This window comes from Grimontia marina (assembly GCF_900060185.1).
In the GTDB taxonomy this organism is placed as follows: Bacteria; Pseudomonadota; Gammaproteobacteria; order Enterobacterales; family Vibrionaceae; genus Enterovibrio; species Enterovibrio marinus.
Map to the genome: position 1 here is coordinate 57,672 of NZ_FIZY01000014.1, position 49,347 is coordinate 107,018.

The following is a 49,347-nucleotide window of genomic DNA, read 5'->3' on the forward strand; positions in this document are numbered from 1 at the left end:
TTGGTTGCGCGTGACCAAATGGTCGGCCCTTGGCAGGTGCCTGTGGCGAACTGTGCGGTAACGGCTGCTAGTTATGACACTTACCACGGTGAAGCGATGTCCATGGGTGAGCGCACGCCAGTTGCACTGCTGGACTTTGCTGCGTCTGCACGTCTGGCTGTTGCGGAATCCCTGACTAACATTGCTTGTTCTGACATCGGCGACCTGAAGCGCATTAAGCTGTCTGCAAACTGGATGGCAGCAGCGGGCCATCCGGGCGAAGATGCTGGTCTGTATGAAGCAGTGAAAGCGGTGGGTGAAGAGCTTTGTCCAGCGCTGGATCTGACTATTCCTGTGGGTAAAGACTCGATGTCGATGAAGACCCGCTGGGACGAGAAGGGCGAGCAGAAAGAAAACACCTCGCCACTGTCTTTGATCATTACCGCATTCGGCCGTGTCGAAGACGTACGTAAGACAGTAACGCCTCAGCTTCGCACTGACAAAGGCGACAGTGCACTGGTATTGGTCGACCTTGGTCAAGGCCAAAACCGTATGGGTGCAACTGCACTGGCGCAGGTTTACAAGCAGCTGGGTGACAAACCTGCTGATGTTGACAGCCCAGAGCTGCTGAAAGGCTTCTTCAACGCGATGCAAACGCTGGTTCGCGACGAAAAACTGCTGGCTTACCATGACCGTGGTGACGGTGGCCTTTATGTGACACTGGCGGAAATGGCGTTTGCTGGTCACGTTGGCTTAGAAGTGGATATCAACACCCTGTCTGCTGAAGGCGAGTGCAGCGACGAGCTGGCAGCGTTGTTCAACGAAGAGTTGGGCGCTGTTGTTCAGGTTCGCACCGAAGATTTGGATTCTGTGCTGTCGACGCTGTCTGCACACGGCCTGGAAGCATGTAGCCATGTGATTGGCACCCTGACAGAAGACGATGCTCTCCGTGTCTGGAATGGTGATGCACTGGTGCTGGATCAGAACCGTACTGAGCTTCGTACCATTTGGGCGGAAACCACTTACCAAATGCAGGCAATGCGTGATAATCCACGCGGTGCTCAGCAAGAGTTTGATGCGAAGAAAGACGTTACCGATCCAGGTCTGTCAGCGAACCTGACCTTCGATGTTCAGGAAGACGTGGCGGCACCGTTTATCACAATGGGTGCGCGTCCTCAAATGGCAATTTTGCGTGAGCAGGGCGTAAACTCCCACGTTGAAATGGCAGCGGCGTTTGACCGCGCTGGCTTTGATGCTAAAGACGTTCACATGAGCGACGTGCTGGCAGGCAACATTTCGCTGGAAGAGTTCAACGGCTTAGTAGCTTGTGGCGGCTTCTCATACGGCGACGTGTTGGGCGCTGGTGAAGGTTGGGCGAAATCTATCCTGTTCAACGAGCAGGCGCGTGACCAGTTTGAGCGTTTCTTCCATCGCGGCGATTCGTTCGCACTGGGAGTGTGTAACGGCTGTCAGATGCTGTCTAACCTGCACGAACTGATTCTAGGCGCTGACTTGTGGCCTCGTTTCGTTCGCAACGAATCTGAGCGCTTTGAAGCACGCTTTAGCCTCGTTCAGGTTCAGGAAAACCCATCTTTGTTCCTGAGCGGTATGGCGGGCTCTCACATGCCTATCGCGGTTTCTCATGGCGAAGGCCGTGTAGAAGTGCGTGATGCTGAGCATCTGGCTGCGATCGAGCAATCAGGTACGGTTGCACTGCGTTACCTGGATAACTTCGGTAAGGTGACTCAGGATTACCCGGCGAACCCGAACGGTTCACCAAATGGTATTACCGGTCTGACAACCCGTGATGGTCGTGTGACCATCATGATGCCGCACCCAGAGCGTGTATTCCGTACTGTGGCGAACTCATGGCACCCAGATAACTGGGGTGAAGACAGCCCTTGGATGCGTATGTTCCGTAACGCGCGCGTCAAGCTGGGCTAATCAGGACGTTTTAAACACCAAACTTGTGACACAAGCCGCTACCTTCTGGTGGCGGCTTTTTTATCCGATTGCATCCTGTATCGGCAAGAGGGTAAAGTGTTCCGGCAATTTTACGGAGAGAAATGCAATGGACAGTGCGATCAGCTTTACGCTCATTCCTTCCGGAACAATGCCGGATTCCCTTCAGCGCCGTTTTCCTTCGCTGGCAAAACTAAACGATCCTGAATCGACGAAAGAGCTCCCTATGTTGGTTGCCGAAAAAAAGGGTGAACCTGTTGCTGTGGCTGTGCTTCAACATGAAAAGCGCCATAACGGCATCATGGTTGAAGATGCAACCTTAACCCTGCTTGAAGTCGATCAGGCAAGCCGTCTGCAGGGGATAGGTAAAAACCTACTGAATGCGCTAGAGGCCTATGCCGCAACCGTCACTTGCGAGCTTAAAGTGGACTGCGGTGCAGTCATTGGACGTAAACCTATGCAGGTGCTGTTGACCAATTCCGGCTACGAGCCTCCTTTTGCTTGTGGTGAAACTAAAACCACGACGTGGAAGAAGTCTCTAGTTTAATAAGGGATTCTATTTAGGAAAACCGCGCCAACGGGGTGGTATAAGGTTACAATTAAAGTAGTGAGCTGTTTGCTTAATCCAGAATTTAAGGGAATGCGATATGAAAAAAATTGAAGCGATTATCAAGCCGTTCAAGCTTGACGACGTGCGCGAAGCGCTGGCAGAAGTCGGAATCACAGGTATGACGGTGTCTGAAGTTAAAGGCTTCGGTCGCCAAAAAGGCCATACCGAACTGTATCGCGGTGCCGAGTACATGGTGGACTTCCTGCCAAAAGTAAAATTGGAAATCGTGGTAGCAGACGATGCGGCGGACCAATGTGTGGAAACCATTGTGCAAACAGCACAAACCGGGAAGATCGGTGATGGTAAGATTTTTGTGACCGACGTCGAGCGCGTAGTGCGTATTCGTACCGGAGAAGAAGATGAAGAGGCGATCTAATCGCCTAACTGACTATTGATAAAAGACCGCCGACTGGCGGTCTTTTCGTTTCAATTGCGTTTAATAACAAACCACATAGCGGTCTGGCCTATGGTTCATGGTTAGCACTAGGTTCAGTACAAATGCCCCAATTACCGAACAGGCAAGCAGCCATGGTGAGACAAAAAAGAATGAAGCCAGCAGGATCGCAATATCAATTGTCATCTGAACGTTGCCTGCGCGAATGCCAAACTTATCCTGGCAGAAGAGAGCCATTACATTAAAACCGCCAAGGCTTGCGTTGTGACGAAAGATCATCAACATGCCCACACCCATTAGAAGACCGCCAATCAAACCGCAGTAAAGTGGTTGAAGCCAGCCGATGGTAAATACATGGGAGATGTGGTCAACGATTAACGAAACCATAGCGCCTACAAAAACACTGCGTAGGGCAAACTGGGTACCGAAACGGTGCCATCCCATGATGTAGAAAGGCACGTTCATTAGAAAGTAAAGGGTACCGAAAGAGAGGTCGGTAAACTGGGCGACTAAAAGTGCCAGACCTGTCGTACCACCAGTCAGCAAGCCTGCTTGCTGAAGGAAATAAACACCCTGTGCCACAATGAACGCACCAGACAGGATCGCAATCATGTCTTCTAACTGTGAATGTTTGGGCTGATAGCTCAACGCAATAACTCCTAAAATGTGTCGTTTTTAAAGGGATTCACGACGCAAGAATGTACTCGCAAAAAGCCGGGATGCTTGATTCTCTCTGGAATCATTCCACGGCACTGCTTTCACTATAAGCGAATGAAAAGCAGGGCATCTTAAAGAGATTGTATAAGGGAGAAAAGAGGCGGGATGAACTTGCGTAAGCGCTTGTGTCACCAACGGCTTACGGAGTGTAAAGTTCTGTGGTTTACAGTATGTGACATTGGTCAATGTGAATTCAATTCATGATTGGAATGAGAAAAGACCATGTTCACTCAGGCAAAAAAAATGTGATTCCTACTACCTGTTGCGCAACAAATTTTGTAGAATCGCAGCCAATAGGAATGCAATGACGAAAACGTTTGCGTCCGCGTGGATACTGGCGTTTTCAATTTGGTGTAAATCAACCCAAGCCAGGTTGAGCAGATAATTTGCCAGCGCGAGTTATCCGGTCAACTTGGTACCCAGGGAACTATCTGAGTCAGGAGATACAGATGCTAAAGCGTGACATGAACATCGCTGATTACGATGCGGAGCTGTTTGCCGCGATCCAGGAAGAAACTGCACGTCAGGAAGAGCACATCGAGCTCATCGCGTCAGAAAACTACACCAGCCCTCGCGTTATGGAAGCGCAAGGTTCCCAGCTGACGAACAAATATGCGGAAGGTTACCCAGGCAAGCGCTACTACGGCGGTTGTGAGTACGTAGACAAAGCGGAAGCGTTGGCTATCGACCGTGCATGTGAACTGTTCGGTGCCGAGTACGCGAACGTTCAGCCACACTCAGGTTCTCAGGCAAACAGCGCTGTTTACATGGCACTGCTGAATCCGGGCGACACTGTTCTGGGCATGAGCCTGGCTCATGGTGGTCACTTGACTCACGGTTCACCGGTTAACTTCTCTGGTAAGCACTACAATGTGATTCCTTACGGTATCGACGAAGCAGGCCAAATCAACTACGACGAGATGGAATCACTGGCGCTTGAGCACAAACCTAAGATGATTATCGGCGGTTTCTCTGCCTACTCACAAATCGTTGATTGGGCGCGAATGCGTGAGATTGCAGACAAAGCAGGCGCTTACCTGCTTGTTGATATGGCGCACGTTGCTGGTCTTGTTGCAGCCGGTGTATACCCAACGCCAATCCCACATGCACACGTTGTGACTACCACCACCCACAAAACCCTGGCGGGCCCACGCGGCGGTCTTATCTTGTCTAATGCAGGCGAAGATATGTACAAGAAGCTGAATTCAGCTGTCTTCCCAGGTGGTCAGGGTGGTCCTTTGATGCACGTGATCGCGGCAAAAGCCGTTGCTTTCAAAGAAGCGATGGAGCCAGAGTTCAAAGCTTACCAGCAGCGTGTTGTTGACAATGCAAAAGCCATGGTAGGTCAGTTCCAAGAGCGCGGTTACAAGATCGTATCTGACAGTACTGAAAACCACCTGTTACTTGTGGATCTGATTGACAAGAACATCACGGGTAAAGATGCAGATGCAGCGCTGGGTGCAGCAAACATCACTGTGAACAAGAACAGCGTGCCAAACGACCCACGTAGCCCATTCGTCACTTCTGGTATCCGTGTTGGAACCCCGGCGATCACCCGCCGTGGTTTTACTCAGGAAGATACGAAAGAGCTGGCGAACTGGATGTGTGATGTTCTGGATGACATTGAAAACGCAGAAGTTATCGAAGCAACCAAAGCGAAGGTGCTGGAAATCTGCAAACGTCTGCCAGTTTACGCATAAGTTGTTATCTGATTGAAAAAAGCACCTTCGGGTGCTTTTTTTGTGCCTATTTTCACCACTTTCGCGCTTTCTCAAGTCTGCAAATCGGTTACACTGTTCACCAATTGTTTAAGGAGGCGAGATGCACTGTCCATTTTGTGGTGCGAATGACACCAAGGTCATTGATTCACGACTGGTCGCAGACGGCCATCAGGTGCGTCGTCGTCGCCAGTGTTTGGCGTGTAACGAACGTTATACTACGTTCGAAACTGCAGAGCTGGTGATGCCGCGTATCATCAAAACTAATGGCAACCGAGAGCCATTTAACGAAGATAAATTGCGTGGCGGTATTCAACGAGCTCTCGAAAAGCGTCCGGTGAGCACAGACGATATCGAAAAGTCTATTAACACCATTAAATCAACCATTCGCGCTACAGGCGAACGTGAGGTGTCTTCGACATTGGTAGGCAATCTGGTGATGGATGCACTGAAAGAACTTGATAAAGTCGCATACATTCGCTTTGCTTCTGTGTATCACAGTTTTGAAGATATCCGAGACTTCGGTGAAGAAATAGCCCGCCTGGAAAAATAAGCGGTTACATGTTTTCAATTTTTGACACTCAAATGATGCTGCGCGCCCTTGAACTGGCGAAACGCGGTATTTACACCACTGCTCCTAATCCGAATGTTGGCTGCGTGATCACTCAAGGCGATGATATCGTCGGAGAGGGATTTCATTTCCGTGCCGGAGAGCCTCATGCGGAAGTGCATGCGTTGCAGGCTGCTGGTGAGAAAGCTAGAGGCGCCACTGCTTACGTTACCCTTGAGCCTTGCTCTCACCATGGGCGAACACCACCTTGTGCTGACGCATTAGTTGCGGCGGGCGTTAGCCGCGTAATATGTTCCATGGTAGACCCGAATCCGAAAGTGGCTGGACGTGGTATAAAGCGCATGCGTGATGCAGGCATTCAGGTCGAGGTCGGTTTAATGCAGGCGCAGGCTGAAGCGCTCAACCCTGGTTTCATCAAGGTGATGAAAACCGGTCTGCCGTTCGTCCAGTTAAAGCTGGCCTCCAGTCTTGATGGTCGTACAGCGCTGGCAAATGGTCAGAGCAAGTGGATAACCGGGGCTGAAGCCCGTGCAGATGTTCAGGCGTTCCGTGCTCAGGCCAGCGCAATTCTCTCAACCAGTCAGACGGTACTGGATGATAATCCATCTCTTAACGTGCGCTGGGAAGAGCTGCCTGACGCTGTTAAAGCAGAGTATGCCCAAGATGATTTGCGTCAACCTGCACGCGTGATACTGGATACCCAAAGGAAGGTGAGTGAACATGCCCATCTTTTCTCTTTGGAAGGTGACGTTATTATAGTGACAGCTTCTCAAGCAGATTCAGACAATGATGCGTATAAAGTGCTGACTGTTGCAAAAGACTCAGGAAAGCTTGACCTGAACATTACCATGCGTGCATTGGCATCAGATGGTATCAGCCATATCTGGGTAGAAGCAGGTGCCACGCTGGCGGGTAGTTTGCTGAATGCAGGCTTAGTGGATGAGATGATCGTCTATCAAGCACCAAAACTCATGGGCATCGACAGCCGTGGTTTGGTTAACCTGAAGGGAATGACCTGCATGAACCAGGTGCCAACCTTCGAGTTGACTGACGTGACCTGCATTGGCAACGATGTGCGTCTTCGCATGCAAAAGCCGCAGTCCGAGTAAAATTTAAAGTGAATTAGTATGTTTACAGGAATTATTGAAGCGGTTGGTCACATTCAGAAAATCACCCCAAAAGGTGGAGATATTTCGCTAACCGTGGAGAGCGGCAAGCTGGACCTAGCTGATGTCAAGCTAGGTGACAGTATTGCCACGAATGGTGTGTGTCTGACCGTGGTTGCCTTGACTGGAAACGGTTATGTGGCAGATCTGTCGGGTGAAACGTTGAATCGCACTGCGTTTGCAACGTATAAAGCAGGCCAGAAAGTGAACCTGGAAAAAGCCATGCTGCCAACGACACGTTTTGGTGGTCATATGGTATCCGGCCATGTTGACAGTGTCGCGACTGTGGTTTCTCGTACCCAAACAGGGCGTGCAATTGAGTTTTGGCTTGAAGCGCCAAAGGAGCTTGCTAAATATCTGGCAGAAAAAGGCTCTGTCACTATTGATGGTATCAGTCTGACGATCAACGAGATTGATGGCAATCGATTCAAACTGACCATTGTGCCGCATACCGCACTGGAAACGACGATTGAAGATTTCGTCGTTGGACATCAGGTCAACATCGAGGTGGATGTGATTGCCCGCTACCTTGAACGATTAATGATGGGCGACCGAGCAGCGCAGCAAAGTGGTGTTGGCGGTTTGACCATGGAAAAGCTCGCCGAATCGGGCTTTTTGAGATAACTGAACCGAACAAACCGGTAAGAACAGGGACAGAGCCATGCCAATCAGCAGTGCAGAAGAGATTATCGAAGATATCCGTCAGGGCAGAATGGTTATACTGATGGACGATGAAGATCGCGAGAATGAAGGCGACCTTATCATTGCAGCAGAAAAAATTACGCCGGAAGCCATCAACTTTATGGCGACATATGGCCGTGGCCTGATTTGTCTCACCATGACTAAAGATCGTTGCCAACGCCTTGGTTTACCGCTGATGGTCAGCGATAACAACGCGCAGTTCTCTACGGCCTTCACTGTTTCGATTGAAGCGGCAGAGGGGGTAACAACGGGTATTTCTGCCGCCGATCGTGCGCGAACAGTGGAAGCAGCCGTTGCACCCAATGCAGTTGCCGCTGACTTGGTTCAGCCAGGACATATTTTCCCGTTGATGGCGCAGGATGGTGGCGTGCTGACCCGAGCGGGTCACACTGAGGCCGGTTGTGATTTGGCGCGTCTTGCTGGCTACTCCCCAGCAGGTGTGATTGTTGAAATACTTAATGAAGATGGCACCATGGCACGCCGTCCGGACCTGGAAAAGTTCGGAGAGAAGCATGGCATCAAGCTAGGTACCATCGCTGATTTGATTGAATATCGTAACAATAACGAAACCACCATTGAGCGCGTGGCAGAATGTAAACTGCCAACCGAGTATGGTGAGTTTGATCTGATCACTTACCGCGACACTATCGACAGCCAGGTGCATTATGCCCTGCGTAAAGGTGAGGTGAGCAACCAGCCAACGCTGGTGCGTGTTCACCTTCAGGATACCTTTACGGACTTACTGCACTCTGACCGATCAGCAGAGCGTAGTTGGTCATTGAGTGATGCGATGAAACGTATCAATGCTGATGGTGGAGTGCTGGTTATTCTGGGTAAAGAAGAGTCATCTTCGTCCATCATCAACAAAGTACGTACCTTCGAAGCGCAGGACAAAGGCGAGAAACCGGCAGCCGCCAAATGGCAGGGCACCAGCCGCCGTGTTGGTGTCGGCTCGCAAATCTTGGCGGATTTGGGAGTGACGGATATGCGTTTGTTATCCTCTACTAACAAGCGCTACCATGCACTATCTGGCTTTGGCCTGAAAGTGGTCGAGTACGTCGTCGACTAAACTAAAACGACGCTGACAGAGAAAACGCAGCCTATGCTGCGTTTTTTAATTTATAGCCTGTAGGATTCGACGCAAATTCCTGCCCGGATAACCGCTGGCGGCTTTGCAGAAAAGTGTGATAGAATCCCGCGGTTTCTCAATCCGGATAAATAAGTCACAGGAAGGCCCATGAAGGTAATCGAAGGTGCGTTCGCAGCACCAAATGCTCAAGTTGCTATCGTTATCTCCCGTTTCAACAGCTTCATTAACGAAAGCCTGCTGGATGGTGCTATTGATGCGCTGAAGCGTCAGGGCCAGGTAAGCGAAGACAATATCACTGTAGTACGTTGCCCAGGCGCCTACGAGCTGCCATTGGTGGCGCAACGTGTTGCTAAAAGCGGCCGTTACGACGCAATTATCGCGCTGGGATCTGTGATCCGAGGCGGTACGCCACACTTTGACTATGTGGCCGGAGAATGTAACAAAGGTCTGGCACAGGTGGCACTGGAGTTTGATACTCCTGTTGCATTCGGTGTGCTGACCGTAGACACCATTGAACAAGCCATCGAACGCGCGGGTACCAAGGCTGGTAATAAAGGGGCAGAGGCTGCACTAAGCGCGCTTGAAATGGTAAACGTACTGTCCCAAATCGAATCCTAATCGGGGGTTACTGTGAAACCAGCCGCACGGCGCAATGCGCGCCATTTTGCACTACAAGCAATTTACTCATGGCAACTGACGCAAGGTAACGTAGCTGATATCGAAGCTCAATTCCTGGCAGCAGACAACTATGAAGAAGAAGAGCATCAAGCAGAAGAACCACGTCTGCGCCAACCAGAAACTGATGTAGATTATTTCCGTGATCTGCTGGCGGGTGTCGTTCTGAACTACCAGGAAATGGACAGCAAAATGCGTCCTTACCTGTCTCGTCCAATTCAGGATCTGGATGAAATGGAACATGCACTTCTTCGTCTGGCTATGTATGAACTGTGCAAACGCGAAGACGTTCCTTACAAAGTAGTTATTAACGAAGCGATTGAGCTGGCGAAGCGTTTCGGCGCAGAAGACAGCCACAAATTCGTGAACGGTGTGCTGGATAAAGCGGTACCGACGCTGCGTAAAAAGTAATATCGAGTTAAGACTTCAAAGGCCAGCCACGCTGGCCTTTTTCTTAGGGATGGAATAATGGCCGGTAACGAATTCGACCTGATAAACCGTTACTTTAAATCGCAGCCAGTCACGCGCCGCGATGTGGACTTGGGTATTGGAGATGATGCTGCCGTCATCACTGTGCCGGAAAACTGCCAACTGGTCGTCACGACCGATACCTTGGTAGCAGGAACCCACTTTCTCCCCGATGCTGATCCTGTAAAAGTCGCGCATAAAGCGCTGGCTTCCAACTTAAGCGATCTTGCTGCCATGGGCGCTATGCCCGCATGGTGCTCTCTTGCTTTGACACTCCCTGAACCAAATGAAACTTGGCTTTCAGCGTTCTGTGAAGGCTTTTATAAGCTTGCTGAGTACTATCACGTCCAACTGGTTGGTGGTGACACGACTAAAGGCCCCCTGAGTATTACGATGACGCTTCAGGGTATTGTCCCTGCTGGTAAAGCCATTCGTCGTGATAGTGCAAAAGCGGGTGATTGGCTTTATGTGACAGGCAACCTTGGCGACAGTGCAGCGGGTCTTTCAGTCATCTTAAACGGCAATAAACCAAAGAATGACACTGAAATTACACTGCTTAACCGCCACTATTATTCTGAGCCGAGAGTTCTTGCAGGGCAGGCGCTACGTGAAATTGCTTCGTCGGCACTGGATATCTCTGATGGTCTGGTGGCGGATCTCAAGCACATCCTGAAAGCCAGCGGCGTGTCCGCGGTTATCAATGCGGAAGCTTTGCCAGTATCCGAGGAACTAATCACTTTTGTCGGTGATGAAGAAGCGGCAGCGAAAATCGCACTGACCAGTGGCGAAGAGTACGAGCTTTGTTTTACCGTACCTGAGAGTCATCGTGGTGCGGTTGATGCGGCCTTTGCGCATACCAATACTGTCGTGACCTGTATCGGTCAGATTCGACATGGTGAAGGCGTAATAGTGCAATGGCAGGATAAACCTGTCGATTGGTCCCTGAGTGGCTGGGATCATTTCTCCGAGTGATGTATGAATAATCCGAATAGTAAAGTTCGTCTTTCCAACCCTGTTCATCTCCTGGCAACAGGCTTTGGCTCTGGCCTCTCTCCCATTGTGCCGGGCACCATGGGTACGCTGGCTGCGGTGCCGTTTTATTATTTGCTTGTGAGCTTTTCTCCCCTCGCATTGGCAGTCGCTATTGTGGTTGGTTCTCTGGTGGGAATTTACCTTTGCGAACGCACCTCAAGTGATATGGGCGTGCATGATCATGGCAGTATTGTCTGGGATGAGTTTGTCGGATTTTGGATCACCATGTTTCTTGTCCCTGTGACTGACTGGCAGGTTGTTCTAGCCGGTTTTATCATTTTCAGGTTTTTCGACATGGTGAAGCCTTGGCCTATCAGTTGGCTGGATAAGAAAGTGCATGGCGGCTTTGGGATCATGCTGGATGATATTGTGGCAGGTTTGATGTCAATGGTGATACTTTGGATAGGCTACACGTACTGGCTCAGTTAGTCTGCGGCATTACGAAATAGAAAACGGCGCTGAATGCGCCGTTTTTAATATATTTTTTAGAAGTTATTCACCCAGATAACGTCGGATTTGTGCTTCAATGCCTTTACCGTCTATCTCGAGTTCTTCGTGCAATTCCTGCTGTGTGCCTTGGTGGATAAACTTATCTGGCAAACCAATTTGGAGCACTGGTTTGATTTGACGTGACTTCATCAGATACTCAAGCACACCTGAACCTGCTCCGCCGGAAATCGCATTCTCTTCGACTGTCACCAGTACATCATGAGACGTGGCAAGCTCGTCAATAAGAGCTTCGTCCAATGGTTTTACAAAGCGCATATCTGCAACGGTAGCATTCAAGTTTTCCGCCGCTTCCAGTGCATAAGGCATCATGGTACCGAAATTCAGGATAGCAATCTTTTCACCTTGACGGCGAATAACACCTTTACCGATCGATAGCGCAGTCATGACCTCTTCTACTTTGGCGCCACAGCCATTACCGCGTGGATAGCGAACGGCGCTTGGCCCCTGATGAGTGTGGCCGGTATAGAGCATCTGGCGACATTCATTTTCGTCACTCGGCGCCATGATCACCATGTTTGGAATGCAACGCATAAAGCTGAGATCGAATGCACCCTGGTGCGTTTGTCCGTCAGCCCCCACAAGGCCGCCACGGTCAATGGCGAACATGACCGGTAAGTTCATGATCGCCACATCATGGATCAATTGGTCATAACCGCGTTGTAGGAAGGTAGAGTAAATAGCAACGACAGGGTTGTAGCCACCAATCGCCATACCTGTACCTAGGGTGACAGCGTGTTGCTCCGCAATCGCGACGTCAAAGTAGCGATCCGGAAATTCTTTGGAGAATCGCACCATACCAGAGCCTTCGCGCATAGCTGGTGTTATCGCCAGAAGCTTCTCGTCTTCCATTGCCATATCACACAGCCAGTCTCCGAAGATCTTGGAGAAAGTAGGGCCTGATGATTTGGCTTTTGGAAGGGTGTTTTCAGCTGGGTTGAATTTAGGCACAGCGTGATATCCAATCGGGTCTTTCTCCGCCGGCTCGTAGCCTTTGCCTTTTTTGGTCATGACATGCAGGAACTGCGGCCCTTTAAGGTTTCGCATGTTCTTTATGGTTTTCACCAGCTCTTCAACGTCATGGCCATCAACAGGGCCAATATAGTTAAAACCCAGCTCTTCAAACAGAGTGCCCGGCACAACCATACCTTTCAGGTGCTCTTCTGCGCGGCGGACCAACTCTTTAATCGGTGGCGCACCGGACAGCACTTTCTTGCCGCCTTCGCGGATAGAGGTGTAGAAATTACCCGAAAGCAGTTGTGCCAAATGGTTGTTCAGTGCGCCGACGTTTTCTGAGATCGACATTTCGTTATCGTTCAGGATCACCAGCATATCTGCGTGTACGTCGCCAGCATGGTTCATGGCTTCGAATGCCATACCGGCAGTGATCGCGCCGTCACCAATCACACTGACGACTTTACGTTCGCGACCTTCTTTAGCTGCCGCAATCGCAAGCCCTAACGCTGCGCTGATTGAGGTTGAGCTATGGCCAACAGACAGTACGTCATATTCGCTTTCTTCCCGCCATGGGAAAGGGTGTAAGCCGTCTTTTTGACGGATAGTTGTGAGTCGCTCGCGGCGGCCGGTCAGAATCTTGTGTGGATATGCCTGATGGCCTACATCCCAGATCAGGTGATCGAAAGGGGTATTGTAGACATAGTGAAGCGCCACGGTCAGCTCAACGGCGCCAAGACCTGATGCGAAGTGGCCGCTTGAATGGCTGACGGAGTTGAGCAGATACGTTCTGAGCTCGTCGCACAACTTCGGCAGAACGTCACGTGGTAGTGTTCTGAGTTCGTCAGGTGTGTCTGCCAGCGCGAGCGTTGGGTATTTAGAAATATCGAGAGTCATATATTCGTTTTATGGCGCTATTTGTTTTAGTTCTTGCGCTCGATGATATACCGGGCGAACAGTTCTAATTGCTCTGTATTGTAGGGGATCGCCTGCAGGGCTTGTAGTGCTTCTTGGTAAAGATGCTCGGCTTTCTGCTTTGCGCCCTCCAGTCCCAGCAACGCCGGGTAGGTGCTTTTTTCCGCTTCGAGATCGGAACCTTGAGGTTTTCCAAGGGTTTCGGTGTCGCTGATGATATCTAAAATGTCATCCTGCACTTGGAAGGCAAGTCCGATAGTATTTGAAAATGTATCCAGTTCTGGGAGGTATGTTACACCTCTTTCACCCGCCGCCAATGCGCCGAGACGAACCGCACAGCGAATAAGGGCTCCGGTCTTGTGGCGGTGAATGGTTTCCAGCGCTGCTAAGTCGACTTTCTGACCTTCCGCTGCCAGATCTAATGCCTGTCCCAGACACATACCAGCAGCACCGGATGCAGATGCCAGTTCTTTCACCATTTGAATACGGTACGCGTTACCTTCCGCAGAAAGATCACCCTCTGCCAGAATGGTGAAAGCCAGTGTCTGCAGGGCATCACCCGCAAGAATGGCAATCGCTTCATCATAAGCAACATGACAAGTTGGCTGACCACGACGCAGAGCGTCATCATCCATGGCGGGTAAATCGTCATGGATAAGCGAGTAAGCGTGAATACACTCAACCGCGACTGCTGGGGTGTCCAGAGCCTCCTCTGGAGCGCCAAACAACTTACCAGTTACATACGTCAGGTAAGGGCGAACACGTTTGCCGCCGAGTAACGCACCATGCTTCATAGCCTGGATCAAAGGCTGTTTATCGTTGCCGAGGTTGTCCAGCCAACGTGAAAGCTGCACATTGCTGCGGTTTTGGTAATGAATGAGGGTGGAAGTTAAAGCAGTATCACTCATCGCGCGTGTCTTCAAATTTTTCCAAAGGGGTGTTGTCGTCTTGCGCGAGCAAGATCTCCACGCGTTGCTCGGCGTCAGAGAGTGTCTTTTGTCCCTGGCGAGCCAGAGAAATCCCGCGTTCAAATTGCTTTAGCGCCGCGTCGAGCGGTAAATCACCACTTTCAAGGCCATTAACAATCGTGTCTAACTCTTTGAGTGTTTCTTCAAAGGTCATGTTCTCAGGTTTCTTAGCAGCCATGATAAATCCAGAACGATCAGAATGGCGGAGAAGTTAACCCAGCGCCTGTTAAGGGTCAAACGCTTGAGTGAAAATCTGCGCTGCTGGGGGAGATTTTCTGGGGTTATGGACGATTGCGGCCTGAATTTTGCGTGTGTTTTCGACAGCGGCAAAAAATTGTCGTCCAATTCAATCTCGACTTCCTCTATTCAGAAGTGGACATTGAGCTTAATCTTGAGAGGAAAATCTGCATCTTGAGATGAGATGGGTATAAAATTTAAAGTACGCGCTAAATCTATCGCTACATCTGCCGTTAACGGAAGGGCAGACAGCGAATTCAGTCATACTCAAGCGGTTTAATAACCTGCAATCTCAGGTCGCTTGGGAATACGTCACTATTCTTTCTGGCTAGTAAAAATTAAGGGGATCGTTCCGTGGATCTGGCGACACTCATAGGTATTTTGGGCGCCTTTGCCTTCATCGTCATGGCGATGTTGCTTGGTGGCACCATAAGCATGTTCGTAGATGTTCCTTCAACGTTAATCGTATTTGGTGGCAGCCTGTTTGTTGTATTGATGAACTACACCATGGGCCAGTTCTTTGGTGCATTTAAAATTGCGGGAAAGGCTTTTATGTTCAAAGCAGACGACCCGGAAGACCTTATTGCCAAAATCGTAGAGATGGCAGATGCAGCACGTAAAGGTGGCTTCCTCGCCTTGGAAGAAATGGAAGTACCGAACTCCTTTATGAAGAAAGGGGTCGACATGCTGGTGGATGGTCACGATGCCGAAGTGGTGAAAATGACACTTCAGAAAGACATTGTGATGACAGACGAGAGGCACGATGCTGGCGCACAATTTTACAGTGCATTAGCAGATGTAGCCCCTGCTATGGGGATGATAGGTACACTGATCGGATTGGTAGCCATGCTTTCAAACATGGACGACCCGAAAGCGATCGGCCCTGCGATGGCGGTAGCACTTTTGACAACACTTTACGGCGCAATGCTGGCAAACATGATTGCGATTCCAATCGCCAGTAAGCTTCGCATGCGTAAAGATCAAGAGAAAATGAACCGACGTCTTATCATGGACGGTCTTTTAGCAATACAGGATGGTCAGAACCCACGTGTTATTGACGGCTACCTGAAGAACTACCTCAACGAGAAGAAACGTGCAGTTGACGTAGAGGGATAAGGAGTCGGAGATGGATGAAGAATGCAAATGTGGCCCCCCCGGACTACCAGCCTGGATGGGGACTTTCGCAGATTTGATGTCACTGCTGATGTGTTTCTTCGTACTTCTGCTTTCGTTCTCGGAAATGGATGTATTGAAGTTCAAGCAGATCGCGGGCTCGATGAAATTCGCTTTCGGTGTACAAAACCTGCTTGAGGTAAAAGACATCCCGAAAGGTACCAGTGTGATTGCACAGGAGTTCCGCCCGGGCCGTCCAGAGCCCACGCCTATTGAAGTTATCATGCAGCAAACCATCGATATGACGCAGCGTACGCTCGACTTTCAAGATGGTGAATCAGATCGTGCGGGTGGTTCACAACGCGATTCAGCAAAATTGGATGGGGGCTCTACCGCAACTGAAGCGTCCATGCAGGAGCAGGAACAGGATACAGAACAGATGTCGAGTACTGCCCAAATGGTCGTTCAAGCGCTTGAGCGTGAAGTGGAAGAAGGAGCCGTTGAGGTAGAAAACCTGGGGCAGCAACTGATTATTCGCATCCGCGAAAACGGCGCTTTTCCGGCAGGCTCAGCTTTTCTACAGCCAAAATTTCGTCCTTTAGTCCGTCAGATCGCTGATTTAGTGAAAGACGTACCGGGCGAGATCCGCGTTTCCGGCCATACCGACAACTCACCGTTGGACTCCGAGCTTTATCGCTCTAACTGGGATCTATCTGCGCAACGCGCTGTTTCTGTTGCCCAGGAAATGGAAACAGTGACAGGTTTTGACCCAATGAGAATGCGGGTTGAGGGACTCGCTGGCTCTTCACCCCGCGTGCCGAATGATACACCTGAAGGCCGGGCTCAAAACCGTCGTGTGGAGATTGCCATTATGCAAGGTAAGCCGAAAGAATCTGATGAGATTTCTACCAGTGCTCCGGTTGAGTCTATTCAAGAAAACTGAATCTTTTAAATCCCTTACAAAAGGCAGCACATTGATGCTGCCTTTTTTGTTTTTGTACTCACTTCAGTGTGGTTATTTCGAATACGTTATGCTTGAGGTATAATCCGCGCCTTTGTTAAAGCCGTAGCGAAACCTGTTATGAAATTTATCGTCAAAATTCACCCTGAGGTGATGGTCAAAAGTGAATCTGTACGGAAGCGCTTCACGAAAATTCTGGAAACTAACATCCGAAATATTCTTAAGCGAAAGTCAGACGCTATGTCGGTGTTCAACCGTCGTGATCATATCGAGGTTTCGCTAAAAGACGCGGCTGAGCGTGATATTGCATTGAGTCTATTGACCAACACACCGGGTATTCACCATGTGTTGGAAGTTGAGCAAACGCCGTTTACTGATCTGCACAACATCTATGAAATCGTATCGGCAACGGTGGCACATCAGTTGGAAGGCAAGTCTTTCTGTGTTCGTGCCAAGCGTCGTGGCAATCATGACTTCACGTCTATCGACGTAGAGCGCTACGTGGGTGGTGGTTTGAACCAAGATGTTGAATCAGCCCGTGTTCAGCTGAAAAAGCCTGACATGGTTGTACACCTGGAAGTAGACAAAGAAAACGTCAATGTGGTTCGTGAGCGCTTTAAAGGACAGGGCGGCTTCCCACTGGGTACACAGGAAGACGTGTTGAGCCTGATATCTGGCGGTTTCGACTCCGGTGTTTCCAGCTATCTGCACATCAAGCGTGGTAGCAAAGTACATTATTGTTTCTTCAATCTTGGCGGCGCAGCACACGAGATTGGCGTTCAACAAACCGCCCACTACTTGTGGGAGAAGTTTGGTTCTTCTGCCAAAGTGAAGTTCATTTCCATTGATTTTGAACCTGTCGTCGCGGAGATCCTTGAGAAAGTCGATGACGGCCAGATGGGTGTCGTTCTTAAGCGCATGTTTGTGCGAGCAGCTTCCATGGTGGCGGAAAAATTTGGCATCCAGGCATTGGTGACTGGTGAAGCTTTAGGGCAGGTATCGAGCCAGACGCTGACCAACTTGCGTATGATCGACAATGTGTCTGACACTCTGATCCTGCGTCCTTTGATCAACTGGGACAAAGAAGACATCATCAATCTGGCTCGTGATATTGGTACTGAAGATTTCGCGAAGACCATGCCGGAATACTGTGGTGTGATTTCACGTAAGCCAACCATCAAGGCTGAGAAAGCGAAGTTAGAAGCGGAAGAAGCGAACTTTGATTTCAGCATTCTGGATAAAGTGGTTTACGACGCCCGAATCATGGATATCCGTGATATCGGCAAGCAGAGTAAAGAAAAAGCGCCAGACGTTGAACTGGTGGACGAAATTGCTAAAGGTGCCGTGGTGCTGGATATCCGTAGCCCTGAAGAAGAAGACGAAAAACCATTGGAAATTGATGGTGCGGAAGTGGTGCACATTCCATTCTTCAGACTGGCAACCAAATTCGGCGATCTAGACCAGAGCAAAACTTATTTGCTCTACTGTGATCGGGGCGTGATGAGCAGGCTGCAGGCTCTCTACCTGCAAGAAAATGGCTACGCGAATGTGAAGGTATACCGTCCGTAAGGCTGATCCGAGAAAGCGTAGCGAGAAGACTTAGAAATCAAAAAACCGACCTATCGAGGTCGGTTTTTTGGTTTGAGGTATACCCAGTGCAGGGTTAAGCGAATTTCTTTTCGTAATGGAGGTTGGGAATAATCACCATTGGTTCTACGACTTCTCGGGCTTTGTCTTTGCCTGCCAGCAAGTAAACAATCTCAATAGCAAACTCCAACGCAGTGCCCGGACCTTGGCTGGTGATCAGTTTGTGGTCGTGATCAGTGAAGACCCGACGGCTGTTCTGCTTATCTGCCGGAATATGGTCTATAAATGCTGGGTGGCAGGTTTTATAAGCGTCTGGGAACAGCTGGTTCTTCTCAATCACCAAAGCAGGCGCTGCACAGATTGCCGCTACCCATTTCTGGTCACACTGCTGCTGTTTAATCATTTCAACAACCAATGCACTTTCTCCCAAGGCTTTAGCGCCTTCGACGCCTCCCGGTACAACAATGCAGTCAAACTCTTCATCGGCAACTTTGACCAGTGGAATGTCTGCTGTCAGTTTTACACCACGTGAACACGTCAAAGTGAGCTCACCATTTTCTGCAGCACTTGCAGTGGTGACGTTAAATCCAGCACGTACCATAACGTCAATAACCGTTACGGCTTCCATTTCTTCTGTGCCTTGGGCTAGGCACACCAATACGCTAGGCGTGGTCATAGGATTGCTCCAAATTCTTGATGGCTTGATACAGCGCCCGGTTTTCAGGTACCGCTATATCGTGTGATTCTGCTCGGCTGATCAGGTAGCCGGTAATAAAGTCTATTTCCGAGTGACGTTTGAAGTGCACGTCCCGATTCATCGAAGAGTGGTTTTCTGCGGTGGCTTTCGCGACCTGTAATGCGTGTTGTAAGACGTCACCCGATGCGATGTTTAATCCTTCAGCTTGCATGACCAAAGCGATCTCTTCACTTAATGTGTTTAGCTGCTCTCGCAAGCTATCAGAAAGCAACTCGCCATTCTGACACTGACGCAGTGCAGTCATAGGATTGATCATACAATTGACGGACAGTTTCCGCCAAAGCGCGGTCTGAATATTCTTTTCCCATTGAGCACTGGGTAGAGCATGGCTGAAAACGTCAGCAAGAAAGTCACACTGTTTTCCACTGACATTCGCACCACCCAGGCGTGTTTCCCCAAGGCCAGTACGTCGTAATACCGATGGAGAGAGCTTTAAAGCGCCGTGGGAGGTCGTGGCAAGTACCAGAGGGTTTGTGTCCAGTGTTTGAAGAACAGCATCAGCTGTACCCATGCCGTTGTGCATTAAGACTACTGGGGTATCTGGATGAAGATAAGGCTGTATAAGATGGATGGCATCCAGCACCTGGAAGGCTTTGACGCAAACCAGAACACAGTCGCTTTCCTCAATGCGAGCGGATTGGTTGCAGGGAAAAATCAGTGGACTCTGATGTTCGAATCCCAGCGTGATGTCAGACTCTTCTTTGCGGGTGACAAAATGAACCTGATGCCCAGCTTCAAGTAGTTTTAAACCCCATAACGCACCGACCGCACCGGCACCGACAAGCGTAAAACGCATGCTTCATCCTTATTGTTTAACTGGCTGAAAGCATACCATTGTTGATACAAGAGCCGAACGCAGAAAAGCAAAAAGGCAGCCATTTGGCTGCCTTTCCACAACTAGCATCTATATTACAGGTGCATACCAATGCGGAAGATAACTGCGTCACCGTATCCGTCAACACTCAGTTTGTTGTAGAAGTAGCGGTAGGTTAGGCCAGTGTAAACTGATTCAGTGATGTCGTACCACAGGCTTACTCCACCATTGTGACCGATTTTACCGTACTGAAGTGCCGCGTAATCGTCGTTACGATCGAACTCGATTTCATGCCAATTTGTAACCATCATTGGCTGACCAGCGATCTCGAAGTTGTATATTGCAGTCCAACCTGCCATGTAGCCGTTGAAACCAGAAGCGTTTGTGTAGCTTTCTAGATTGCCTTCTGCATTGTACTTTTCACCAGTGTTGTCGATAGACAGGTCGTGAACACCAATAAATGGATTGAATGACCAGCCCTCACCATTCAGGCCAAGGTAACCAAAGCCCAGAACACGGTTTTGTTCGTTAGTGAATTTGTTGTCTTTAAGATCGTAAACCTGACCGTAAAGGGTCACTTCATCAACAATTTTGTAGTGAGCTGTGAACTTTGCTGCTTGGCTGCGGCTGTCTGAAGCTTGATCTAGTTTCTCATACTCATAGAAGCCGTAAACTTGACCCCAATCGAAACCTGCACCAGCTTCAGCACCGATAGTTACATGCTCATCACGAGTATTTTCAACACCACCGAACTTGTCGTCACCGTTAGTCCATTTCAGGTAGTCTGCATATACGTTTGCAAAACCGTAATGATATTCCGCTTGAGCTGGAACAGCCGCAGCTGCTGCCAGAACGCTAAGTGCTACTACTGATTTACGCATCTTGAGTTCTCTTTACACTGTCAGAAAAGAAATGGCAAAGACACCTATTGGTTGGACCTCCGCCGTAACGGGCGCCATTCTATGGGAAAGTTCAAAAAATAAAATGCAATGAAATCGCAATCATTTTCTAATTGTGATTTAGATCCCGTTGAAAAGGAATGTATTAGAGATATGTGTTTCAAAAGATGATCAGAAAGGCGGTTTAAACAGGATTTGAGATATGAATCCGCGACAATTGTCGCGGATTAAACACAGATTAGGCCGTTTTCTGCATGTCTTGCAGCTTTTTAAAGTGCTTTCTGAGCCCAACAATCATGGCAAGGCTTGGAATGACCATGATTGTGGTGAGGATGAAGAAGAAGGACCACGGATCAAGCCAGCTGATGTTGTGAGTCCATTCAAACTGTTCAATCCAGTCGACCAATGAGCCACTGAAGGACGAGAGGGTTGTCCTGCCAAGGTTGCCCAGAGACGCCAGCAAAGCATATTGGGTTGCGGAGAACGCCCTGCCTGTAAGGAAAGTCAGGAAGGATACAAAAGCAATGGTTGCAAATGCACTGGTAAAGTTATCCACGATAATGGTTGCCAGGAACAGGTTCTCATTCGGTCCAACCTGCGCCATCAGCGCAAACATCAGGTTACTGGCAGCCATAGCAATACCACCAATCAGAAGCCCTTTAACGACGCCGAAGCGAACGTTAATCGCGCTGCCAATCAAAGTGAAAACAACAGTGGCTCCCCAACCGATCAGCTTAGAGTAATAGCCAATCTGTTCATTGCTGAACCCCACTTCTTTGTAAAAGACGATCGACATACGGCCGAGGAAGGCTTCACCAATCTTGAACAAAAATACAAAGAGGAGAAGAGTGAGTGCGACTTTTACACCATTGCGTCTGAAGAATTCAGCAAAAGGTTCAACGATGGTCACTGAGAACCATACCGGAATGCTGTTCTCGCCTTGATTTAATCGCTTAGCGTAACGTGATTCAGCTTCAGCTTGCAGTTTGTCTCGTTGTGAGTCCGGCTCGCCAACAAATAGCGTAAACAGAATAAGAAGCACAATAAAACCTGCCATGCCGTAGTAAACGCCATTCCAGCCTATTGAATCAGCATTGATAAAAGCGAAATAGCCAGGAAGGCTGTAACCTGTCCACCAACCAATCACAGCCATGGCGGCAGCCTGCGGCATTTTGGACTTTTCCTGCTCACCAAAACTGTCTATACGGAATGCATCTACAGCGATATCTTGGGTGGCCGAAGCCAGCGCAATGGTGAATGCAAGAACAGAGGTTAGCCAAAGGTTAAATGAAGGGTTGGTATTGGCAATGAAAAGTGTACAGACCAACATAATGACCTGCATCAGTAAGATCCAACTGCGTCGTTGACCCAAGGTGCGGTGCAGCACGGGTAATTTTACCCGGTCAATCAGTGGCGCCCACATCCAGTTGATCGCATATACCGCGAAAATAGAACCGAATAAACCGATTGCTGTTCTGGTAAGGCCTGCGTCTTTCAGCCAGCCTGACATGTTTGAACCAATTAAAAGCAATGGAAAGCCGCTTGCGCAGCCCAACATGAAGACCCATAGGAGTCTGCGGTCAAGATAGCTATTCAGCGTCTCGCGCCAAGTTGGATGGGAAGAGGGGGACATCAGTGTACGTCCTTGTTATCTGTATAGGGTAGAACCATGCTACCGTGCTTCAAGGACGAATGCCACGTGCAAACCGGGGCAATTTTTCTTTATTGATCAGATAGCAAGCACACTCTTTGAGACGTTGGTTCACAAAACGGTTACCCCGCAATTCGTCTTCTCTGCGGGATTCGATGAGGTAGAGAAGATACCAGTAAACTGACTCGTAGTCGTCTTCTGAAGGACCGCCGGATATTGACAGTTGCCACCAATCCATAAACTGGTTTTGGCTGGAGTTTACTAAATTGTCGTAGGAGGCTTGGTGGAGAATGTAACGAATGACATCAGCAGCAAATGCCGGTGCATGTTGTCGAACATGTTCTCCGGCAAGCTCATCATTATTGGTTTCGGGATTGTCTGCAACGAGTTTTAGCATTCCCTCTTGACCTGTTACTTAATTGATAATAAGAATCTTCTCGATCAGTATAGGTTGTTGAGGAACATCACGCATGCGAGCCTCGGGGATTGTGATGGTCTTAACCTTTGCCATTTTCTCGACGGTGTTAAAACCTTCAATGACTTTGCCGAACACTGTGTAGCCGTATTTATGACTGTTACCATCCAGGTTACTGTTATTCCGTAGATTAACGTAGAATTGTCGCGTCGCAGAGTCTGGAGCCTTACGCCTCGCCATCGCAATCGTTCCACGCTCGTTACCTAGCCCATTCTTTGATTCGTTAACCACTTCACCATAGGTATTTGGACGTGGTTTGAATGACGCATCGTAACCACCTCCTTGTGCAACGAATCCAGGGATAACACGGTGAAACTGGGTGCCCACATAGCTTCCATCTTCCACATATTTGAGGAAGTTCTCTACGCTTTTAGGTGCTTTTTCTGGGTAGAGCTCTAGTTTGAAGTTACCCACGCTGGTTTCAACGCTAACCACAGGGTTTGCTGCCATAGCCTGGGCAGCAAACAAAGAGATGACAACAAGTACAGTTTTTAACACATTTTTCATTAGAAGTTCTCGTTCATAAATGTCATGAGTTGTTGGTCACGCGCAATGTCTTGCAATACGGCTTCGAGTAGGCTGTTCAGGGCCATTTCCATGTCTTCTACAGATGCGCTGGTAGAGCCTTCAGTGGTCGATTTACCAGTATAGCGCTTCACGAACTTGTTCTGACCATTATCGGCAACCAATTGGATCTGAACGTTGGTGTTCATAGTATGGGAGAAAACACTGTGCTCTACCTTCACTAAGGCATCAAGCAGATCCATGCGTAGCTTACCTTTGCTGTCAGCAACCACTTTATAGCCTTGTGAATTTAACTGACGGATAAGCGCATCTTCCAATACCACACGCACGTTTGAGGTAGCCTGAATTGGTTGTACATTTTTACGGCCATTATCCACTACGGCAACAAATTGTGCGGTACGCAGGTCGCGGCTCTCTACCGTAACCGGTTTACTTTGCGCGACTGGTACGGATGAGACTGAAGGCTGAGGCGCAATCGTCATCTGAGGTTCGCGGGGGGACGAGCAAGCAGTCAGGCCCAGTAACAGTCCGGAAACAAGCAGTAGTTTTTTCATGAGTTAACGCATCCCTTTAGAGTCAGGCTGTTTATAAGCCTCGACAATAACAAACTTACGGTCAGAAGCAATGACTTGTGCATTGCCAAAAAGACGTTTCAATTTAGCATGATAGCCGAGGTGGCGGTTCCCAATCACTACAATGCGCCCATTGGGTCCAAGAACCCGTCTGGCGTCACAAAACATTTGCCAAGCGATGTGATCCGTCACTGTGTTCAGTTGATGGAATGGTGGGTTACATAACACCAAGTCAGCACTGTTTGGCTCAAAACCATTCAAGCAGTCGTTGACTCTGCAATCGAAACGTCCCGCTGTAATACCATGTTTAAGCAGGTTAGCAGATGCTGATGCCACAGCCATGTGACTTTCGTCCACGGCAGTCACTTTGGCCTGAGGGTTACGGCGTGCAGCTTCCACTGAAAGCACCCCGTTTCCGCATCCTAGATCAATGATATGTTTGAAGTCTTCGTTACTTGGAATATGTTTGAGCATCAAGTAGGCCGCAATATCTAGACTTTCCGAAGAAAACACATTGGCATGGTTTTGCAGCGTCATTTGGTAATCAGTAACATCAAAAGACGTGGTTTCAACAGGTGCTGATCCAAGTTGCTTTTCTTTCAGACAGAAAATCAACCGTGCTTTTTTCTTGGCCAGTGAGGTGTGTGTAGTACCAATATGTTTTTCGAACAGTTTGAGCGTTGATGTGTGAATATCTTTCGTTTTTGCGCCTGCGATAACTTGCACACCTATTCGCGAGTATTGCGATATTTGCTGGAGTTGCCAAACCAAAAAACGTGTGTATTTCGGAAGCTTCATCACAATGATATCAGCATCGTTCGGCAATGGTTCTAGCGATGAAATAAAATTCACACTGTTCAGGTTATTTTTACTGAGGTTCGCATCAGCACTGATTTGGGCGAGATGTGAATCGCTGGCAGCGGTAACGTGGTACCCTTTTTCTGCAGCCCAACAGCTTATTGCGCCAAAACCATCGTTTAGCACGAGAAGATGGCTACCTGCTGGCAGTTCGGCCTGTTCCAGTTGTTCAATCAAGTATTCATCAGCCGCATCCCATGCTTGCAGAGTGTCGTTTTTCTGGATGGGGTAACGGCGTAAAGAAAATGCCTTACCGGAAATGTCTAATGTTGTCTTCATGAGAGGTATCGGCGAAGTGCTTGTGAGAATAGAGTATATTGTCGCAAATAATATACCGAAAACGGCGCAATATGCAGGTTGTGTTGGGATTTATTTGTATTGACTGACTCATGGAAAAAGTGCCAACGCTAAACCATGAATTTCTGCAGTTGATTGAGATTCAGAACCAACCCAGTGCATTCAGCCCGTTACGTTTAAAGCCAGAGGGAACAATGAAAGTTCAGCATAGAATTGAGGAAAAACTCAATACCGCTTTTTCACCGGTGCATTTGGATGTGAAAAACGAAAGTTACATGCATAACGTACCGGAAGGGGCAGAAAGCCACTTTAAAGTCACCGTTGTCAGTGAACAGTTTGAAGGAAAACGCCTTATCGCAAGGCACCGTGCGGTAAACCAGGCTCTGAGTGAAGAATTGCAAAATGATATCCATGCACTTGCAATTCATACTTATACTGAAGGGGAGTGGCGTGAAATAAATGAGCAGGCTCCGGTCTCTCCGCCATGTCACGGTGGCTCTGTTTTAGATACCGAGTAGTGATTGACAATGGGCTGTTTTAAACAGCCTTTTTAGCGCAGTAAGGAAAATCACTACTGGATATCAGTCGTAAAGCTTGGGACCAAAACCGTCCTGAAATGTGAGCAGATGTTAAAAAATCTGAGTGTATTAGCGTGTCCGAGATGACGACAGGTCTACGTGATAGATGTTATTTCTCTAACAACTAATCTACATCACGTTTGCACCATAAGTTGTGCACCTGCTCATACTTATCGCTTACAATTGAGCATAGTTTGTTCAGTTGCTGAAAATTCAGGGTGTATCACGGTGATTGCCGTGGAATAGCGACTTTGGTTGATGATAGAATCCACCGCTTGAAAACTGACCCCATGCCTCGAATTGTTGCGGGTTGGTGATGAGGAAGTTGCGAAGGTGAGCGGATGAATCGCTCAGCCAGACAGTGGAAAGTCGTGTATTAAACTGCGCAATAACAGAATTTTTTCCCGTTAATGTAGTGCAAGTGCGTATGATTACAATAAAAAAGGGTTTGGATATCCCAATTGCCGGGACTCCAGCTCAGGTGATAAATGATGGCCCTGCCATCAAAAAAGTCGCCTTGCTTGGCGAAGAGTACGTTGGCATGCGTCCAACGATGCATGTTCGTGTTGGGGATGTAGTGAAAAAAGGTCAGGTTCTTTTTGAAGACAAGAAGAACCAAGGCGTTAAATTTACTGCTCCTGCAGCGGGTACTGTGGTTGAAGTTAACCGCGGTGCAAAACGTGTTCTTCAGTCTGTTGTCATCGAAGTAGAAGGCAACGAGCAAGTCACTTTCAACAAATACGAAGCCTCCGACATCGCAGGCCTGGATCGTCAAGTGGTTGTAGACCAACTTGTTGAGTCAGGTGTGTGGACGGCGCTCCGTACCCGCCCATTCAGCAAAACACCAGCGGTTGACGCAAGTCCTGCAGCTGTTTTTGTTACAGCGATGGACTCAAACCCTCTGGCTGCAAACGCAGAGCTGATCATTAATGAACAGCAAGAAGCGTTTGTAGCAGGTCTGGACGTGCTTTCACGCCTGACCGACGGTAAGGTGTTTGTGTGTAAAGGCGAATCCAGCCTGCCGCGTAGCAACCAAGCCAATGTGGAAGAGCAAGTGTTTAATGGTCCTCACCCAGCAGGTCTGGTTGGTACCCACATTCACTTCTTGCGTCCTGTTGGTATGGACGTGCAGGTTTGGCACCTGAACTATCAAGACGTTATCGCTTTCGGTAAGCTTTTCCTCACTGGTGAAGTTTATACAGATCGCGTCGTTTCTCTGGCAGGTCCGGTTGTTAACAATCCTCGTCTCATCCGCACGCAAATCGGTGCTTCTATCTCAGACATCACTGACAATGAGTTGATGCCTGGTGAAATCCGTCTCATTTCTGGCTCCGTACTAAGTGGTACGAACGCTGGTGGTGTTCACGGTTACCTCGGTCGCTATCACCTTCAGGTGAGCGCGCTTCGTGAAGGTCGTGAAAAAGAACTGTTTGGCTGGATTACTCCAGGTAAGAACAAGTTCTCCGTTACCCGCGCATATTTAAGCCAGTTCTTTAAAGGCCAGCTGTTCAACATGACCACTACCACAAACGGTAGTGAGCGCTCTATGGTGCCAATCGGTAACTACGAGCGTGTGATGCCTCTGGACATCGAGCCGACTCTGCTGCTGCGTGATATCTGTGCAGGTGACCTGGACAGCATGTCTCAGCTGGGCGCACTGGAACTGGATCCTGAAGATCTTGCTCTGTGTACTTTTGTTTGCCCTGGCAAGTACGATTTTGGCCCTATGCTCCGCGAGTGCCTGGATCAAATTGAGAAGGAAGGGTAAGCGATGAGCCTGAAGAATTTTCTTGAAGATATCGAGCATCACTTCGAGCCGGGTGGTAAACACGAGAAGTGGTTTGCGCTGTACGAAGCAGTAGCGACTGTTCTTTACACCCCAGGCCTAGTGACCAAACGCGGTGCGCACGTTCGTGACAGCATCGACTTGAAGCGCATCATGATCATGGTGTGGCTTGCTGTGTTCCCTGCCATGTTCTTTGGCATGTACAACGCTGGTAACCAAGCCATCATGGCACTGAACTCTATGTACGGTGCAGAACAACTGGCAGCAGTTGTTGGCGGTAACTGGCACTACTGGCTGACAGAAATGTTGGGCGGTACGCTGACACCAGATGCAGGCTGGGGCAGTAAAATGGTACTGGGTGCCACTTACTTCCTGCCTATCTACGCAACGGTATTTATCGTGGGCGGCTTCTGGGAAGTCCTGTTCTGTATGGTGCGCAAGCACGAAGTCAACGAAGGTTTCTTCGTAACTTCTATTCTGTTTGCACTGATCGTTCCGCCAACACTTCCTCTGTGGCAAGCAGCACTGGGCATTACCTTTGGTGTTGTTGTAGCAAAAGAAATTTTCGGTGGTACCGGTCGTAACTTCCTGAACCCTGCACTGGCTGGCCGTGCGTTCCTGTTCTTTGCATACCCTGCACAGATTTCAGGTGACCTGGTTTGGACTGCGGCTGATGGTTACTCAGGTGCGACTGCGCTGAGCCAATGGGCTCAAGGTGGTCAAGGCGCGCTGGTTAACAACATCACTGGTCAAGCGACCTCTTGGATGGATGCATTCATTGGTAACATCCCAGGCTCAATCGGTGAAGTGTCAACGCTGGCAATCTTCATTGGTGGTGCAATGATCGTTGCGATGCGAATCGCATCTTGGCGCATCATTCTGGGTACCATGATTGGTCTTGTTGCTACAGCGACTCTGTTCAACATCATCGGCTCTGATACTAATCCAATGTTCAGCATGCCATGGCATTGGCACCTGGTTCTGGGTGGCTTCGCGTTCGGTATGATGTTCATGGCAACTGACCCAGTTTCCGCGTCGTTTACCAACAAAGCGAAATGGTGGTACGGCATCCTGATCGGTGCGATGGCAGTGATGATTCGTGTGGTTAACCCAGCGTACCCAGAAGGTATGATGCTGGCTATCCTGTTCGCGAACCTGTTTGCGCCGCTGTTCGACAACCTGGTGATCCAGGGCAACATCAAACGGAGACTGGCTCGTGTCAAGCAATAACGATAGCATTAAAAAAACGCTGACCGTAGTTATCGCACTGAGCCTCGTGTGTTCAGTTGTGGTATCGTTTGCGGCCGTTTCTCTGCGTCCTCTGCAAGAGAAAAATGCCGTGCTGGACGTACAGCGCAACATCCTTTCTGTTGCTGGTATCGATGCGAACGGCAACATCACTGGAACCTTCGACAAGTTCATCGAACCACGTCTGGTTGACCTGAAAACAGGTGACCTTGTAGGTACCGTTGAAGAAGCGAAGGCTTTTGACCAACGCATTGCAGCGTCTGACCCTTCTCAGTCAGTCAAACTGACTGCAGACAAAGATATCGCCAAGATTGGCCGCCTGTCTGACATCGCCAAGGTTTACTTGGTAAAAGATGGCGCGGGTCAAACTGAACGTCTGATCCTGCCAGTACACGGCAGTGGTCTATGGGGCATGATGTATGCTTTTGTTGCACTGGACACAGATGGCAAGACCGTTTCTGACATCGCTTACTACCAGCACGGTGAAACTCCGGGTCTGGGGGGCGAAGTTGAAAACCCTCGCTGGCGTGCACAGTTCGAAGGCAAACTGCTGTTTGATGACAAAGGCATGCCTGCGCTGAAAGTTGTTAAAGGCGGTGCTCAACCTGGAGATGTCTACGGTGTAGACGGTCTGTCAGGTGCGACTCTGACTTCAAACGGTGTACAGCACACCTTTGACTTCTGGTTTGGTGACAACGGCTTTGGCCCATTTCTGAAGAAAGTTCAACAGGGAGAGCTGATCAATGGCTGATTCTAAAGAACTGAAAAAGAATCTTTGGTCTCCGGTACTAGACAACAACCCAATTGCCCTTCAGGTACTGGGTGTGTGTTCTGCACTGGCAGTTACCACCAAGCTGGAAACGGCGTTTGTAATGACCATTGCGGTAGTATTCGTAACGGCATTCTCGAACCTGTTCGTCTCGCTTATTCGCAACCACATTCCAAACTCTGTACGTATCATCGTTCAGATGGCGATCATCGCATCGCTGGTAATCGTGGTAGACCAGATCCTGAAAGCATATGTTTACGACATCTCTAAGCAGCTGTCTGTATTTGTTGGCCTGATCATCACCAACTGTATCGTTATGGGTCGTGCAGAAGCGTACGCGATGAAGTCGCCGCCACTGCCATCATTCATCGATGGTATCGGTAACGGTCTGGGTTATGGTTTCGTACTGATCTCTGTTGGTTTCTTCCGCGAACTGCTGGGCTCAGGCAAGCTGTTCGGCGTATCAATCCTGCCTCTGACCTCAGAAGGCGGTTGGTACCAGCCAAACGGTCTGATGCTTCTGGCCCCATCAGCGTTCTTCCTGATCGGCTTCCTGATCTGGGTTGTGCGTTACTTCAAACCTGAACAAGTAGAAGCGAAGGAGTAAGGACGTAATGGAACATTACATTAGCCTGCTGGTTCGTTCGATTTTCATCGAAAACCTGGCACTGTCTTTCTTCCTGGGTATGTGTACTTTCCTGGCAGTATCCAAGAAAGTAAAAACCTCTTTCGGTCTAGGTGTTGCGGTAATCGTAGTACTGTCTGTGGCCGTTCCGGTTAACAACCTGATTTACAACCTGGTACTGAAAAACGGTGCGATTGTTGAAGGCGTGGATCTTAGCTTCCTGAACTTCATCACTTTCATCGGCGTTATCGCGGCACTGGTACAGATCCTGGAAATGGTTCTGGACCGCTTCTTCCCGCCGCTATACAACGCACTGGGTATCTTCCTGCCGCTGATCACAGTGAACTGTGCAATCTTCGGTGGTGTATCTTTCATGGTTCAACGTGACTACAACTTCATGGAGTCTGTGGTTTACGGTTTCGGCTCTGGTGTGGGCTGGATGCTGGCGATTGTTGCGCTGGCAGGTATCCGTGAAAAGATGAAGTACTCTGACGTACCACCTGCACTTCGTGGTCTGGGTATTACCTTTATCACTGTAGGTCTGATGGCGTTAGGCTTTATGTCTTTCTCCGGTGTTCAACTGTAAGTCGGGTAAACCGCGAATTAAGGAATAGTCAATGGACATTATTCTTGGTGTAGTGATGTTTACTCTAATCGTACTGGCTCTGGTACTGGTGATTCTGTTCGCCAAGTCCAAGCTGGTACCATCAGGTGACATCACGATCGCTGTAAACGGCGATCCAAGCCTTGCAATCACCACGCAACCAGGCGGTAAGCTTCTGAGCGCGCTGGCGGGTGCAGGTGTATTCGTATCTTCAGCTTGTGGTGGTGGTGGTTCATGTGGCCAGTGCCGCGTGAAAGTGAAATCAGGTGGTGGTGATATTCTGCCAACTGAACTTGACCACATCAGCAAGGGTGAAGCACGTGAAGGTGAGCGTCTGGCCTGTCAGGTAGCAATGAAAACTGACATGGACATCGAGCTCCCTGAAGAAATCTTCGGCGTGAAGAAGTGGGAATGTTCTGTTATCTCTAACGATAACAAAGCAACCTTCATCAAAGAGCTGAAGCTACAAATTCCAGACGGCGAGTCAGTACCGTTCCGTGCGGGTGGTTACATCCAGATCGAAGCGCCTGCTCACCACGTTAAGTACGCAGATTACGATATTCCAGAAGAATACCGTGGAGACTGGGAGAAGTTTAACCTGTTCCGTTACGAGTCCAAGGTTAATGAAGAAACCATTCGTGCGTACTCAATGGCGAACTACCCAGAAGAGTTTGGCATCATCATGCTGAACGTGCGTATTGCGACGCCACCACCTAACAACCCAGACGTACCACCAGGCATCATGTCTTCGTACATCTGGTCATTGAAGGAAGGTGACAAGTGTACGATCTCTGGTCCGTTTGGTGAGTTCTTCGCGAAAGACACTGATGCAGAAATGGTATTTGTGGGCGGTGGTGCAGGTATGGCACCAATGCGTTCACACATCTTCGACCAGCTTAAGCGTTTGAAGTCTAGCCGTAAGATGTCTTTCTGGTATGGTGCGCGCTCTAAGCGTGAAATGTTCTACGTAGAAGATTTCGACGGATTGGCAGCAGAAAACGAAAACTTCGTTTGGCACTGTGCACTGTCTGATCCTATGCCAGAAGATAACTGGGATGGCTACACTGGCTTCATCCACAACGTGCTGTTCGAGAACTATCTTAAAGATCACGAAGCGCCAGAAGATTGTGAGTACTACATGTGTGGTCCTCCAATGATGAACGCCGCCGTGATCGGCATGCTGAAAGACTTGGGTGTTGAAGACGAGAACATCCTACTGGATGACTTCGGTGGCTAATCGCCCCGCTGTCTGAAGGAGATAATGGCTGGCCTTAGGGTCAGCCATTTTGCATCTAATCAGACAGAATCATTGTTTTCTGAATGGCTTTTCAAGCTCACCAAAGTCGAAAGTGATTCTTTCTGATCCCCTTATAATCAACTGGATGATGTAATGAAAAAATTCCTGTTGTCTGCCGGTCTAATGATTAGCGCACTGCTGGTTTTGACTGGATGCGAACAAGCACCTCAGCAAACACACCTGACAGGTTCCACCATGGGAACCTATTACTCGGTGAAATACGTTTCTGACTCAGATCTGCCGGCTTCTAGCGATATTCAGGCGGAAATTGATGCGCGTCTGGAGTTGGTGAATGACCAAATGTCCACTTACCGCAAAGACTCAGAGTTGAGTCTGTTTAACCAGCAAAAAGGTAGTGAACCATTTACTGTGTCGAAAGATACGGCAAAAGTGGTGACGGAAGCGATTCGTCTGAACATACTGTCCGACGGAGCATTGGATGTCACCGTTGGACCGCTGGTTAACCTTTGGGGGTTTGGTCCTGAAGGACGTCCTGATCGTGTTCCAACAGAAGCGCTGATCGAAGAGCGCCGTGCGATGACAGGGATAGATTTCCTGACTGTGGATGGCAATAACTTGATCAAAACAAATCCAGATTTGTATGTCGATCTGTCATCGATTGCCAAAGGTTTTGGCGTGGATGTGATTGCTGACTACTTAGCTTCACTGGGAATCGAAAACTACCTGGTGGAGATCGGTGGTGAGCTTCAACTGAATGGTAAGAATGCTGAAGGGCAACCATGGCGAATTGCCATTGAAAAGCCAACTTCTGATCAACAAACCGTTCAGGAAATCATTGCACCGGGCGATATGGCTATCGCTACATCAGGTGACTATAGAAACTATTTTGAAGAAAATGGTGTTCGCTACTCGCACACTATCAACCCGGCAACAGCCAAGCCAATCAACCACCGTTTGGTGTCTGTAACGGTACTTGATAAGTCTTGTATGACAGCGGATGGTCTATCTACGGCCTTTATGGTGATGGGCCCAGATGCGGCGCTTGCATTAGCGAACCAGGAAAATATTCCTGCATTTTTCATCTTAAAGACGGATAGTGGATTTAACGAAGTCGCATCGGATGCGTTCAAACCATATCTAACACGTTAAAGGTAATAAGATGTCTGTGTATCTGATAACCTTCGCGGTATTCATTCTGGTGATTACTGGTATGTCTATTGGCTTCATTATTCAGCGCAAAACGATCAGCGGAAGCTGTGGTGGTTTGGGCGCAGTGGGTATCGAGAAAGAATGTGATTGCCCAGAACCATGTGACGCGCGTAAGAAGCGAGAAGCTCGGGCAGCGAAGACTGAAGAGTGGAAAAAGAACCAAATCATCTAAATTTAAAAAACCGCCGAGAGGCGGTTTTTTTATGACATATGCAAACTCAGGCTCCTCTTTTCTTTGATAGGTATTGTGAATTGTCAGATTGACACATGGTCACATTACTGTGTATATAAACAGTGTTTGGTTTGGGCGAATGAGTTTATGAGAAAGATAATCCACGTCGACATGGATTGTTTTTACGCGGCAGTAGAGATGCGGGATAACCCGGCACTGCGTGACATCCCTCTTGCTATTGGCGGTTCTGAAAAGCGCCGAGGGGTGATCTCGACCTGTAATTATATTGCCCGTAAATATGGCGTTCGCTCTGCCATGGCGACGGGCCATGCCTTGAAACTTTGTCCGAATCTCACTGTGATTCGAGGGGACATGAACAAATACAAAAGTGTTTCCCATCAAATCCGTTCAATCTTCGAGCGCTACACCAACAAGATTGAGCCCCTTTCTCTTGATGAGGCATATCTGGATGTTAGTCAATGCTCACTTTTTCGTGGTTCTGCGACCATGATTGCTGAGGATATCCGGCGTGCTATTCGTGATGAACTTGGCTTGACTGCATCGGCGGGGATTGCACCGGTAAAATTCGTGGCTAAGGTCGCCTCTGATCTCAATAAACCCGATGGCATGTATGTCGTCACACCTGATGAGGTCGATGACTTCGTAAAAACGTTAGCACTGGAGAAAATTCCCGGTGTTGGAAAGGTTACCTTGGGAAAACTTCATGAGATGGGACTGTATAAAGGCGAAGACGTGCAGCAATTTGATAAGAATGCTTTGCTCAAACGGTTTGGAAAGTTTGGTCTGTCTTTATGGAAGCGTTGCCATGGCATTGATGAACGTAGTGTGGAAACAGAGCGTGTCAGAAAGTCAGTAGGTGTTGAGCGAACCTTGCCAGAGGACATCCAAACCGAAGCAGAATGCCTCGATGTTATGGCCTCACTGTTTGAAGAGATGGAAACAAGGCTTAAGCGTGTCTCGCCCAATATGGAAATTGTTCGTCAGGGTGTGAAACTCAAATTTTCAGACTTCCAGCAAACCACCGTGGAGCATCGCCAGTGGCGTTATGACAATGCGATGTTCCCTGAGTTATTACGCGAAGCATTAGCGCGTCAGCAAGGAAGGGGGGTGCGGCTGATTGGCTTATCTGTTGGTTTGAAATCTGAAGAGAAGAACCAGCCTTCGCAACTCAGCTTCGAGTGGTAATGGTTTGGAAGGAGCCATGAATTGAAAAGAGCGCCAATTGGCGCTCTTTCTCTTTGGATTAAGCTTTTTCAGGGATGGCTTTCAACATTCCCACCATTTGCTCCCAGAAAAGCCCCACGGTAGCAATTTCCACTTTTTCATCCGGTGAGTGCGGGAACTTGATAGTCGGGCCGAAGGAGATCATATCCATGTTTGGATACGGCTCCTTGAATAGGCCACATTCAAGACCGGCGTGAATCACCATGATGTCAGGAGCACGACCATAGATGTCTTCATAGGTTTTTCTGAAAACATGCATGATTTCTGATTCTGGGTCCGGCTTCCAACCCGGGTACGCGCCAGAGAAGGTCACTTTGGCTCCAGCCAGCTCACCGGTGGATTTCAACATGCTTTCTACATAGCTGCGGCCACTGTCTGCCAATGAGCGGATCAGGCAGAGTAGGGTCATCTTGTCGTCTTCAGTCGTAATCACGCCAAGGTTAAGCGAGGTTTCAACTACACCGGGAATGTCGTCGCTCATGCGAATCACGCCGTTTGGACAGGCATTGATGGTGGCGATAATACGGCTTTGTACCGAAGGCTTCAGAGCTTGCTCGGAGAGCTCGGCATCCAGAACCGATAGTGCGATGGAGGTCTCTACAGCGCCCAGTTCTTCCTTCAGCAGAGATTCAAAATGATTGAAGAGGTTCGCCAGCTTCTCTTCGTTGGCTGCTGGGACAGCAACATCTGCAAAAGCTTCGCGTGGGATGGCATTGCGAAGTGTACCGCCGCGGACTGAAAGTAGGCGAAGACCCAATTCGTTCGCGTGACCAGCTAGAAAACGGCCCAACAACTTGTTGGCATTTGCACGGCCGGTGTGAATATCAACACCGGAGTGGCCGCCTTTCAGGCCTTTAATCTGAAGCGTTTTACCGACGTAGCCGCCGCCTAGAGTCTCGCGCTCCAAAGAGAATGCTATGGAGGCATCTACACCGCCTGCGCAACCCATGTAGATTTCGCCTTCTTGCTCAGAGTCGGTATTCAGGAGGATCTCACCTTCCAACCAACCTGCCTTCAGACCAAACGCGCCAGTCATACCCGCTTCTTCATCAATGGTCAGCAGAACTTCCAGTGGGCCATGTTCAATGTCTTTAGACGCCAGAACCGCAAGACATGTCGCCATGCCCATACCGTTGTCTGCACCCAGAGTGGTGCCATCGGCGGTAACCCATTCCCCGTCAATGTAAGGACGGATAGGATCGGTCGTGAAATCATGGTCCGTGTTTTCGTTTTTCTGCGGCACCATATCGATATGTGCCTGAAGCACTACACCTTTGCGGTTTTCCATACCCGCTGTGGCTGGCTTTCTTATGATCACGTTGCCGATATCATCTCGGGTAACAGAAAGGCCTTCACTGGTAGCCCAGTCAACAATGTACTGTGCCAGTTGCTCTTCATGCTTGGATGGGTGAGGGATGGAACAGATCTTATCGAAAAACTGCCACACAGGTTGTGGCGATAGTTGGCTGATTTCTGACACAGGCTTTCTCCAGAAAACTAGGAATAAAAAGGCATTTCGCAAAGCCAAGATGGCTTCTATACCCAAATAACATACCATTTCCATATGCAAAAACGGCACGCCACTGGGGCATGCCGTCAAACTAACAGAATTTGTAACGTAAAAGTATGCTTTGTTAAAAGCATATCTCTGAATGGCGAGTGAAAGCTTACATCTTGAACTGACCGATTGCACTCTTGAGCTGAACGCCGACGGCTGACAGAGCAAGACTCTGTTCCGTCAGGTCTCGGCTTTGTTCAACGGTTTCGCGCCCTTTACTGACAAGGTTGTTCAGGTTGATGTTGATCTCTTCTGTTGCTGCGGCCGTCTGGTTGCATGCAGATGCAATAGATTGTGTAACGTCTGTGATGTCCCTAACTTTAGCGTCTATGGCTGTTAAGGCTTGTAGGGTTAGTTGGTTGTGTTCGGCTGTAGCCTCAGAAAGGGTCTGCGTTTTGCCTAGCTCAGCATTGAGGGATGAAGCACGGGTTTGCAGCGAGGTAATGATGGTTTCAATTTCATCTGTGCTTTGTTGGGTACGAATAGCCAAGGTGCGGACTTCATCAGCCACTACCGCAAAGCCCCGTCCTTGATCGCCAGCGCGTGCAGCTTCAATAGCAGCATTCAGCGCAAGTAGATTGGTTTGTTCAGCGATGGCACGAATAACATCTAGCACCTGACCCACATTCTTTGAGTCATCTGAAAGCATATTCGCTTCGTTAGAAGCGCTCTGAATACTATTAACCATCCCTTGCATCTGGTGGTGCATATCGTTGACAACTTTTTGACCTTGATGGCATTCATTTGTAGCAAGTTGCGCTTCCTGCGCAGCATGTGCGGCTGAAGAAGCCATTTCTTGATTACTGGCCAGCAGTTCATTGACGGCGGCGGAAATGCTGTCGATTTCTGCACTTTGCTGATTTGCCAGTCTTTCGGAACTTTCAGATAAACGAGCCATTTCATCCGCTGATTTGGCGAGCGTGTCAGACACTGGATTTATATCTCCGACTATGCCACGAATTTGTTCGATGAAACGGTTGAAGAAGCGGGCTATCTGACTGAGTTCGTCTCGACCGGAAGAAGGTAGTCTGTTTGATAGATCTCCCTGACCACTCGATATATCTTCCAGTGCTTTGGCCGTATTGACGCTTGGTGCAACGATAGATTGTCCGATAATTGCGCTGATAAAAAGAACTATTCCAAAAATCACTGTCATACACGCAATCAGAAATGTAATCCCGCTGGCAAAATTAGATTTTACGTCATCCACATATATGCCTGTGCCCAGAATCCAGCCCCAGGGCTGAAAAAGCTTCACATAAGAACTCTTTTGAACAGGGACGTCAGAATCCGGCTTACTCCAAAAATAGTCAACAAAACCACCTCCTGAACGTTTGGCTGTTGATGCCATTTCAACGAACAGACGATTCCCCGCCTTGTCTTCAAATTGACTAAGATCTTTACCATTTAACTCAGGCTTAATAGGGTGTAAGACCATTGCAGGCTGACTGTCATTAATCCAAAAGTAGTTGCCCTGGTCATATCGGAGAGCCGCAATCGCATCAAGAGCGGCCTGCTTGGCTTCTTGTTCCGTTATATCGCCATTTTTATAGCGGTTGTAATGGTATTCAATTAGTGAATGGCCGCTTTCCACAAGTACTTTGGTTTCATCCTTTTTATACTCCATTAAGGCTTGGTAGTTTTGACTGGCGAATAGATAAATTGGGATTACCATGGCGCTTAGAATAATCGCGACAAGTATGAAAACCCTCTGGCGGATTTTGATATTACGAATAGCGTTGACAAGCATCAGAGTACATTCCTATGTTGTGACTGAAGGAGCTACAGCATCAACTGCAGTTTGTCCGTGGTTCGCTTTTCAGCTGGGTTTAGAGCAGCCTATATGAGCGAGTCCTATCTTGTGGTGTCTTAATTATAGTTACACTGTCTACTTTTTCAGCATGACGTTTGGTATTCAAGCAATTATGGTGAAATAGCTAGATGTCTTAACATTTTTCTCTATAACATTTGAAACTGTGTGTAATTAAATTACATCAACTAAAGGGTTTTCAGGTAAAGAGTGATCTATGTCGCTTTATTGGTTGTAATAAAGTAACGAAAAAGCTATTATCCCGCTGTCCCTTGGATTGGGCTCTTTGCCCGGGACATGGCCATGCGCTTTCATTTGTTTATGGATAAGCCCGAAATGTATTCGTCTCCACGGAACCGAGCTTTTAACGAAGCTGCATTCTTTTCGAATTTTTTTGAGGTAATAAGCTGATGAAAGGTAGTTCAGCGTGTCAATACTGGAATCGCGGTTCTGTATACACCACTAATTTTCGCTATCCGGCGATGTTCGGGTACAGCCGTAAGTAAGTTTACTTGTTCCCCCTGAGGACCGAGGTCCTCAACTGTAATACCCCGCTCTAACAGATACTTTGTTTCCGTAGTTTGGGAACGCCATTTTTATCTGGCGCCACTTTTAAAGTGGCGTTTTTTTTACCTATCAATTGGTGAATCATTGAGCAGATCTCATTCTGTTCAGCCACTTCTTTATATAACTCTCAGATTTCAACACAGTACATTTATTAAGCAGCGTTTCCTTCTAACATAATATGTACAGACCCTAGGGTCGCGAACTGTCGTTTAATTCGCCAGCAATCAAGATTTTCAAGTGGTTATTCACGCTGGAAATTTTGTGATGTGGCGGGTAATATGCGCGTCAAATTTTCACGCAAACGTTTTCCACAAACGTTTGCGTGAAAATTTTCCAAATTCTTACTTTCCAAGGAACAGAAAGCCATGCTTGAGCGTCTTTTTAAACTGAAAGAGCAAGGTACAGATATCAAAACCGAGGTTATTGCAGGACTGACTACCTTCCTGACAATGGCTTACATCATTTTCGTAAACCCAGCGATTCTATCTGAAACAGGTATGGATCGTGGTGCAGTCTTTGTTGCAACCTGTTTAGCGGCGGCAATTGGCTGTTTCATCATGGGCTTGGTTGCAAACTATCCTGTGGCCCAGGCGCCAGGTATGGGTTTGAATGCATTCTTTACCTACACTGTTGTGTTCCAGATGGGTTACTCATGGCAGGTGGCATTGGCCGCAGTATTCCTGTCGGGTGTATGTTTTATTGCGTTAAGCCTGTTCAAAGTGCGTGAGTGGATTATCCACTCAATTCCGCTTTCACTGCGCACCGGTATCTCTGCGGGTATCGGTATGTTTCTGGCGCTGATTGCATTGCAAAACTCCGGCATTGTTGTTGACCATCCAGCAACGCTGGTTTCAATGGGCGATTTGTCTGCTTTTGGTCCTGCGATGGCAGCATTGGGTTTTTTCTTGACTATTGGCCTAGTTAACCGCGGCATCAAAGGTGCAGTAATGATTGCGATTCTTATCGTGACTGCATTGGGTGTGTTGTTCGGCGAAATCCAATATGGCGGCATCATGTCTGCACCACCAAGCATTGCTCCAACTTTTATGCAGCTTGATTTTGCCGGTGCGATGGAAGTCGGTCTGATTTCTATCGTGTTTGCTTTCCTTTTCGTTGACTTGTTTGATACAGCGGGCACCTTGGTAGGTGTTGCGCAAAAAGCAGAGCTACTGGATAAAGATGGAAAACTGCCACGTCTGAACCGTGCGCTGTTGGCTGACAGTACCGCGACTACTGTGGGTGCGGTTCTGGGTACATCGAATACTACGTCATATATTGAAAGTGTGTCAGGGGTTGCTGCAGGTGGGCGTACCGGTCTGACTGCAGTGACTGTGGGTATCATGTTCCTGCTTGCGTTGTTCTTCTCTCCATTGGCAGGTATGGTTCCGGCTTATGCAACTGCGGGTGCATTATTTTACGTCGCTATCCTTATGATGTCGGGCCTGGTGGGCGTTAACTGGCGTGATTTGACGGAGGCGGCACCTGTTGTGGTTGTGTGTTTGCTGATGCCGTTGACCTATTCAATTGCTCACGGTATCGGTCTGGGCTTTATCTCTTACTGTGCTATCAAAGCATTCAGCGGTAAAGGACGTGATGTGCCTATCAGTATTTGGGTTCTTGCTGCCCTGTTCTTGCTGAAATTCGTTATGTAAGACACAATACGCCGCAATCGTTTGACTGAGTTAAATTGGCGTCTAACGCCTGAGGTTTTCTAAATGAGCAACAAGTTTTTTATCACCTGGGACAACATGCAAATGTACACCCGTCAACTGGCTGAAAAACTGCTACCTGCAGATCAATGGAAAGGCATTATCGCGGTAAGCCGCGGTGGTCTGGTTCCTTCAGCGATTTTGGCGCGTGAACTGGGTATTCGCCATGTGGATACAGTTTGCATTTCTAGCTACGACCACGATCACCAGCGTGATATGCGTGTTCTGAAGAAAGCAGACGGCGACGGCGAAGGCTTCCTGGTAGTGGACGATCTGGTTGATACTGGCGGTACTGCAGAAGTCATTCGTGAAATGTATCCGAAAGCGAAATTCGTGACTGTTTGTGCGAAGCCGGCAGGTAAACATCTGGTAGATGACTATGTGGTAGACATCCCTCAGGATTGCTGGATTGAGCAACCTTGGGACATGGGCGTAACTTTCGTTGAGCCAATCTCAAAGCGTTAATTGCTAAAGAACTTGAAAAGCCCCTTTATGGGGCTTTTTTTATGTCCAAATTTAGGCGTCTATCATTCAGGTGAGGTCATGGTTTTCAGTTTGTTTGGGTATACAATAGTGTCAGTTCAGATACCTAAACAGGGAGAGGTTCCGTGAGCGAAACCGAATCCGAAAACCTTTCAGTAAAACTCTTCAAACAACACAAGCATGCCAAGGAAACCTCGACCATTGTTGGGTCGGTCAACCAATCGGCAAATTGTGTTCACAACACTTTAGATGGAGACAGCAATAACAGCTGGTACCGTACGCTGCGTCGCCCTCAGTGGATTTGGCAAGGTATTGATCCCATTGAGATGGAAGCAACTTTGGCGCGTATTGCGGGCTCTGATAATAACCGCACCAGTGAAACGCTATTGGATACGGTTGTGGGTTATCGACCTGGAAACTGGTCCTATGAATGGACGCAGGAGGGCATGAAGCATCAGAAGCTTGCGCAAGAGAGCGAAGAGCGGGGAAACAAAACTGATGCTGCGGAGCATTGGCTACATGCCTGTACCCATTTCAGTATTGCTGCCTACCCCCATTTAAAAGGCGATCCTCTTTCTTTGCAGGCTGAAGTGTTGGCCAACAAGGCTTTCCACTCTGCAATTGAAAAATCCCAATACAAAATCAAAAACATCATCACTAAGGTTGATGGTAAACCGCTCGAAGGTTTCCTGTACCTTCCCCATACCAATGAGCCTTTACCTACTGTGATCGTCAGTGGTGGTTTGGATACATTGCAGACTGACTTATGGCGTCTGTTCGAAACCTACTTTGCACCTGCGAATATCGCCATGCTGACTTTGGATATGCCGTCTGTTGGTCGTAGCTGTCATTGGCCCCTGAGCGAGGATACCAGCAAGTTGCATCAGGCGATGCTGAGTGAGCTCACTTCAGTACCTTGGGTTGACCATCATCGTGTCGGCTGTATGGGCGTACGTTTTGGCGGTAATGCTGCAGTTCGTATGGCGTTTGTGGAAGAGAATCGTATCAAGTCTTGCGTATCCATTGGTGGGGTATTGCACGCCTTACTGAGTGATATGCAGCGCCTTAGACAGATCTCACCGATGCATCTAGATACTATCGCTTCCCGAATGGGGAAAGTGCAGGCGTCAACATCGTTTTTGACTCAGTTGCAAGCGCTATCGCTAAAAAATCAAGGACTGCTATCCGGCCGAAAAACCAAAGTGCCGGTATTGGCGTTAAGCCTGGAAGGTGACCCAGTTTGCCCAGAAACGGATAATCAACTTGCTGCACTCTACAGTTTTGGTGGCAAGGCGAAGACGCTACCCAATAGATCACTTCTTGATGGATATCACAGAATAATGAATGATGCTGTGAAATGGTTTAGCGATACATTGTGATATAGATCTTCTTAACGGCGTGGAGCATTCATTAAATGCTCAAAGCAATGCTCGATGGGACGATATATTGATCGTAGCGTGTTATACAAGCATTACCTGCTGGTAAAAATACACATAATAAAAATAGGGGATTCGCGCTAAACAGCCCCTTTTTTGCCGGTACGCGGTAGTGTTGAAACGGAACTTTTCTCGTCTTATGGGAGCTTGCTATGACCGATGAAACAAAAACGCTTTCACATGGGCGCCTGCTGACGCGTTTTGCGCAGTTGGGGCCTTACTTACGCCAAAATAAATGCTCGGAAGAAGGTTATTTCTTTGATTGCCTTTCTGCTTGCGTGAATGCCAAAAAATCACCGGAATGCCGTGAGTTTTGGGGCTGGTGGATGGAAATCTCACCAAAAGAGGGTGGGTTTGAGTACGCTTATACTTTCGGTAAATTCGATACCGAGGGCGCGTGGAAGGCGGAGAATGTACCAAATAAGTCTTCTACCGAAGTAAAAGCCTCGCTTGATGCGTTTTATTCAAAAATAACTGAATTTGTCGAAGGCGAATTGGGATTGGAAATCAGTGCCAAGCCTTCACTGAAAGAGCCTAAGCTGGGTTCTGCAGCCTAAACCTCTCCTTTTGATGAATTATGTGATTGAGTTGCTTTAATCACTTGTTATCTTGGTCTGGGATTGATAAAAGAAGGGCTTAATTGCTTTTATGTTGTCAATATCATGTCAGGCCAAGAAAACGTTTCATCTGTCTATTCTGGTGCTGGCGATACTTCTGATCGCCAGACCATTGTCGTCAAACTCGGTACCAGCGTACTGACCGGTGGCTCCAAGAAAATCGACCGCGCACACCTTGTTGAATTGGTACGTCAATGCGCCATGCTTATCCGTCAGGGACACAAAGTCATTGTTGTCACTTCTGGTGCGATTGCTGCGGGTCGTGAACACCTCAATTATCCCGAACTTGCGCCGACTATTGCTAATAAGCAAATGCTGGCTGCGGTAGGTCAAAGCCGCCTTATCCAGGAATGGGAAAGCATGTTTGCCATTTATGGCATTAACATTGGTCAAATGCTGCTGACCCGCGCTGATTTGGATGACCGCGAGCGTTACCTCAATGCACGTGACATGCTGCAAGCACTGCTGGCAAATAACATTGTGCCTGTTGTGAATGAAAACGATGCGGTCGCGACGGCAGAAATCAAAGTCGGTGACAACGATAACCTGTCAGCACTGGTCGCGATTTTGGCTGAAGCAGACAAGCTTTTATTGCTGACTGACCAACCGGGTCTATTCACTGCTGATCCACGCAGCAATCCTGATGCAGAGCTTATCCGCGAAGTACATACCATCGATGAGACCCTGCACAAACTGGCTGGCGGCAGTGTCAGTGGGTTAGGTACAGGTGGTATGGCAACCAAACTGCAGGCAGCAGATGTCGCCCGCCGTGCAGGTATTGAAGTGACGATCGCAGCAGGCAGCCGTCCGGAAGTGATTCAACATTTAGTGGATGGCAAAGAAGCCGGTACGCGCTTCCTTCCATTGGAGTCACCTTTGGAAAGCCGCAAGCGTTGGATTCTGGCTGGGCCTCCTCCTGCGGGGAACATCATTATTGACGACGGTGCTGCGAAAGCAGTGGTTGAGCGTCACAGCAGCCTGTTATCAAAAGGTATTACTGGCGTAGAAGGTCACTTTGACCGCGGTTCAGTAGCACGCATCTGCGACCAGAAAGGTAAGCAGTTGGCACGCGGTATTTGTCGCTACTCAAGCAAAGATCTCAGCGCGATTGCGGGTCGACACAGCCAGGATATTCAAGATATTCTGGGGTACGCTCACGGCGCGGTCGCAGTGCATTGCGACGACTTGGTCGTTATCGATTAATCAGACTGTGGCAGAAGCCGCGGTTATTCAGGAAGAGCAATAGAGGCTGAAATGAGTCTTCAACAAATGGGACGTGCAGCGAAAGACGCTGCTTACGCACTGGCAACGGCACCAACAGCGCAAAAGAATAAAGCGCTGGCAGTCATTGCTGACGAATTGGAAGCGAACGCAGCAACTATCCTTGCTGCCAATGCAAAAGACATCGATGCGGGACGCGAAGCGGGTTTGCCCGACGCGATGCTGGATCGTCTTTTGCTGAACGAAGCGCGTCTGGCGGGTATTGCTGCTGACGTTCGCAACGTGATTTCGCTGTCTGATCCCGTCGGCAGCGAGATTGACTGCAAAGTGCTGGAAAACGGCATGACACTGAGCCGTCGCCGCGAACCCATTGGCGTGATTGGCGTGATCTATGAAGCGCGCCCGAACGTGACCATTGATATCGCTTCTTTGTGTCTGAAAACCGGCAATGCCAGCATTTTGCGTGGTGGTCGTGAAACCTTCCATTCAAACGTTGAGTTGGTGAAAGTGATTCAGACCGCGCTGGAAAAAGCTGATTTGCCAGCCGCATCTGTGCAGTACATTGAAAAGCCAGATCGCGAACTTGTGGGTGAGCTGCTTCGCCTAGACGAGTATGTTGACATGATCATCCCTCGCGGCGGCGCGGGACTTCACAAGATGTGCAAAGAAAACAGCACGATTCCTGTGATCATTGGCGGCTTCGGCATCAGCCATCTGTTCGTGGATAAAACTGCTGATCTCGAGCGCTCGCTGGATGTGATCATTAATTCCAAGGTTCAACGTCCTTCTGCGTGTAATGCGCTGGATACCTTACTGGTACACGAAGCGGTTGCCGCTGAGGTGCTGCAAAAACTGACGCCATTGTTCAATGACAACAAGCTGAAAATCGTTGCTGATAAAGCGTCGCTACCATTGCTGGACGGCGTTACAGATCTGCAGGAAGTAGCGGACGGTGATTTCGATACCGAATGGCTGAGTTACACGCTGGGTGTGGCTGTCGTCGCCGATGTGCATGCAGCGCTCAAACATATGCGTGACCACAATGCGAGCCACTCAGATGCGATCCTGACTAACGACCTGGCAGCAGCAGAAGCCTTTATCAATGGCGCAGGTTCTGCGGCGGTATACGTGAATGCGTCTACTCGCTTCACAGACGGCGCACAGTTCGGTCTGGGTGCAGAGGTTGCGGTATCTACTCAGAAACTGCACGCACGCGGTCCTATGGGCTTGGAAGAGCTCACCACCTACAAGTGGGTCGGTAAAGCAGACTACCTGCCACGCGCTTAACCTGCGCACCGAGTGAATCTTGAAAGGCACGCGAAAGCGTGCCTTTTTCTTTTCTGCCAATCTCTTTGAAGGTAATCTCTCGCCAACCTTCACGATTGAAAAAGACCGCCATGGATTACACCACGCTTTCCCGCATCAGCCTGAAAAACCTCACTGTGATGCATGTGCTCTTGATGACGCACAGCGTGACACAAACGGCAGAGATCCTTTGCGTGACGCAATCAAGTGTCAGTAAGGCATTGGGGCAGCTTAAATCCGATCTGAATGACGAACTCTTTTTCCGTCGTGGCAACCAACTGATGCCGACGCAATACGCGCTCAGCATTGGTCCTGCTATCCATAATGTGCTTTCCAATATCAGCGGTATCTTTGAGCAGGGTGAATTCGCACCGGAGAGGTTTGGCGGCAGTCTGTCACTCGCCATGCGGGAAAGTACGTTTGAACTTTTCGCGCCCACGCTATGTGATATTTCCCAAAAACTGGGTGCCAGTGCGCAGCTCAGTATTTCCACCAAGGAGCAATTCAGTTTCGAAGCGCTGCTCAGTGGGAAACTGGATTTTCTCGTACTTCCTCACGATGTCAGTCAGCCACCGACGCTCAGTAAGAGCCTTGTCTGGCAGACGATTCTGGAGGATGAAATGGTGTGTTTGATGAACCCAAACCATCCGTTGGCTGATGTGGAGTTAGACATTGATGGCTACCTGAGTTGTCGCCATATCAACGTGATAGATAAAGATTTGTCAGAGCCGTATTTCGAACAAACCCTGACCCAGCACCATGGTGCGCGCCAGATAGCCATGCGCGTGGCGGACTTTGGGTCGGCTGCATCTACCTGTCACCACTCAAACTACCTGTTTACCTGCTCTAAACGTTGGGCGGAAACTGCGTTGCAGGCAAAAGGGCTGGTGGCGAAACCCCTGCCGTTTGATTATGGGCAGGTGGCATACAGTCTGGTGTGGAATACGGTGAGCCTGAACAATCCAGCGTGTCGTTGGCTTCATAGTCAGCTTCTTGCCAAAAGCTAAACGCCAGCCCAAATTGGATGGTGAGTTAGGTATAAATGGTCGGTTTCAGCATCGGCCGCTGAATGTGGGCGAACAGCAAGTCGTGAAAGCGATCCATTTCCGCTTCACTGCATTTTTCCCACTCTAATGCCTGACCCATCACGCCATGGTGCTGAAAGGCATTGAGGCGAATTTGAACCGATTCCGGCAGTTTATTGAGAAACGCGCCGACGGCATCCACTTCCGTATCCAAGTCACTTTTCCCCGGAATATGAAGTAAACGCACTTCGTGCAGTTTTCCCATCTCAGCCAGCAAGTCGATAGTCTCAATGACGCGGTGTTTATCGCGGCCAATGAGCCAACGGTGCGTCTCGGATTGCCAAGATTTTAAATCAATCATTGCGCCATCAAGGTAAGGGGCAACACGCTCCCAACCCGCGCGAGACAAAGAACCGTTGCTGTCGATAAAGCATGTCAGGTGTGACAACGCAGGGTCCGCTTTTACCGCTTTGAACAGCTCGATAATGAACGGCAGTTGCAGCGTGGCTTCACCGCCTGACACGGTAATGCCGTTCAGGAAAAAGTGGTGTTGGCGAACCAAGGCCAGCATGTCGTCCAAGCTGTAGCTGACAATTTTTGGATTGGACTTGTGAGGGCACACGTCGATGCAAAGATCGCAGTGGGTACACGTTGCCTCATCCCAAACCACTTTGCCTTCAGCATTGAATGACAGGGCTTCAGCAGGGCAGGGCGCTACACAATCGCCGCAATCGGTGCAGTGATTGATGGTATGCGGGTTGTGGCAGGTAATGCAGTCGAAATTACAGCCCTGCAAAAAGATGACCAGGCGGTTGCCCGGTCCGTCAACACAAGAGAATGTCAGGATACGGCTGACCAATGCGTTTGTCTTACTCGGTTTCACTGACATTCTCCGGCGGCATTGCTTTCTATCGCTTATTTGTAAACAGGCGTGGTCTCGAAGCTCACAACACGTGGTGCGCGGTCAAGAATACCTGTGTTGCAAGCTGCTTCTGCGCCCAGCCACGTGGTGTTCTTACGAGAACCTTCATCGTCGTATTTCGCAATGTCAGACAGTTTGATCATGTAACCCGTTACGCGCACCAGATCGTTTGACGCAACGTTCGCGGTGAACTCACGGTAGCCCATGTTGATTGCACCTTTACATAGGTTGAACATGGCTTCTGGGTTTGATTTTACTGTCTCGTCGATGGTCAGAATGTCACTGATACCCGAGGTGTAGTATTTGTGGTGACCAGCGGTTGCGTGCACGTAAGTCACTGGGTCTGGTTCAGTACCGTAAGGGATACGAACGCCCGGGGTTACGTCTTTATCGATGCTGATGCCACCTTGTGAGTGCAGTACCGCTTTACCGTTCAGGCCGTACTTCACAGGGCTCGCTTCAACAATCTCAGCCAGTTTTCCAGAGATTGCGTGGCCCAGTTCGTTTGCCGCGATGTCGTGACCGTACTTCAGTGACTGACCGTCTTTTTCCATCAGGATGTTGACGGCTTCCGCCATGCCGTAAATACCGAACATCGGCGCGAAACGGCCTTCTTCAATCAGCCCCTCTGTTGCCAGGAAGTGTTTGAAGTAGTTTGAAGATTCGTGCAGGAAGCTGCTGCGAACGTCCATCAGTTCAACCATCAGCTTGCTGTAGGTTGGCAACACTTCGTTCAGGAAGTCTTCTGCACTTTCCGCTTTCTCAGCAGCGTGCTTCAGGTTCATGCGCACTAGCGTGTTAGAACCGCCAGCCAGTGGCAGCGAGTTGTAGCAGCTCACGATACCGAAACGCTTGTCACCGTATGCCGCAGCGTGCATTGGGTAGTTCGCGATGTGTGGCTTGCTGCACTCAACAATGTTTGAGGTCGCTTGGCGCAGCAGGTCGTCAGAAGTCACCGCTGGGTCGTACATGAATGTCAGGTTCGGTGCGATTTGCTTCAGCTCAGCATCGACGCGCAGGATAGTGCGACAGATGATGTTGTCTGCTGGGCCGATGTTCGCGTGCATGAATGCGTCTGGCAGGGTGCGGTCCAGCATGATCCAGAAACGCTTAATTTTTTGGTAGATCTCTTCGTCTGACAGGTCGCCCACGTAAGGCATCAGCATGTCATCCAGTTGACCCACGTAAACAGGGATGTTGGTCACTGACGGTACGTGGTGGTAGATGATGTTCAGCATGTTAAGCGCATCATCCAGGTTCTCTGCTGGAGACAGCTCAAGGTACTCAGAACCCTGAGACAGGAACTTTGCGTAGTCTGGCAGCACGTAGCGAGGTTTGAACGGTGCGTGACCTTCAAACATGTCACAGATAACGCCGTCTTTCATCGCCTGCTCGATATCGTCCGAGATATCCATGTAAGGCAGGCTTGCTTCTGCTTCCAACGCCAGCCATTGGTTTTTCTGCTTTGGCGACAGGGTTGGGTTGTTGATGATTTGGTAGAAACGTTCTTGAAGTTCTGTCAGTTGCTTGCTCATGGAAAAGACCCTACTTTAATTTGGGTTTATACTAAGCGCGAATCCGGCTTGCCACTATTGAACTATCAAGAAGCGTGTTTTTCCAAAATGGAAATCCATGTTGTGGATGGAATTGACGTTTCAAAGGGTTGAAGGGGAGGGATCTGGGCCTGTACTCAGCGTAACTCAAAAATGTCGGGTGGACGACACTTGTTGCCAAGTGCCGTCTCCCTAAGAACCGTACGTGCAACTTTCACTGCATACGGCTCAAGCCTCCACAAAGGCATCGTTTGATACCCAGCAACTTATAACGCAGCCAGAGCAGGATCATTCCAAGTGTTGCGAACTAGCCTTTTGGACTTTCTCTTTGCCAAATATTCTTGGCATTCAGGGTCAAAAGGTGTTGCTGCACTTCGGATTTTTACATGTCTCTCGATAGGCACTTTGGCTATTTGGAAGAGATTGAACTGGCAATCCATACCTGAGATCTTCTGCCAACCGTGAAATTGCCA

General features: G+C 48.9%; 48 protein-coding genes and 1 pseudogene (1 of these 49 cut by a window edge). 32 read left to right on the forward strand and 17 right to left on the reverse strand.

All coding sequences use genetic code 11. From position 1 onward, the window contains the following. The 3 genes from purL to glnB form a co-directional block, all read left to right on the forward strand. Positions 1-1,923: the 3' portion of a phosphoribosylformylglycinamidine synthase gene (purL, locus tag GMA8713_RS09405; protein ID WP_062708435.1), read on the forward strand. It extends 1,986 nt beyond the left edge of the window; only the last 1,923 of its 3,909 coding nucleotides appear in the window; the start codon falls outside the window, past its left edge; the stop codon is at positions 1,921-1,923. Between the two features lie 127 nt (positions 1,924-2,050). Then, positions 2,051-2,488, forward strand: coding sequence for a GNAT family N-acetyltransferase (locus tag GMA8713_RS09410; protein ID WP_062708439.1), 438 nt, complete (start codon positions 2,051-2,053; stop codon positions 2,486-2,488). Positions 2,489-2,588: 100 nt separating this feature from the next. Next, positions 2,589-2,927, forward strand: coding sequence for a nitrogen regulatory protein P-II (gene glnB / locus GMA8713_RS09415; RefSeq protein ID WP_062708442.1), 339 nt, complete (start codon positions 2,589-2,591; stop codon positions 2,925-2,927). A 60-nt stretch (positions 2,928-2,987) separates the two neighbouring features. Here glnB and GMA8713_RS09420 read toward each other — a convergent pair whose 3' ends face one another. Next, complete coding sequence (locus tag GMA8713_RS09420; RefSeq protein WP_062708550.1) at positions 2,988-3,557, reverse strand: DUF6198 family protein; 570 nt, start codon at positions 3,555-3,557, stop codon at positions 2,988-2,990. Between the two features lie 554 nt (positions 3,558-4,111). Here GMA8713_RS09420 and glyA point away from each other — a divergent pair. The 9 genes from glyA (at position 4,112) to pgpA (ending at position 11,513) form a co-directional block, all read left to right on the forward strand. Beyond that, positions 4,112-5,362: a serine hydroxymethyltransferase gene (glyA, locus tag GMA8713_RS09425; protein ID WP_062708445.1), complete on the forward strand. Its 1,251-nt coding sequence runs from the start codon at positions 4,112-4,114 to the stop codon at positions 5,360-5,362. Positions 5,363-5,483: 121 nt separating this feature from the next. Continuing rightward, positions 5,484-5,933 (forward strand): transcriptional regulator NrdR, encoded by a 450-nt coding sequence (gene nrdR / locus GMA8713_RS09430; RefSeq protein ID WP_002536993.1) that lies wholly within the window; start codon positions 5,484-5,486, stop codon positions 5,931-5,933. 8 nt (positions 5,934-5,941) lie between these two features. Then, on the forward strand, positions 5,942-7,060 hold the full coding sequence (ribD, locus tag GMA8713_RS09435) for a bifunctional diaminohydroxyphosphoribosylaminopyrimidine deaminase/5-amino-6-(5-phosphoribosylamino)uracil reductase RibD (RefSeq protein ID WP_062708448.1): 1,119 nt from the start codon (positions 5,942-5,944) through the stop codon (positions 7,058-7,060). A gap of 18 nt (positions 7,061-7,078) precedes the next feature. Then, positions 7,079-7,741, forward strand: coding sequence for a riboflavin synthase (locus tag GMA8713_RS09440; RefSeq protein WP_062708450.1), 663 nt, complete (start codon positions 7,079-7,081; stop codon positions 7,739-7,741). A gap of 37 nt (positions 7,742-7,778) precedes the next feature. After that, complete coding sequence (ribBA, locus tag GMA8713_RS09445; protein ID WP_062708453.1) at positions 7,779-8,888, forward strand: bifunctional 3,4-dihydroxy-2-butanone-4-phosphate synthase/GTP cyclohydrolase II; 1,110 nt, start codon at positions 7,779-7,781, stop codon at positions 8,886-8,888. A gap of 168 nt (positions 8,889-9,056) precedes the next feature. Further along, complete coding sequence (gene ribH / locus GMA8713_RS09450; protein ID WP_002536998.1) at positions 9,057-9,527, forward strand: 6,7-dimethyl-8-ribityllumazine synthase; 471 nt, start codon at positions 9,057-9,059, stop codon at positions 9,525-9,527. Between the two features lie 12 nt (positions 9,528-9,539). Beyond that, on the forward strand, positions 9,540-9,995 hold the full coding sequence (gene nusB / locus GMA8713_RS09455) for a transcription antitermination factor NusB (RefSeq protein ID WP_002537000.1): 456 nt from the start codon (positions 9,540-9,542) through the stop codon (positions 9,993-9,995). Positions 9,996-10,052: 57 nt separating this feature from the next. Continuing rightward, complete coding sequence (gene thiL, locus GMA8713_RS09460; protein WP_062708456.1) at positions 10,053-11,024, forward strand: thiamine-phosphate kinase; 972 nt, start codon at positions 10,053-10,055, stop codon at positions 11,022-11,024. A 3-nt stretch (positions 11,025-11,027) separates the two neighbouring features. Further along, positions 11,028-11,513, forward strand: a complete 486-nt coding sequence (pgpA, locus tag GMA8713_RS09465; protein ID WP_062708459.1) for a phosphatidylglycerophosphatase A — start codon at positions 11,028-11,030, stop codon at positions 11,511-11,513. A 63-nt stretch (positions 11,514-11,576) separates the two neighbouring features. Here the strand turns inward: pgpA and dxs are convergent, their stop codons facing one another. Genes dxs through xseB form a run of 3 tightly spaced genes read right to left on the reverse strand, consistent with a single transcriptional unit; the run spans position 11,577 to position 14,606 of the window. Then, positions 11,577-13,442 (reverse strand): 1-deoxy-D-xylulose-5-phosphate synthase, encoded by a 1,866-nt coding sequence (gene dxs, locus GMA8713_RS09470; protein ID WP_062708461.1) that lies wholly within the window; start codon positions 13,440-13,442, stop codon positions 11,577-11,579. A gap of 26 nt (positions 13,443-13,468) precedes the next feature. After that, positions 13,469-14,368, reverse strand: a complete 900-nt coding sequence (gene ispA, locus GMA8713_RS09475) for a (2E,6E)-farnesyl diphosphate synthase (RefSeq protein ID WP_062708463.1) — start codon at positions 14,366-14,368, stop codon at positions 13,469-13,471. Beyond that, on the reverse strand, positions 14,361-14,606 hold the full coding sequence (xseB, locus tag GMA8713_RS09480; protein WP_062708465.1) for an exodeoxyribonuclease VII small subunit: 246 nt from the start codon (positions 14,604-14,606) through the stop codon (positions 14,361-14,363). The genes ispA and xseB overlap by 8 nt, the downstream gene beginning before the upstream one ends. A 413-nt stretch (positions 14,607-15,019) precedes the next feature. On the opposite strand from xseB, the gene pomA reads away from it, so the two are divergent. From pomA to thiI, 3 genes are all read left to right on the forward strand, one after another. Beyond that, complete coding sequence (gene pomA / locus GMA8713_RS09485) at positions 15,020-15,781, forward strand: flagellar motor protein PomA (protein WP_062708467.1); 762 nt, start codon at positions 15,020-15,022, stop codon at positions 15,779-15,781. A gap of 10 nt (positions 15,782-15,791) precedes the next feature. Continuing rightward, positions 15,792-16,721: a flagellar motor protein MotB gene (locus tag GMA8713_RS09490; protein ID WP_062708469.1), complete on the forward strand. Its 930-nt coding sequence runs from the start codon at positions 15,792-15,794 to the stop codon at positions 16,719-16,721. A gap of 138 nt (positions 16,722-16,859) precedes the next feature. Then, positions 16,860-18,308: a tRNA uracil 4-sulfurtransferase ThiI gene (gene thiI / locus GMA8713_RS09495; protein WP_062708472.1), complete on the forward strand. Its 1,449-nt coding sequence runs from the start codon at positions 16,860-16,862 to the stop codon at positions 18,306-18,308. 94 nt (positions 18,309-18,402) lie between these two features. Here thiI and GMA8713_RS09500 read toward each other — a convergent pair whose 3' ends face one another. The 8 genes from GMA8713_RS09500 to GMA8713_RS09535 form a co-directional block, all read right to left on the reverse strand. After that, positions 18,403-19,002, reverse strand: coding sequence for a DJ-1 family glyoxalase III (locus GMA8713_RS09500; protein ID WP_062708475.1), 600 nt, complete (start codon positions 19,000-19,002; stop codon positions 18,403-18,405). After that, positions 18,989-19,879: a 2-dehydropantoate 2-reductase gene (locus tag GMA8713_RS09505; protein WP_062708478.1), complete on the reverse strand. Its 891-nt coding sequence runs from the start codon at positions 19,877-19,879 to the stop codon at positions 18,989-18,991. Before GMA8713_RS09505 ends, GMA8713_RS09500 begins: the two co-directional genes overlap by 14 nt. 113 nt (positions 19,880-19,992) lie before the next feature. Next, positions 19,993-20,778: an outer membrane protein OmpK gene (locus GMA8713_RS09510; protein WP_062708481.1), complete on the reverse strand. Its 786-nt coding sequence runs from the start codon at positions 20,776-20,778 to the stop codon at positions 19,993-19,995. Positions 20,779-21,034: 256 nt separating this feature from the next. Further along, positions 21,035-22,429, reverse strand: a complete 1,395-nt coding sequence (locus GMA8713_RS09515; protein ID WP_062708484.1) for an AmpG family muropeptide MFS transporter — start codon at positions 22,427-22,429, stop codon at positions 21,035-21,037. 49 nt (positions 22,430-22,478) lie between these two features. Further along, entirely contained in the window at positions 22,479-22,844 is a 366-nt protein-coding gene (locus tag GMA8713_RS09520; protein ID WP_062708487.1) for a hypothetical protein, read from the reverse strand. Positions 22,845-22,862: 18 nt separating this feature from the next. Continuing rightward, positions 22,863-23,429, reverse strand: a complete 567-nt coding sequence (locus tag GMA8713_RS09525) for a peptidylprolyl isomerase (RefSeq protein ID WP_062708489.1) — start codon at positions 23,427-23,429, stop codon at positions 22,863-22,865. Beyond that, positions 23,429-24,001, reverse strand: coding sequence for a YajG family lipoprotein (locus tag GMA8713_RS09530; protein WP_062708501.1), 573 nt, complete (start codon positions 23,999-24,001; stop codon positions 23,429-23,431). The genes GMA8713_RS09525 and GMA8713_RS09530 overlap by 1 nt, the downstream gene beginning before the upstream one ends. Positions 24,002-24,004: 3 nt before the next feature. Next, entirely contained in the window at positions 24,005-25,156 is a 1,152-nt protein-coding gene (locus GMA8713_RS09535; protein WP_062708504.1) for a methyltransferase, read from the reverse strand. A 212-nt stretch (positions 25,157-25,368) separates the two neighbouring features. Here GMA8713_RS09535 and bolA point away from each other — a divergent pair, with 212 nt between their 5' ends. From bolA to dinB, 10 genes are all read left to right on the forward strand, one after another. Then, the gene (bolA, locus tag GMA8713_RS09540; protein ID WP_062708553.1) at positions 25,369-25,692 is read left to right on the forward strand and encodes a transcriptional regulator BolA; all 324 of its coding nucleotides are present in this window, start codon (positions 25,369-25,371) and stop codon (positions 25,690-25,692) included. 487 nt (positions 25,693-26,179) lie between these two features. After that, positions 26,180-27,520 (forward strand): Na(+)-translocating NADH-quinone reductase subunit A, encoded by a 1,341-nt coding sequence (locus GMA8713_RS09545; protein ID WP_002537037.1) that lies wholly within the window; start codon positions 26,180-26,182, stop codon positions 27,518-27,520. 3 nt (positions 27,521-27,523) lie between these two features. Then, entirely contained in the window at positions 27,524-28,768 is a 1,245-nt protein-coding gene (locus GMA8713_RS09550) for an NADH:ubiquinone reductase (Na(+)-transporting) subunit B (RefSeq protein WP_002537040.1), read from the forward strand. Further along, positions 28,755-29,537, forward strand: coding sequence for a Na(+)-translocating NADH-quinone reductase subunit C (locus GMA8713_RS09555; RefSeq protein WP_062708507.1), 783 nt, complete (start codon positions 28,755-28,757; stop codon positions 29,535-29,537). Before GMA8713_RS09550 ends, GMA8713_RS09555 begins: the two co-directional genes overlap by 14 nt. Next, positions 29,530-30,162 carry an NADH:ubiquinone reductase (Na(+)-transporting) subunit D gene (locus GMA8713_RS09560; RefSeq protein ID WP_062660629.1) on the forward strand — a complete coding sequence of 211 codons (633 nt, stop codon included), beginning with the start codon at positions 29,530-29,532 and terminating at the stop codon, positions 30,160-30,162. The genes GMA8713_RS09555 and GMA8713_RS09560 overlap by 8 nt, the downstream gene beginning before the upstream one ends. 7 nt (positions 30,163-30,169) lie before the next feature. Continuing rightward, positions 30,170-30,766, forward strand: a complete 597-nt coding sequence (gene nqrE, locus GMA8713_RS09565; RefSeq protein WP_002537045.1) for an NADH:ubiquinone reductase (Na(+)-transporting) subunit E — start codon at positions 30,170-30,172, stop codon at positions 30,764-30,766. Between the two features lie 31 nt (positions 30,767-30,797). Next, the gene (nqrF, locus tag GMA8713_RS09570; RefSeq protein WP_062708510.1) at positions 30,798-32,021 is read left to right on the forward strand and encodes an NADH:ubiquinone reductase (Na(+)-transporting) subunit F; all 1,224 of its coding nucleotides are present in this window, start codon (positions 30,798-30,800) and stop codon (positions 32,019-32,021) included. A 153-nt stretch (positions 32,022-32,174) separates the two neighbouring features. Then, a complete protein-coding gene (locus tag GMA8713_RS09575; RefSeq protein ID WP_062708513.1) occupies positions 32,175-33,191 on the forward strand; it encodes an FAD:protein FMN transferase in 1,017 nt (338 codons plus the stop codon). A 10-nt stretch (positions 33,192-33,201) separates the two neighbouring features. Then, positions 33,202-33,423, forward strand: coding sequence for a (Na+)-NQR maturation NqrM (gene nqrM / locus GMA8713_RS09580; protein WP_002537052.1), 222 nt, complete (start codon positions 33,202-33,204; stop codon positions 33,421-33,423). 147 nt (positions 33,424-33,570) lie between these two features. Beyond that, positions 33,571-34,629 carry a DNA polymerase IV gene (gene dinB, locus GMA8713_RS09585; protein ID WP_062708516.1) on the forward strand — a complete coding sequence of 353 codons (1,059 nt, stop codon included), beginning with the start codon at positions 33,571-33,573 and terminating at the stop codon, positions 34,627-34,629. Positions 34,630-34,687: 58 nt separating this feature from the next. Here dinB and GMA8713_RS09590 read toward each other — a convergent pair whose 3' ends face one another. Continuing rightward, positions 34,688-36,148 carry an aminoacyl-histidine dipeptidase gene (locus tag GMA8713_RS09590; protein WP_062708519.1) on the reverse strand — a complete coding sequence of 487 codons (1,461 nt, stop codon included), beginning with the start codon at positions 36,146-36,148 and terminating at the stop codon, positions 34,688-34,690. Between the two features lie 187 nt (positions 36,149-36,335). Then, positions 36,336-37,976 carry a methyl-accepting chemotaxis protein gene (locus GMA8713_RS09595; protein ID WP_062708522.1) on the reverse strand — a complete coding sequence of 547 codons (1,641 nt, stop codon included), beginning with the start codon at positions 37,974-37,976 and terminating at the stop codon, positions 36,336-36,338. Between the two features lie 992 nt (positions 37,977-38,968). Here GMA8713_RS09595 and GMA8713_RS09600 point away from each other — a divergent pair. From GMA8713_RS09600 to GMA8713_RS09630, 7 genes are all read left to right on the forward strand, one after another. Further along, positions 38,969-40,255, forward strand: coding sequence for an NCS2 family permease (locus tag GMA8713_RS09600; RefSeq protein WP_062708525.1), 1,287 nt, complete (start codon positions 38,969-38,971; stop codon positions 40,253-40,255). A gap of 63 nt (positions 40,256-40,318) precedes the next feature. Then, positions 40,319-40,777 (forward strand): xanthine phosphoribosyltransferase, encoded by a 459-nt coding sequence (gene gpt / locus GMA8713_RS09605; protein WP_062708528.1) that lies wholly within the window; start codon positions 40,319-40,321, stop codon positions 40,775-40,777. A 143-nt stretch (positions 40,778-40,920) separates the two neighbouring features. Further along, the gene (gene frsA / locus GMA8713_RS09610) at positions 40,921-42,174 is read left to right on the forward strand and encodes an esterase FrsA (RefSeq protein WP_062708531.1); all 1,254 of its coding nucleotides are present in this window, start codon (positions 40,921-40,923) and stop codon (positions 42,172-42,174) included. 209 nt (positions 42,175-42,383) lie between these two features. Beyond that, a complete protein-coding gene (gene crl, locus GMA8713_RS09615) occupies positions 42,384-42,788 on the forward strand; it encodes a sigma factor-binding protein Crl (protein WP_062708533.1) in 405 nt (134 codons plus the stop codon). 105 nt (positions 42,789-42,893) lie between these two features. Beyond that, positions 42,894-44,051 (forward strand): glutamate 5-kinase, encoded by a 1,158-nt coding sequence (gene proB / locus GMA8713_RS09620; RefSeq protein ID WP_062708535.1) that lies wholly within the window; start codon positions 42,894-42,896, stop codon positions 44,049-44,051. A gap of 51 nt (positions 44,052-44,102) precedes the next feature. Then, entirely contained in the window at positions 44,103-45,356 is a 1,254-nt protein-coding gene (locus GMA8713_RS09625; protein ID WP_062708538.1) for a glutamate-5-semialdehyde dehydrogenase, read from the forward strand. Between the two features lie 110 nt (positions 45,357-45,466). Further along, positions 45,467-46,381 (forward strand): LysR family transcriptional regulator, encoded by a 915-nt coding sequence (locus GMA8713_RS09630; RefSeq protein ID WP_062708556.1) that lies wholly within the window; start codon positions 45,467-45,469, stop codon positions 46,379-46,381. Between the two features lie 25 nt (positions 46,382-46,406). Here the strand turns inward: GMA8713_RS09630 and GMA8713_RS09635 are convergent, their stop codons facing one another. The 3 genes and pseudogenes from GMA8713_RS09635 to GMA8713_RS26725 form a co-directional block, all read right to left on the reverse strand. After that, the gene (locus tag GMA8713_RS09635) at positions 46,407-47,288 is read right to left on the reverse strand and encodes a YjjW family glycine radical enzyme activase (protein WP_062708540.1); all 882 of its coding nucleotides are present in this window, start codon (positions 47,286-47,288) and stop codon (positions 46,407-46,409) included. 26 nt (positions 47,289-47,314) lie between these two features. Further along, positions 47,315-48,856, reverse strand: a complete 1,542-nt coding sequence (locus GMA8713_RS09640) for a YjjI family glycine radical enzyme (protein ID WP_062708542.1) — start codon at positions 48,854-48,856, stop codon at positions 47,315-47,317. A gap of 284 nt (positions 48,857-49,140) precedes the next feature. Next, positions 49,141-49,347, reverse strand: a pseudogene (locus tag GMA8713_RS26725) (group II intron reverse transcriptase/maturase); the annotation flags it as partial.

Bases quoted from the DNA above. Each gene is read 5' to 3' on its own strand.
- GMA8713_RS09410 (WP_062708439.1), top strand. From the start codon at position 2,051: ATGGACAGTGCGATCAGCTTTACGCTCATTCCTTCCGGAACAATGCCG.
- glnB (WP_062708442.1), top strand. From the start codon at position 2,589: ATGAAAAAAATTGAAGCGATTATCAAGCCGTTCAAGCTTGACGACGTG.
- GMA8713_RS09420 (WP_062708550.1), bottom strand. From the start codon at position 3,557: ATGATTGCGATCCTGTCTGGTGCGTTCATTGTGGCACAGGGTGTTTAT.
- glyA (WP_062708445.1), top strand. From the start codon at position 4,112: ATGCTAAAGCGTGACATGAACATCGCTGATTACGATGCGGAGCTGTTT.
- nrdR (WP_002536993.1), top strand. From the start codon at position 5,484: ATGCACTGTCCATTTTGTGGTGCGAATGACACCAAGGTCATTGATTCA.
- ribD (WP_062708448.1), top strand. From the start codon at position 5,942: ATGTTTTCAATTTTTGACACTCAAATGATGCTGCGCGCCCTTGAACTG.
- GMA8713_RS09440 (WP_062708450.1), top strand. From the start codon at position 7,079: ATGTTTACAGGAATTATTGAAGCGGTTGGTCACATTCAGAAAATCACC.
- ribBA (WP_062708453.1), top strand. From the start codon at position 7,779: ATGCCAATCAGCAGTGCAGAAGAGATTATCGAAGATATCCGTCAGGGC.
- ribH (WP_002536998.1), top strand. From the start codon at position 9,057: ATGAAGGTAATCGAAGGTGCGTTCGCAGCACCAAATGCTCAAGTTGCT.
- thiL (WP_062708456.1), top strand. From the start codon at position 10,053: ATGGCCGGTAACGAATTCGACCTGATAAACCGTTACTTTAAATCGCAG.
- pgpA (WP_062708459.1), top strand. From the start codon at position 11,028: ATGAATAATCCGAATAGTAAAGTTCGTCTTTCCAACCCTGTTCATCTC.
- dxs (WP_062708461.1), bottom strand. From the start codon at position 13,442: ATGACTCTCGATATTTCTAAATACCCAACGCTCGCGCTGGCAGACACA.
- ispA (WP_062708463.1), bottom strand. From the start codon at position 14,368: ATGAGTGATACTGCTTTAACTTCCACCCTCATTCATTACCAAAACCGC.
- xseB (WP_062708465.1), bottom strand. From the start codon at position 14,606: ATGGCTGCTAAGAAACCTGAGAACATGACCTTTGAAGAAACACTCAAA.
- GMA8713_RS09490 (WP_062708469.1), top strand. From the start codon at position 15,792: ATGGATGAAGAATGCAAATGTGGCCCCCCCGGACTACCAGCCTGGATG.
- thiI (WP_062708472.1), top strand. From the start codon at position 16,860: ATGAAATTTATCGTCAAAATTCACCCTGAGGTGATGGTCAAAAGTGAA.
- GMA8713_RS09500 (WP_062708475.1), bottom strand. From the start codon at position 19,002: ATGACCACGCCTAGCGTATTGGTGTGCCTAGCCCAAGGCACAGAAGAA.
- GMA8713_RS09505 (WP_062708478.1), bottom strand. From the start codon at position 19,879: ATGCGTTTTACGCTTGTCGGTGCCGGTGCGGTCGGTGCGTTATGGGGT.
- GMA8713_RS09510 (WP_062708481.1), bottom strand. From the start codon at position 20,778: ATGCGTAAATCAGTAGTAGCACTTAGCGTTCTGGCAGCAGCTGCGGCT.
- GMA8713_RS09515 (WP_062708484.1), bottom strand. From the start codon at position 22,429: ATGTCCCCCTCTTCCCATCCAACTTGGCGCGAGACGCTGAATAGCTAT.
- GMA8713_RS09520 (WP_062708487.1), bottom strand. From the start codon at position 22,844: ATGCTAAAACTCGTTGCAGACAATCCCGAAACCAATAATGATGAGCTT.
- GMA8713_RS09525 (WP_062708489.1), bottom strand. From the start codon at position 23,429: ATGAAAAATGTGTTAAAAACTGTACTTGTTGTCATCTCTTTGTTTGCT.
- GMA8713_RS09530 (WP_062708501.1), bottom strand. From the start codon at position 24,001: ATGAAAAAACTACTGCTTGTTTCCGGACTGTTACTGGGCCTGACTGCT.
- GMA8713_RS09535 (WP_062708504.1), bottom strand. From the start codon at position 25,156: ATGAAGACAACATTAGACATTTCCGGTAAGGCATTTTCTTTACGCCGT.
- bolA (WP_062708553.1), top strand. From the start codon at position 25,369: ATGAAAGTTCAGCATAGAATTGAGGAAAAACTCAATACCGCTTTTTCA.
- GMA8713_RS09545 (WP_002537037.1), top strand. From the start codon at position 26,180: ATGATTACAATAAAAAAGGGTTTGGATATCCCAATTGCCGGGACTCCA.
- GMA8713_RS09550 (WP_002537040.1), top strand. From the start codon at position 27,524: ATGAGCCTGAAGAATTTTCTTGAAGATATCGAGCATCACTTCGAGCCG.
- GMA8713_RS09560 (WP_062660629.1), top strand. From the start codon at position 29,530: ATGGCTGATTCTAAAGAACTGAAAAAGAATCTTTGGTCTCCGGTACTA.
- nqrE (WP_002537045.1), top strand. From the start codon at position 30,170: ATGGAACATTACATTAGCCTGCTGGTTCGTTCGATTTTCATCGAAAAC.
- nqrF (WP_062708510.1), top strand. From the start codon at position 30,798: ATGGACATTATTCTTGGTGTAGTGATGTTTACTCTAATCGTACTGGCT.
- GMA8713_RS09575 (WP_062708513.1), top strand. From the start codon at position 32,175: ATGAAAAAATTCCTGTTGTCTGCCGGTCTAATGATTAGCGCACTGCTG.
- nqrM (WP_002537052.1), top strand. From the start codon at position 33,202: ATGTCTGTGTATCTGATAACCTTCGCGGTATTCATTCTGGTGATTACT.
- dinB (WP_062708516.1), top strand. From the start codon at position 33,571: ATGAGAAAGATAATCCACGTCGACATGGATTGTTTTTACGCGGCAGTA.
- GMA8713_RS09595 (WP_062708522.1), bottom strand. From the start codon at position 37,976: ATGCTTGTCAACGCTATTCGTAATATCAAAATCCGCCAGAGGGTTTTC.
- GMA8713_RS09600 (WP_062708525.1), top strand. From the start codon at position 38,969: ATGCTTGAGCGTCTTTTTAAACTGAAAGAGCAAGGTACAGATATCAAA.
- gpt (WP_062708528.1), top strand. From the start codon at position 40,319: ATGAGCAACAAGTTTTTTATCACCTGGGACAACATGCAAATGTACACC.
- crl (WP_062708533.1), top strand. From the start codon at position 42,384: ATGACCGATGAAACAAAAACGCTTTCACATGGGCGCCTGCTGACGCGT.
- proB (WP_062708535.1), top strand. From the start codon at position 42,894: ATGTCAGGCCAAGAAAACGTTTCATCTGTCTATTCTGGTGCTGGCGAT.
- GMA8713_RS09625 (WP_062708538.1), top strand. From the start codon at position 44,103: ATGAGTCTTCAACAAATGGGACGTGCAGCGAAAGACGCTGCTTACGCA.
- GMA8713_RS09630 (WP_062708556.1), top strand. From the start codon at position 45,467: ATGGATTACACCACGCTTTCCCGCATCAGCCTGAAAAACCTCACTGTG.
- GMA8713_RS09635 (WP_062708540.1), bottom strand. From the start codon at position 47,288: ATGTCAGTGAAACCGAGTAAGACAAACGCATTGGTCAGCCGTATCCTG.
- GMA8713_RS09640 (WP_062708542.1), bottom strand. From the start codon at position 48,856: ATGAGCAAGCAACTGACAGAACTTCAAGAACGTTTCTACCAAATCATC.